We start from the raw sequence: 55,110 nt of genomic DNA, 5'->3' as shown, positions 1-55,110 counted from the left end.
CTTCCACACGCGCTGCGCGGCCTGCACGTACGAACCGCTGCGATGCGAGGCGCGAGGTGCGGCCGGATTACCGATGTCATCGGCGTTGGAGGTGTCCAGGTAGTAGCCGACCTTGTAGGTGCCGCCATAGTCCCCGCCGGACGTGCCGTGGCTGTAGCCCACTTCCACGGGCAGGAACAGACCGGTCTTTCCCCTCGTCGAAACACGGAAGCCACTGTTGGCCTGCTTGCGCGTCGGGTTGACGTCGTAGATGCCGGTCTGTGCGTACCAGCCCGACGGATCGTTCCACTTCACCCGCAGCCCCCACTGGCCCGTCGGGTTGTCCAGCCAGCCGGAGCTGTAGATCGGGCCCAGCGGATGCCCGCATTGACCGTTGTTGTTGAAGTTGCAGGTGTAGGGCAAGCCACCGAAGTCGTTGCCCATCGAGTAGAAGCCCCCTTTCAGGCTCAGCCGCTTGTCCAGCAGCAGCCGCTCGTAGGAGAGCTCGTTGAAGCGCAGGTTCTGGCCCTGACCATAGAAGGCCTGGTTCTGGATATAGGAACCGGTGGACCGCTCGTTGATGGCGTTGCCGAAGCGATCGGAGAACACCACGCGCAGCGTGCCGACGAAGCCGAGTGCTTTGCCGGTATCGATCGTCGCGCCCAGATCGATGTGTTCGGCGGTGGACCAACCACTGCCCTTGTAACCGTCGCTGTTGACGCCGCTGCCGATCACGATGCGTGCGCTGGGAGTTACACCGCGATCCTGCAGCCAGAGGCGCGCGGCCCAATCGGCACTCAGCGGCGTCTGCACGACGCTGTCCACTGGCTTGGGCTTGGCGGTGGCAGTCGCTTCGGCGGCCGACACCGGGCCATTGACCGCGAGCAGGAGCAGCCCGATGCCGTTCAAGGAGAGCAGCTTCATGCCGCGGCCCTCCTGTCCTTGCGCTTCTTCCAGGCGCGCCGCACCAGCAGCAGGACGCCGACCAATGCCAGCACGGCAACGATGAGCATCGGCAGCCACAGCCGTGCGATCTTCGCCAGCAATGGCTTCTCGCCGCCGGCGCGGGTCAGCGCCACCTGGGCCTCGGTGACCTGGTCGCCCGGCCCGAACTGTGTACGCACGTAGGTCGCCACCGCTGCGATATCGGCGTCACTCAGGTCCTGCACGAACGAACCTTTCGAGAAATGCGGCATCAACGCGTGTTCGCCATGCACATCGCGGTCGATGCCGCCGATGATGGTGGCGATGAGGTTCTGCGGGCGGGTCATGCCGACGGTGGTGTTGTGCACCAGGGAGGGGTAGTACCCATCCCTGCTGCCCTCGCCCCGCGATCCATGGCAGCTTGCGCACAGGCCCGAATACAGCACTCCGCCCGAGGCCAATGCGGCACCCGTGCCGCGTACCGGTTGCTCGCCCGGTGTGGCGGCGGCATCGCCCCAGGCAAAGGCGGCCCGCGTGGCGTCAGGATCGGCCACCGCCGGTACTGTGCGCAGGTAGGCAACGATCGCGGCGATGTCCTCGTCCTGCAGCTTGGACAGGCTGTTGCTCACCGCTTCGGCCATGCCGCCACCGGCCTGGGCCTTGCCGGCAACGCGGCCGGTCTTCAGGTACTGCGCCAGCTCGGCATCGCTCCAACCGCCGATACCGCTGATGGGATGGGAGGTGATGTTGGGTGCGTACCAGTCCCCCAGCGATCCGCCAGCGAAGGCCTTGCCGCTCACTTCCTGCATCATCAGCCCACGCGGGCTGTGGCAGCTGGAGCAATGTGCCAGGCCTTCCACCAGATAGGCACCGCGATTCCATTGCGCACTCTTGCCCGCATCGGGCTTGAACGTCTCCTTGTCCAGGAACAGCAGGTTCCACACCGCCATGGACTGGCGGATGCTGAAGGGGAACGGCAGTTCGGTCGCGTGCGCTTCCTCGTCGACCGGCGCCACCTCCGTCATGAAGTAGCTATACAGCGCGTGGATGTCCTCGTCGGTCAGCTTGGCATACGAGGTATAGGGCATCGCCGGATACAGATGGGCGCCATCCTTGCGCACGCCTTCGCGCACTGCTTTGGCGAAGTCATCCTCGCTGTAGAGGCCGATGCCATGGCTTTTGGAGGGGGTGATGTTGCTGGCCCAGATCTCACCCAGCGGGGACGCAATCGCGTAGCCGCCGGCGTAAGGTTTGCCCTGTTTCGGGCTGGTGTGACACGCCACGCAGTCTGCGGCGACCGAGAGGTAGCGCCCACGTTCGGCGACCTCGTCTGCGTGCGCGGATTGGCTGGCTGCGGCCAGCATCAGCGCCATCAGAGCGGAGACGAAGGTCTTCATGCCGCACGCTCGATGGCATCTGCAGCCCGCAATGCCAGTGCAGCCATGGTCAAGGTGCTGTTGACCACGCTGGCCGACACCATCGGGCCACCGCCAGGCAGCCACAGGTTCGGGTGGTCGTGCGCTCGGCAATTGCCATCGACCACCGAATCGCGCGGGTCAGCGCCCATGATGGTCGAGCCCATGATGTGGTTGTTGGCGTTGAGCGCCGTGGTGATGACGAATTCCTCGGCGTTGAACAGCGAGCCGATATGTCGCAGCTGTTTGCAGGACTCGTCATAGCCCTTGCGGGCGTAGTCGCCCAATGAGTAATGGATGTCCGGGCAAGCCAGGCCATGGCCGTCGACCCGTGTCTTCGACAGCGTCAGCCGATTGCTCGGGTCCGGCAAGGGTTCCAGGCTGATCGAAAGATCGACGCCGAAGATCGCGCGGCGACGGATCTCCGCATCCAGCGCGTCGCCCACAAGGCCCTTCTGCAGCGCCTGGTCGGTGGCGATCGCCACGCGGCTGATGTTGTTGAGGATGATCTTGGTGGCCGAGTACTGCGAACGGAAGGCGCCGTCGCGCGGACCGACCATGCAGCTGGACTGCGCCGGTCCGCGGCCCAGCCAGATCGGGCGATCGGCGATGAACGAGCAGTGGAACCCGGAATGGTCGAGCATGTTGCGCCCGACCTGGTCGGAACTGTTGGCGATGCCGTTGGGGTTCTGCTCGTTGGCGGCAAGCAGCAGCAGGCGCGGCGTTTCCAGCGCGTTGCAGGCAATCACGAAGCTGCGCCCGGTGGCCTTGTGGCTGACCTTGTTGTTGTCATACCAGTGGATGGCCGTCACCCGGTTCTGCGCATCCGTGTCGATCCTGTAGGCCACGGCTTCAGCCAATACCTGCGCACCCAGCTTCTCGGCCGCTTCGATGGTATGGATGCCGTTGTACATCGCGCCTATCGGGCAGATCGGCTGGCAGTTGTTGTTGCCGCAGCAGGCGGGCCGATCATTCCAGGGTGTGATCATGCGGCCCTGCGGAATGGGCACCAGGTTGTAGCCGTGCGGATTGACCACCTCGGCGAACACCTTGTCACCGTTGCCCCAGGGAATCATGTCGGCCAGGTACGGCTTGGATCGCTCGGAGGGGCTCTGCTTGCCCGGGTCGTTCGGCCCGGACACACCCATCGCCTCTTCCGCGCGGCAGTAATAAGGCTCGATGTCGTCGTAGCTGATCGGCCAGTCGCGCCCTACCCCATAGGTGGACTGCATCTTGAAATCCACCGGCAGATGGCGCCAGCAGGAGGCGGCCCAGTGCCAGGTGGTGCCACCCACGGCCTTGATGAAGCCCTGGTGGAAGCTGCTGGCATCGGGGCCGGTCAAACCCACGTAGTCGTTGGCCGGGAAATACAGCGGCGCGGTGGCCAGCGGCGACTGCGGATACGGCCCCTGGAAGTCGCTGCCGATGCGTCGCTCGAAGCTGACGTTGCGCCAGTTTTCGACGACGTCGGAGCGATGCAGGCGCGGGCCCGCTTCGAGGACCAGAACCGATTTTCCGGCACGAACCAACTGATGGGCGATCAATGCGCCGACGACGCCTGAGCCGACGATCACAACATCGGCATCGGCGTCGCCATCACGGAAAACCGGAGCTTTCATGAGGGGAATCCAGATCAATTACGGGAAAGAGATGAAAGCGCAGGCTCAGCCGTGCGCACGTACCGCCGCCGGCGGTTCAGCCGTCCACCATGCAGGGCCGCCTTGTGCGTAGGTCGGCGGGAACAGGCCGTCGTCCACGGGCCGCTGCATCAGCGCATCACGATAGGAAACGGTGATGGCCTGCGGGCCCTTGCCGACGCTGCCGGTGTACCAGGCGGTGATGATGGCCAGTGCTGTTGGCCGTGCGTCGCCAGCCGCCGCCAGCAGTGCTTCGGGGCCTTGTGCCTGTTGCGCCTTGGCCGCGAGTGCCGGGAACCGGGCGTGCATCTCGGGATGCAGCTTGGCGAATGCGGCTTCGATGCGGCCGGCGGTCGCCGGATCGAGATCGGTCTTGCCCGTCAGCGCCTGCGACAGCTGCAGAAAGCGCCGGTCTGCCGGCTTTGCAGGGGCGGCACTGGCAACGGGTGCAGGCGCTTTGCCGTTGCAGGCCACCAGCAACGAAATCGAGCTGACGGCCAGCAGGAAGGTTCTGCGCGTCAGGCCTTGCCCACTCCCTTCCAATCCCTCGGGAACACTCATGATGTGGACTCCTGATGCGTCACGTCTTCGGCTGCCCCGGACCGCGACGCGGGGGGGGCACCTACGGGTGAAACTGTAACGCACCTGCTCGTCGTCGCGGGGTGAGTGGAAGCGGCCGCAGAACAGCGAAGTGCCCTGCTTTGCGGCATCAATGCAAGCAGATTGCCGCCGGCAAGCAGGGGCCCCCGTCACGCCCGCACAACGCCGTCAACGCTAGAAACAAGGGGTTTCCTACTCTGGAGAGTGGCCATGCGGGTACTGCTGCTGTGTGCCGTGGCGACGATGTCATTGTCGGCCTGCAACCAACGCGAACCGACCGATAAGGCACAACATGCCGATGCGGTTCGGCAAAACCCGCCAGCGGCCAGCGCGCCGACGCGCAACGTGCCCGGCGGCGGCAGCGGGACCGCAGCCTCCGAAGACCAGTCGTCAGGAACCGGCGCCAGCAGCGGCAAGGAGGCACCGCCGGATTCTCCTGCAAAGCGCTGAATCCAGAAGGGTCGCCGGCTTGGCTCGGACAGGCACGCTGGACGTCCCTGCGGTGGGCCAACGACCCTCTGCCACAACAGTGATTCCGGCGCCTCCGCCGCGACTGACCTGGACAGATTGATGCAGCACGATGTGAAATTGGATCCCGACACGGTTCACGCCAACAACGCCTGTGCGGTGGCATGTTCAAGGTGACCCAAGAGGATTACCACATGCCTGACACCGGACTCTTCTACGTCTTTTCAGTGGATTACGCGGCCGACGCGCGCGGCGGCCTCGACCGGATCACCTCGATCACCTTCCGCTGCAATCAATGCCACCACGTGTCCCGTGCCGACGCTGACCTGAAGCGGGTGGCGGGTGGCACGCTTCTCACCTGTGGGAGATGCGGGACCCACCAGGCGGTCAGCAACGCGCGTTTTGCCGATGGCGCGCATGCCGCAGCGGCCGAGCGGCCCGCCGTCGCCGCAGGTGAGCGCTGATGCAGCGCTGCCCGTGATGGAGCACGGCGATGTGAGCAAGATGCATGCACCACACGCCCGTTGGGCATCTGCCGTTCACTGCATCTACCCCGTATCCCTACGGCCTCACGGCTACGGTGAAGTCTCCCTTCGTTCCGGAGCACACCATGGCCATCAAGACCGCTGAAGATCTGTTCATCCACGAACTTTCCGACATATACAGTGCCGAGAAGCAGCTGACCAAGGCACTGCCCCGCCTGGCGCGCGCCGCTGACAATCCTGACCTCTCCGCTGCGTTCGAGACCCATCTGGAAGAGACCCAGGGGCAGATCGAACGTATCGACCAGGTGGTCGAGCTGTTGGGGATCCGCCTGAAGCGCATCAAGTGTGCGGCAATGGAGGGGCTGGTGGAAGAAGGCAAGGAGGCCATTGACAGCATCGACAAGGGCCCCGTGCGCGATGCGGCGCTGATCGGCGGCGCACAGAAGGTGGAGCACTACGAAATCGCCTCCTACGGCACCATTGCCGCGCTGGCCAGGCAGCTGGGATACAAGGACGCCGTGCCCCTGCTTCTGGAAACCTTGGAGGAAGAGAAGGCCACCGACCAGAAGCTGACCCTGCTGGCCAGTGGCGGCGGCAACGCCAAAACCGCGAAGGCCGGGTAAGCGCATGTGCACTGCACATCCGTCCGGCGCGTCGCTCCCCGGAGGCCGACGCGCTCTTACCGGAAGGTGTTGCATGCACCCTGATATCATGGGCATTCACTGGCAGGCACTGCCGAGGTGCCCAGCAATCGCGCGCTGATCGCCTCATTGCCGGCACCGCGCACAACGAGCAGCAGGACGGCGCGTCCGCCCGACCCTGCGCTCGGCGTTTCAGCGCACGGCCTTGCCGGCACCGCGCTGTGCTGCAGGCCTCGATCGCGTGCGCTTCTTCGCGGCTGGCGGTAGCGGCAGTACTCGATAGTCAGTCTGGCACACCAGGCAGAAGAAGGTGCGCCGATGCGTGGTACCCATATAGACCTTGCTGACCGGACCACCACAACGGGGACATGTCCGCCGGGTGTGCACCTGCCAGTGCTTTTTCAGCTCGAACCCGCGCTTCCATTGCAGGAAGTCGAAACTGTATTCGCGGTCCTGCCTGACCAGTTCGGCAAGCTTGCGCGGCGGAACATCGCCTACATGGTTGGCCGGATGGACCCGGATGCGGAACAGCACCTCGTTCTTGATGATGTTGCCCACGCCGGAGAACAGCGTCTGGTCCAGCAGGGCGTCGCAGACCAGGACATCGGGCATCGACTTCAGGCGACGACGTGCGAGCCTGGGATCCCACAGGTCGCTCATCACGTCGCTGCGCCAGTCGTATACCTCGTCCAGCGGCTGCGCGATCAGTTTTACCGAGCAGGTGTAGAAGTTCAGTTCGCCGTTGTCAAAGCGCAGCGATACCCGCGCTCGGGTCTCCTTGCGCTCGTCGATGCGCCAGCTGCCGAACATCATCAGGTGGATGCGCAGCGTAACGTGGCTGAATTCCAGCAGAAAATGCTTGCCCCAGCTGCGCACGGCCCGCACCCGGCGGCCCTGCAGGCAGGCCAGGTCGAGCGTGCTGTTGCCGCTGACCTCGCGGACCGTCTTCCCTTTGAATTTGGCGGCGGCCTCGCGCAGCAGCACGATGGACGGACCTTCAGGCATTGGCGTGCTCCAGCAGGGCCTGCAGTTGCAGTGCATCGGGAACGGCATGGCCGTGTGCCGTGTTGTCGAGGATGACCCAGGCCCCGCCCGGCCCGGCGGCCTGCGTTGCTGCCCCGGCCAGCCTGCACAGCTCCGGCTGCTGGTACGCGCTGCAGTAGATCCGCGGCTGCCCGTGCCAACGCCAATAGCTCCAGTGCCTGGCTCCGCCCGGCTGGTCAGCCCCTGCAACCCGCGCGGGATCGGCCGCGACCCGTGCAATTTCATGGTCTTCCAGCAGCGCATCGGCCTTTGCGTCGAACCAGCTGGGGTGGCGGGGCTCGCACGCCATGGGCGTCGCGGTACCCCGACGCAAGGCCCGGAAGAACGCCGACGCGGTGCGGCCGTCGTAGCCCAGACTGGGTGGCAGCTGCAGCAACAGCGCGCCCAGCCGATCACCGAGATGCCCCACCGCGTGCAGGAAGGGGTCCAGCAACGGCGCCGCGCCGCGCAAGCGTGCGACGTGGGAGATCGCCTGCGGCATTTTCACCGAGAAGCGGAAATCGTCCGGCACGCTCGCCGCCCAGCGTGCGTAGGTGGCAGGCTGATGTGGACGGTAGAACGACGAGTTGATCTCCACGATCGGAAAGCGCGATGCGTAACGCTGCAGCGCGCTGTCGCCCGTGCCGAACATGTGCGCGACATCGGTGGGCAGCGACCACCCTGCGCAGCCGACGGCGACGCGGTGCGCCGAGTGTGGGTCATGAGATTCAAGTGCCATTGCGCTACGGTGATGGCGGGACCGTAGCAGTGCGGTGAATACGCGTCGGCTGCGGCGTGAAGCACGCCGCCGGGCGTGGCCGGCCTACCGAGGGGGCGCTGCCCGGCATCGACCCTTGCTGCTCAGAGGCTGGCGCTCACCATTCCACCGTTCGGCGGCTGCCGCGCTGGCAGGGAATGTCCATTGCGTGGCGCAACGCGTTCGTGGGTGGCGGCCATCACCTGGTTCACGCGATGAAGTGCGCCGCGACCACCGGGCTCGATGCCGATGATGTAGACGAAGCGACCATCGCAGCGCGACTGCGCCGATTCGAGCCCGTCGGTCTCGGAGAGAACGCGTTTCAGCGCCTTCTCCCACGCTCTGCCCGGAGCCGATGCCAGCTCCACCACCACCGCGGTTTCCCCGCAGTCCAGCGGCATCACCTCCACACGCAGGATGCGCGGTGTCTTGACGGTCTCGGCGCTACCCATTTTCGATCCTCCTCGGCAAACGACGGCGGCAGTATCCACGCCCGGCGCCAAGGCGCCGTCAAGAAGCCATCGATACCGCGTGCAGGTCGGCTGGCAGCGTTGCCCGTGATGCGTCGCGGCAATCCCCGACGGGCACCTGCAACCGCGCATTGCCCCGGTAGCGGCCACGCCATTAGCAGGTCTTCTTTTCATGCATGGGCGCCCTGGTCTGACAGGAGCCCAGTGCTTGCGCGCAGTCACACCTTCGCACTTTGCTCGTTGACCTGCTGGCGTCAACAAAAGACGCTAACGACACCGCAGCACTATTCCTAGCGCCCTTCCGCGGTCGAGATCCCAGGCAGTACCGGCCACGGCCGGGTCGCGTCCCCAACACCTGTCACCGCATCGTCCTTCACACGGAAAGGCCTGGCCTGCCGTGGTGGACGGCTGCGCCTTGCCCATACCCATGGAGATCCGCAATGCGCCTTGCCACGTTCTTCTTTGCCCTTGTTTTCAGCAGCTTTGCCGGTGCCGCACACGCCCAGGTCGTGACCCTCAACAAGGGCGGATTCGTATTGACCTATGACTGCAGCATCCACAGCGCGACCCGATACGAATACACACTGGTGGCTGACACCGGCTCGGCCGCCCGCCCGTCCAGCTTCTACAAGGATCCGGAGCTGCCGGCCGGTTGCCTCGGCCAGACCAGCACGGCCTCCTATGCCAGCGTGCAGTCCGGCTATGACCGCGGCCATCTGGTGACGTCCAATCACATGGACTACGACGCCACTTACATCCGTCGCGCCAACTACATGACCAACATCGTGCCGCAGGTTTCCAGCTTCAACCAGGGCATCTGGGTCAAGGCCGAGAACGTGGCCGAATGCTATCGGGACATCGCCCCGGTCGACGTCTATGGCGGCGTCGTCTATGGCGATGCGTCCAATGACTATTTCCTCTCCAGCCATGGCATTCCGACCCCGGAATTCTTCTGGAAAACCATCATCACCAAGGATCCGAACACCGGCACCGCCAAGGCCATCAGCTGGATCATTCCCAATGAAGCGGCACTGGGCAGCCTGGACAGCTATCTGGTCACCATCGCCGACCTGGAAGAGCTGCTGGGCGCCAGCTACGTGGCGATCAACGCGCCGGCGCCGCTGAAGAACATGCTGCCCAGCGCCAGCTGGCCGCTGCCGAGCGGATGCGATCTGAGTTGAGCCCCGATGGCCCGACAGAGTGCGCTCCGCCGGGTCTATCGCGCCTGGCAGCTCAGCCTGGATGATCTCTGCTGGCCCATCTCAAGGCCCAGCCCCGGCGCGCGCGCCTGGCGCCGCGCGCCGGTAATGCAACGCAAACAGATACAACCCGGTGAACAGCTGCAGGAACAACGGCGGCAGCGGCGAGTACGTGATCCACGCCGGGGGCTCGCCCTGCCCCATCCCGCGCGCCACGAAGTTGGCGATCACCGCCAGGGTGAAGACGATCGAGGTCCAGCGGTGCACCGGACGCGCCCAGCCACCGGCCCTCATTGCGGCGTCTTCTCGGCAGGCTTCACGGGACGCTCGATCATCTTCCAGCCATTGCCGGACGGATCACGGAACCCGGCATCCACCGCACCGTAACGCTCCACCGGCTCCTGGGTGAATTCCACGCCACGGGCCAGCAGTTGTTCGTAGCTGGCGCGGCAATCGTCCACCGCCAGCACCAGCGGCGGCATCGCGCCCTTGGCCACCATCTGCTGCAGGGTCAGCGCGGTGGCTGCGTCATGCACGGGTGGCCCCGGCTTGAACAGCCCGAGCTGGAAGCCACCCTCGTCGCCCGAATGCACCGTCAACCAGCGATAGTCGCCGCTGCCCACGTCGGTGTGCACCTGGAAGCCGAGTTTATTGACGTAGAAATCGAGCGCTGCGTCCTGGTCATGCACATACAGGCCGACCACATTCACCATGCCAGTCATAGGAACCTCCCTCAGGTGGGATCTACGCTAACAAGGCCGCTGCGGCGGCGCTTCTCCAAAACTGCGATCTTCAGGTCCGGACGCTGCGCGGCACGGGCGTGGCACTCGGGTACGGGGCCCTGCGCCGGAGCGCTGGCACGCTGGCGGTCGCGGATGGCGCCGGGGCTGTCGCCGGTGATGTCGCGGAAGATGCGGCCGAAGGTGCCGAGGCTGGTCCAGCCGGTCTGCAACGCGATCTCGGTGATGGGCAGGTCGGTATCGCGCAGCAGAGCGACGGCGCGCTCGATGCGTCGACTGAGCAGATAGCGGTGCGGCGGCACCCCGAAGGCGACCTTGAAGGAACGCGCGAAATGGGCCGCGGAGACCGCACTGACCTGTGCCAGCCGCACCACCGGCCAGTGTTCATGACTGGCACGATCCATGTGGTCCTTGGCGCGCAACAAACGACGCAGCAGTTCCGGGCTCTGGGAGGAGTGGGCAGCCATAGGTGTGGCTTAGCCTGGGCCGTGCCGCCTGCGGGGTCAATCCCCCGGTCGACGTCCATGCAGCGGCGCGTATTCGCAGCAGATTCCGCTGCGGATCTGTTCGCCCTGCGCGTGCCCGCACAGGTCGAATGTGAATGCGTAGCAGCGCTGCGCCGTATCCCCCTGGCCATCGGCGCCGTAGGCGCTGATCCGGGATGCCGGCAGGTTGCCGTTGTACTGCACGCTGCGCAGCTCGGTGCGGCGGCCATCCTCTCGATTGACCTGGACCACTTCAACGCTGCTGCGTGAACCTGCCAGATCCATGCCAAACGTGTCGCCGTAGCCGATCTTCATCAGCGACGTGCCCTGGAACTGCGACGCAAGACTGGACGCTGCGCGCTTCTGCTCGGCGCCCACTTTCAACGCGCTGTTGGCCGAGGTGCAGGTCGGATCGAACGACGCCGTGGCGGCATCGCGCGGCGCATCAGGGGTTGCGCCTTCCTTGCTGGTCTGGGCATTCATACCGTGACCTCCTTGAACACAGACACGCTGATCGTAGGGCGCAGGGTGCGCGGCACGTTCACATCGCGCCACAGCAGCTTCCACGATAGTGATGGCCATCCCACTCCATCCCGAGGGTCCATGCCCCACTCCCTCGCCCGCCCGCAGCGATGGCTCCGCCTCGCCCGTACGCTGCTGCCTTACCTGCTGGGCCTGTATCTGCTGTACCTGCTCGCAGGTAATATTTTTCTCAATACACCACTGTTCGATCAGGTCACCAACCGCAAGCCGCACAAGTTCGTGATGACCACCGGGCCAGCGATCACGCTGCTGCCGGGTCATGTGATCGCCTGGAATGTGCAGATGCGCGGCCACGTCAATCACACGGTGTATGTGCTGCGCGCAGACCGGGCCAGTGCGCGTCTGGCGTTGTTGCCCCTGTTCCAGCGCGAGGTGCGCCTGCCGTCGCTGCACGCGACCGGTGTAGCCGCCGAGATCGCGCGGGTGGATGAGGCGATCCCCTCACCTCCGCGCGGCGATCGCGGCTGGACGTTGCGGTTCGATGCCATCCGCAGCGAGAGCATCCGCAGTGTCCGCGTCGGCAAACTGTTGATCGTCGGCCAAGGCAGCGGCACCGTCGGCTTCGTCAAGCAGCTGCGCGGCGGGCCATCGGAGCTGCTGGACTCGGAGGTGGCTTTTGCTGATGCCGATGTCAGCCTTGACGGCACGCAGCTACTCGGCGACATGCAGCTGAAGACGCAGTTCTCCTATCCACGGCACTACCGCGACCAGGCGCCGGGTCTGGCAAAGCTGGGGCTAAAGCTGGGGCTGTTGCATGCGGCGCTGGAGGTGCAGGCGCGCAGCCAAGGGCTGCGGCTGGATACGGACACGCAACGCCCCTCCGTTGCCAGCGCCCCCGTGCCGGGGCAGCTGCAGGCCTCGATCACCCTGGACCAAGGCGCACTGCAGCCAGGCAGTCATGCGGTCTGGCGGGTCCCATTGCAGATGGGGGCCGGCGCACCGGATCGAGGAACGCTGGCGATACAGCTGGACGCCGCTCGCGATATCCGTCTGCAGGCGCGGTTGCCGCAGCGCGATGGCACCGGCGCTGCACTGGATGCGGATCTGAGCATTGCCGGGCTGCACATTCCATTTGACGATCCCAGCGCGATGCTGGGGCGCACCTCTGGCACGGTCAAGGGCGAATGGACCTTCACCTCGCTCAACTGGATCCCCGCGCTGTTCGTGCAGAAGCCCTGGTTCCAACTGCAGGGCGGTGGCGTGCTGCGCGCGGACCTGCGCCTGCAGAACGGCGAACTGGCCGCCGGCAGCAGCGTCGATATTCCTGCGGCGCGGGCGGTGGCCGAGGTCGCCGGCGTGCACATGCAGGGAACGGCCAGCGCGCATGGGCAACTGCAGGCCGGCACGCCGACGCGCGCCGTGCTGGCGGTGAAACTGCCCACGTTCAAAGCCCATGCGGGCGGCGCCAAAGGCACCACGCTGTTCGATGGGCGCGACCTGGCGCTGACACTGACCGGTGACGGGCGCCTGCGCGAACTGCGCAAGGGAGTGCGCGCGCAGCTGCGCTTCGACGACGCAACCATTCCAGACCTCACCGCCTACAACCGTTACCTGGGCAAGGGCCAGGTGAAGCTGCTGGGCGGTGCCGGCCAGGTCAGCGGCAACGTTGAACTTGATACCCAGGGCCGGGTCGGCAACGGCAGCGTCCGCCTGCGCAGTCAACGCGCACGTCTACAGGTGGCCGGGCTCGACCTGCAGGGCGACGCTCGGGTTGATGGCAGGCTGAAGCGTGGCGATTTCAGCCAGCGCCGGTTCGATCTGGGCGGGAGCGTGATCGAACTGCGCAACGTGCAGGTCGGTGACCAGCAGCGACCACAACCGTGGTGGGGCCGGGTCACCATCGCCCGCGGTGATATCGATGCGCAGTCACCCTTCCAGGTGGACGCGCGTGCGGACCTTGCCATGCGCGACGCCGGCCCGTTGCTGGCGCTGTTCGCCGAGCGCAGCGATTACCCGCGCTGGGCGTTGTCCCTGCTCGATTCCGGCCAGGTGGACGCGCATACCCGACTGCGCTGGCGGGCCGGGCATCTGGTGCTGGACGGGCTGCAAGCGGAAAACGAGCGTCTTTCGCTGCGTGCGCGGCTGGATCTGCTTGACCAGCGCAAGCGCGGCGACCTCTACCTGCGCTGGGGCCTGCTGGGCGCTGGCATCGAACTGGATGGCCAGCGCCGGCAATGGCATCTGGCCGGCGCGCGGGAGTGGTTCGGCGGTCGGCCTGCGTTGTTGCCAACCCCTGCGCAATCCAGCGCCGGTGGCACGGCCGACTGACCGGCCGCCTGCATCCAGTCGCGACGCATCTGCGTACAACGCGCTGTCACAACCGGTGGCAGTGCTGGAGGAGATACACCATGAATGTCCGCAGGCAGGTTGTTGGTTTTCTGGGCTGGGCCGTCGTCACTTTTCTGGCCGCGGCGCTGGGCGCCCGCGCCTCGATCTCGGCAGCGGACTTCTACGCAGGCCTCGCGTTGCCTGCATGGGCGCCGCCTGCCAGCGTGTTCGGCCCGGTGTGGACGGTGCTGTACGCATTGATGGCGCTGGCCGCGTGGCTGGTCTGGCGCCAGGGCGGATGGCGCCAGGCCATGCCTGCACTGGCGCTGTACCTGCTGCAGTTGGCCCTCAATGTGTTGTGGAGCTGGCTGTTCTTCGGCTGGAAGCAGGGGGCGCTGGCGTTTGCAGACATCCTGCTGCTGCTGGTGCTGATCGTGGCCACGGTGGTCGCCTTCCATCGCGTGCGTCCGGCAGCGGCGTGGCTGCTGCTGCCTTACCTGGCATGGGTGGCGTTCGCCAGCGCGCTCAACTTCGCCGTGTGGCAGGCTAATCCGGGCGTGCTTTAGCCGGGCAATGCTTACAAGGCGTGTGGCGCCTGCCGCCACTGGCGCAGCACGCTGCCCCTGAAAGCCTGCTCGCCGCAGCCGGTCGGACAGCGCAGTACGCGTGCGGCAGAGGTGCTGACCAGTCCATCGCCTTCCTGCGCCTTGAACACCAGCTCGCAGGACAGGCAGCGCGCCACCAGCGAATAGAGATGGACGATGCGGCCGCTGCCGGGATCCTGCAGCGCGTTGACATCCAGCAGGTCGAAACGGCCGTTGTCAGGCGCTGGACGCGAGGGGCGAAGCGGAGAGGACGATGGCTGCAGGTTCACGTCGATGCGTCACAGAAGGAGGAGCCTCGACTGTAGTTGCCGCGATGTGCAGCAGATGTGCACCACGGCCCTCAGTCTGCGGAAACAGAACCCAGTCGATTGATCTGCGCGCATTCCAGCACTGCTGGCGGGTCCAGCATCGTCGCCAGCACGATCATCGCGCGGCCGATGGCCTCGTTGCTGGTCACCAGTGAAGGCAGGATGCGACCCGCTGCCGCCATCAAGGGGCCGCCAAGGCGATACAGCGGCTTCAATGCTGCATGGCGGGTGCCGGTGCCAGCGACGGGACGTACCCCGGCAGGGCGCAGCATGACGGTGCGTACAGGGAGTTGCGCCAATGCAGTCTCGGTCTCGCCCTTGATGCGCAGCGGCATGATCCGGCTGTGTGGATTGGCATGAGCACCGGAGACATACAGGAACCGGCCGTCTGGATTCGCCTCGGCCCATGCTGCAGCCACAGCCAGAGTGGCATCGAGCGTGACCTTCCGATACTCATCCTCGGCGGTGCCGACCGGCGGCGCGCCGGCGCAGTAGAAGCAGGCATCGAATCCGGCCAGTTGCGGGCTCACGTTGCGGGCCTGCTGGAAATCCGCGAGCACGATCTGCTCGATTCGAGCGTCGATCCCGGCCTTGCTGCGGACCAGGGCTGCGGTCCGCGCAACCTGCGGCGAAGCGAGGCAGGCACGGGCAACGCCCTGCCCGACCAGTCCGGTCGCACCGGTCAGCAGAATCCGCAGCGGGCGTGTTTCGTGCATGCGTTGACCTTGAAGAAGACTAGAGTTTGACGAAGCGCTGGATTTTGCGGGCCAGCCAACCACTGAACACCAGCGGCGCGTCCAGCGCGGAAACGCAGATACACGGTACACCAGGCGCCGTTACCGGCTGGTGCTCGACGTCCTCGTCCAGGTCTGCAACATCGCCGGGCGCGAACAGCCCCAGCGCATCATTGTAGGAGCCTCGCAGGATCTGGGTCAGTTCGCTGCGGCCGTGGCTGTGCATCGGCAGGCATTTGCCCGGCGCGATCTTCAACATGATCAGCGAAGGCATCTGCTCGGCGCGGATGCAATGCACACCGGGGGCCATCCAGCGCCAGTGCAGCCGACCCAGCGAATCGCCAAAGTAAGGATGCAGCGACTTCGGCAGATGGTCCGGATCGGCCTCCGGCCGTTCCGGCCGCATCGACCGCAGCGGACTCGGCACCGGGCCGGTCTGGACCTCATTGAGCTGCGCAAGCATTGCGTCGCGCAGCCCTGCCCGCCGCGTCTCAACTGCCGACGGCTGGGTCTGCTCCAGCAGCGCGGCACCGATGGCCTCCGCTTCGCGCAGGCGCTGGCGGCAGTGCGGGCACTGTTCCAGATGCGTACCGGCGACGATGCTCAGGGGCGTCGGCAGGGCGCCAGCGGCATAGCTCATCAACGTCGACTCATGCAGATGGTGGTGCGGATTCATGATGCACCCCCGACCTTCGACTGCAACTGCAGGAACGCTCGTCGCAGGTGCGATTTGACCGTACCCAGCGGCATGCCCAGCGCCTGTGCGATCTCGCTGTGGCTCTTGGCCTCGAAGTAGGACATCCGCACCAGGCGCGCCTGTGTGGCCGGCAGCTCGTTGATACGCTGGCGCAGACGGGCATGGTCGGCAAACTGTTCGGCGCTGCTGCGTTCGCTGACATCTCCAGCGGCAGCATCCTCCACCGCCTCCTGTACCTGCATCCAGCTCCGCTCACGGCGCACCCGGTCGATGTGCAGGTTGCGGCCGATGCGATACAGCCAGGTGCTCAGCGCGCCCTGCGCAGGATCGAATTCGGCTGCGCGCAGCCACAGGCGCAGCAGGCATTCCTGGGCCAGTTCTTCGGCCACCGCTGCAGGTGCGCCAAGGCCGCGCAGGTAGATGCACAGGCGCGGCATGAAATGGTCGTAGATGCGCATGAAACAGTCACGGTCGCGCAGCCGGGCGACGCCGTCCATCTCGCCATTCCAGTTCGTCGGCTCGTTGCTGGGCTGCTGTGAACTGGACACGATCCGCGCGGTGTCGAAGGAAAGAGAGGGGCTGGCGGGTGGACGGTACATCGGCGGGGGCAGCCGTTGAGTGAAGAGGAGTCCTTGTCTCTACGCACAGCGGCGCCAGTTGGATGCACCCGGGATGGGCGCCAGCGTGCATCCAGTCGGTGCCGGCGCCCGTACAGGCGGGCAAGTCTCCCATGGATCGCCCCGATGCGTGCTGCCTGGTTGTTGATGGTCGCCCCCTGCGCCGTCGGTGCGGCGCCGCTGTTGCGTTCGGAGGGCGTTGCCACCCTGCCCAACGGAACCACTGCCTACCGCGAAGTGCATTGGCAGCGCGGGACCGGCGATGGCAGCGAGCGCTGGGTGGAGTACCTCTGCCCTGCGGGGCAACCCTTCGCCCGCAAACAGGTGCCCGCCGCCGCGCGGCTGCAGGCGCGGGGCTATGTGCTGCAGGACGCCCGCAGCGGCCAGGCGGCCCGCGTGGTGGTCGGCCGCGACGGGGTCCAGGTCGACTGGAAGGAAGACAGGTCTGCGCCTTCACGAACGAAGCAGCTGCCTCTACCAGCGGACGCCGTGATCGACGTCGGTTTCGATGCCGCCGTGCGGGGCCACTGGCAGACGCTGCTGGATGGAAGGCCGGTCAGCCTGCCTTTCCTGGTGCCCGGCCGGCAGCGCTTCTACCCCGTGCAGGTGCAATACCAGGGCGCCGTGCGCTGGCAGGGGCGTGCCGCCCACGCCGTGGATGTCCGTCTTGACACATGGTTCGGCGCGGTGGCACCGCGTCTGTCGCTGGTCTACGCCGATGCCGATCGCCGTCTGCTGGAGTTCCGCGGCACCAGCAATCTGCGCGATGCGCGCGGCGACTATCCGCAGGTGACCGTCCGCTTTGCCGCCGCCGCCACCGAGCAGCCGGAGCAACGCTGGCGCGATGACCTGCAGCAACCGCTGGTATCGAGCTGCGTTGTTACGGCCAAGTGAAAACGCAGTCGAGTGCAATCGTCTGCATCCAACCGGCACCACAACACGTAGAGGTAGGCAATCGACTTCCTCGGGCTCCCGTCCATGGCATCCGCAGCGCCTCCACTCCGCAGACGTTCGCGCCTGTTGCGCACCTTGAAGCGCTGGTTCGATACCGATGCCGGAAGCGAAGCGGCGGCGGACGGCGGTCAGGGTGACCGCATCGACTGGCTGCGCGCCCTGCCCTTCGCGCTGTTGCACGTGGCCTGCCTCGGGGTGATCTGGGTAGGCGTGTCCTGGACGGCGGTTGCGGTCGCAGTGTTCCTGTACGCGATCAGGATGTTCGCCATCACCGCGTTCTATCACCGTTACTTCTCGCACCGCACCTTCGAGGCATCGCGCACCGTGCAGTTCGTGTTCGCCGTCATCGGTGCCGCCAGCGTGCAGCGTGGCCCGCTCTGGTGGGCAGCACACCACCGCCATCACCACCGCCACGCCGATCAACCGCAGGACCCGCACTCCCCACGCCAGCGCGGATTCTGGCGCAGCCACATGGGATGGTTCCTCACCCGCGGCGCCTTTGCCACCGACCTGCAGCGCATTCCCGATCTGGCCCGATACCCCGAACTGCGCTGGCTGGACCGCTTCGACACTGTGGTTCCGGTGTTGCTGGCCGCTGCGCTGTACGGCCTCGGCGCGGTACTGGAGCGCGTGGCCCCGGCGTTGCATACCTCCGGCCCGCAGCTGCTGGTGTGGGGCTTCTTCATCTCCACCGTCGTGCTGTTCCATGCCACGGTCACCATCAATTCGCTGGCGCACCGCTTCGGCCGGCGCCGCTTCGAGACCCGCGATGACAGCCGCAACAACCTGTGGCTTGCCCTGCTGACCTTCGGCGAGGGCTGGCACAACAACCATCATTTCTTCCCCGGCACCGCGCGCCAGGGCTTCCACTGGTGGGAGATCGACATCAGCTGGTATGGCCTGCGGGTGATGGCTGCGCTGGGCCTGGTGAAGGGGCTCAAGCCGATCCCGGCTTGGGTGCTGGCCAAGGCGAGGCACTGACATGCGCATCGCGATCATCGGCTCCGGCATTGCCGGTCTGGCCAGCGCGTGGTGGCTGGACGGCGAGCATGACGTCACTCTGTTCGAGGCCAACGACTACCTGGGCGGCCACACCCATACCCACGATGTGACGGTGGATGGTCGCAGGATGGCGGTCGATACCGGCTTCATCGTCTTCAATGCCCTGCACTATCCGCTGCTGTCGGCCCTGTTCGATGAACTTGGCGTGGCCTCGCAGCCGACCACGATGAGTTTTTCGATGCACAGCGAGCGCAGCGGCGTGGAGTACAACGCCACATCGCTGGACGGTCTGTTCTGCCAGCGCCGCAACCTGCTCTCGCCGCGCTTCTGGGGGATGCTGGCCGACCTGCGGCGCTTCTATCGTGACGCCCCCCTGCTGCTCGGCGAGGAGAAGGGGCCTACGCTGGGCCAATACCTGCACAGCCAGCGCTATGGCGAGGCGTTCGTGCAGGAGCATCTGCTGCCGATGGCCTCGGCGCTGTGGTCGTCACCGACCGCGCAGGTGCTGGACTTCCCGGCGCGCTACCTGGTGCAGTTCATGGCCAACCACCAGATGCTGCAGATGACCGGACGCGCGCCCTGGCGCGTGGTCAAGGGTGGTTCGGCGCGTTACGTCGACGCGCTGCGTGCGCGCTGGCGTGTGCACGAACGGCTGGAATGCCCCGTGCACGCGGTCGAGCGCATGCCCTGGGGCGCGCGTGTGCACACGGCGAACGGCATTGAAGGCTTCGATGAAGTGATCCTGGCCTGCCACAGCGACCAGGCCCTGGCGCTGCTGGCCGACGCCGATCCGGTTGAGCAGGCGGTGCTCGGTGCGATCCGCTACCAGCCCAATGAGGCGGTGCTGCATACCGATGCCTCGCTGCTGCCCGCCAACCGCAAGGCCTGGGCGGCCTGGAACGCGCATGTGCCGCGCGACCCCGCTGCGCCCTGCACGGTCAGCTACTGCATGAACCTGCTGCAGGGGCTGCCCGGCGACACTCCGTTGGTGGTGACCCTCAACCGCAGCGAGGCCATCGATCCGGCCAAGGTACTGCGCCGCTTGCACTACGCACATCCGGTACATGACCACAGCGCCGTAAGTGCACAGCAGCGTTGGGCCGAGGTGCAGGGACTTCGCCACACATGGTTTGCGGGTGCGTACTGGGGCTGGGGTTTCCACGAGGATGGCATCCGCAGTGCTCGCCGCGTGGTCGACGCACTGCAGGCGCGCTCATCCCGTAGCGACATCGCGCAGCAGATGGAGGTGCCCGCGTGAGCGCCAGCGCCATCTACTTCGGCCACGTCGAGCATCGTCGCTACCACCCGCATGCACACGCGTTCCGCTACCCGATCGCACAGCTGCTGCTGGATCTGGACGAGCTGGACCAGGTATTTGCCGGACGTTGGCTGTGGTCGGTCGGGCGCCGCAACCTGGCAGAGTTCCGCCGCAGCGATTACTTCGGCGATCCAGCGACCTCCCTTGCCGACGCAGTGCGTGGCCATGCAGCGACGGTACTCGGGCGGCGCCCCGATGGTCCGGTACGCCTGCTGACCCACCTGCGGTTCGGCGGCCACGTGTTCAATCCGGTCAGCTTCTACTACTGCTACCACGCAGACGGCGAAACCCTGGACTGCATCGTCGCCGAGATCACCAATACCCCCTGGAAGGAGCGGCACGCCTACGTGCTGCCGGTCGAAACCGCGGTGCGGCAGGGTCGCGCCCTGCGCTGGCAGTTCGACAAGGCCTTCCACGTTTCCCCCTTCATGCCGATGGATTGCGCCTATGACTGGCGCTTTACCGCGCCCGCTGATGACCTGCGCGTGCACATGCAGGTCTGGCGCGACGGCCAACGCCAGTTCGATGCCACCCAGAGCATGCAGCGGCGGCCCATTGATGGCCGCGGACTTGCCCGGGTGCTGGCCGGCTACCCCTTGATGAGCGCACAGGTGGTCGCCGCCATCCATTGGCAGGCACTGCGGCTCTGGCTCAAGCGCAACCCCGTGCACGACCATCCTTCCCTAGCCGAGAAAACGCGATGAACGAAATGACCCCCTCGGCCACCCTACCCCAGCCCGGCACCCTGGACGCGTTCCTGCGCCGGCGCCTGCTGGCCCAGCTCGCGCCGCTGCACGACGGCCGCCTGTGCGTTCGCGATGCGTTTGGCGAGGTGCAGCTGGGCAACGCAGGCAGCGACCTGCAGGTCACCGTGACCATCGACGACCCGGCGTTCTACCGCAAGGTAGCCGCGAACGGCAGCGTTGGCGCCGGCGAGAGCTACATCAACGGTGATTGGCGCTGCGACGACCTGGTGGCGCTGGTGCAGCTGCTGGTACGCAACCGCGACCTGCTGGATGGCATGGAACGCGGGCCGGCGCGCATCGGCGGCTGGCTGCTGCGCGGCTGGAACCGGCTGCGGCGCAACAGCCGCGAAGGCAGCCGTCGCAACATCGCCGCCCATTATGACCTGGGCAACGATTTCTTCGCCCTGTTCCTGTCGCCGGACCTGATGTACTCCTCGGCGGTGTTCACCGATGCCGGTGACTCGCTGGAGCGTGCGTCGCGACGCAAGCTGGACCGCATCTGCCAGCAGCTGCGACTGCAGCCGGGCGATCGCGTGGTCGAGATCGGCACCGGCTGGGGTGGCTTTGCCGTGCATGCCGCGCAGCACTACGGCTGCCATGTCACCACCACCACCATCTCCGCCGAGCAGCACGCATTGGCCGCACAGCGCGTGCGCGAGGCCGGGCTGCAGGATCGCGTGACGTTGCTGATGCAGGACTACCGCGATCTGCAGGGGCAGTTCGACAAACTGGTGTCCATCGAGATGATCGAGGCCATCGGTGCCGAGTATCTGGATACCTACATGGCCACCCTGCAGCGGCTGCTCAAGCCTGATGGGCTGGCCCTGCTGCAGGCCATCACCATCGAGGACCAGCGCTATGAACAGGCGCGGCGCAGCGTGGACTACATCAAGCGCTTCGTGTTTCCGGGCAGCTTCATTCCCTCGATCAACGCCATCCTGACCGCCAAGACCCGGGCCTGCGACCTGCAGTTGATCGCCCAGCAGGACTTCGGCCATTCCTATGCATTGACCCTGCGCGCCTGGCGGCAGCGCTTCCTCGCGCAGTTGCCGGCGGTACACGCGCAGGGCTTCGATGAGCGCTTCTGCAGGCTGTGGGAGTTCTACCTGGCCTACTGCGAAGGTGGCTTCCTGGAGCGCTCCATCGGCGTGTCGCATCTGCTGCTGGCGCGGCCTGGTTACCGCCCGGAAGCGGATACCCATCGCGAACGGACCGGCTGACATGCGCCGCACCTGGGTCAACGTGATCGGCAACCAGATGGTGTGGCTGTGCGCCGTTGCCGGCGCCGGCCGTGGCTGGCAATGGCCGGCCGTGCTGTCAGCCAGCGTGTATGTCGGCAGCCAGCTGCTCACCTCGCCGCAGCCGCGCCTGGATGTTCGCCTGCTGTTGCTCGCGCTCGCCTGCGCCTGGCTGGTGGATGGCAGCGCTGCCGCCAGCGGCAGCGTGCACTACGCCGCTGCGCCGCTGGGATGGGTGCCACCGCCGTGGATCTTCGCGTTGTGGGCTGCCTTTGCGATGACGCTGACCGCATCGATGGCCTTCCTGCAGCGGAACTGGCTGCTGCCGGTGGCCCTCGGCCTGCTGGCGCCGCTGGCGTATCTGTCTGCGGCGCGCGGATTCCAGGCGGTGCACTTCACCGCCCCGGCCTGGCAGGGCGTGGCAACACTGGCACTGGGCTGGTGCATCGCGCTGTCGCTGCTGTGCGCGGTGGCCCGCCGCGGAACGCCCGGCAACCACAACACCCCATTGATTGGAGCAACCTGATGAGCAGCGTGTGGTGGGTACTGCTGTATGCCGTGCTGATCATGGCCTGGGGCTGGGCCTGGCAGCGCAGGCACCGCAACATCGGCATCGTCGATGTTCTCTGGGCAAAGGGTGTGGCGGCAGGCGCGCTGCTGCTTGCATGGCTGAGCGATGGCGCGCTGCAGCCCCGCATCGTGCTGGCGCTGCTGGGTGGCCTGTGGGGAAGCCGGCTTGCCCTGCATCTGTGGCGCCGTGTGCGCAGCGAGGCGGAAGACGGTCGCTACCGCTATCTACGTGAGCACTGGCACGGCCATCAGGGAAAGATCTTCGGCTTCTTCATGGCACAGGCCGCGTTGGTGGTGCTGTTTGCGCTGCCGTTCGTGGCCGTGGCCAGCAACCCACGCAGCGACATGCCTGGCTGGATCGCAGCGGCAGTAGTGGTGTGGCTGCTCAGCGTGGGTGGCGAGGCACTCGCCGACCGCCAGCTGGCCCGCTTCCGTGCCGACCCGGCCAACAAGGGCCGCACCTGCCGCGAAGGGCTGTGGCGGTATACACGCCATCCCAACTACTTCTTCGAGTGGCTGCACTGGTTCACCTATGTGCTGCTGGCAGCAACGTCGCCCCTGTGGTGGCTGGCCTGGTCCGGGCCGGTGCTGATGTATGTATTCCTGCGCTACCTCAGTGGCGTTCCCTTCACCGAGAAACAGGCGCTGCGCAGTCGCGGTGATGACTACCGCGACTACCAGCGCAGCACCTCGATGTTCTTCCCCTGGTTTCCGAGCAGCCCCAAGGAGTGATTCCGATGAACAGCACCCCGTCCCTTGCTCCGGTTGCCGATACCGAGGGCGGACTCACCGGCTGGGCCGAGCGTGGCTGGCTGCCTGATGCAGCCCTGCGCGCGGGCATCCGTCGCCTGTGCGCACAACGCCTGGCCGAAGAGTCGGCCGGCAGCATGGAGGAGCAGTCGCAGCGCTTCAGCCGCCGCATTGCCGAACTGGCCAGCAGCCCGCTGGCCCTGCATGTGGATGCGGCCAACCGCCAGCACTACGAGGTTCCCGCCGCCTTCTTCCAGGGCTGCCTGGGGCATCGCCTGAAGTACAGCAGCTGCTACTACCGTACCGGCAGCGAGACGCTGGACCAGGCCGAGGACGCGATGCTGGAACTGTACGGGCAGCGCGCCGGGCTGGCCGACGGCCAGCACATCCTTGAGCTGGGGTGTGGGTGGGGCTCGCTGACGCTGTGGATGGCCGAGCGCTACCCGAACGCGCGCATCACCGCCGTGTCCAACTCGCACAGCCAGCGCAGCCATATCCTGGCGCAGTGCGAGGCGCGCGGGTTCGGCAACGTCGAGGTGCTGACCCGCGACGTCAACCAGCTGGAGCTGCCTGCAGCGGCATTCGACCGCTGCGTATCGGTGGAGATGTTCGAGCATGTGCGCAATTACGACCGCCTGCTGGGTCGCATCGCCCGCTGGTTGAAGCCGGACGGCGCGCTGTTCGTGCACATCTTCGCCCATCGCACGCTGATGTATCCGTTCGAAACCGAGGGCGACGACAACTGGATGGGCCGGCACTTCTTCACCGGCGGCCTGATGCCGGCCGCGGACACGCTGCTGCACTTCCAGCGCGAGCTGGTGCTGGACCAGCGCTGGCTGCTGGACGGCACCCACTACCAGCGCACCGCCAACCATTGGCTGGCCAACCAGGATGCCGCCCGCGAGCAGCTGCTGCCGATCCTGGCGCAGACCTATGGCGACGAAGCCGCCGCACGCATCTGGTGGCAGCGCTGGCGCATGTTCTGGATGGCCTGCGCCGAGCTGTTCGGCTACGACGACGGCCAGCAATGGCTGGTCGCCCACTACCTGTTCCGTCCTCGCTGAAGGAGACTGCCACCATGCGCATCGCCCCACTGTTCACGCTGCTGGCCGTTGCCCTGTTCGGTGCAGGCTGCAGCAGCCACGACACCCGCCCCATCCCGCTGCCGTCGAAGGTCGACGTACCCCGTTTCATGGGCGACTGGTATGTCATCGCCCATATTCCGTCGCGGCCCGAGCGCGAGGCCTTCGATGCGGTGGAAAGCTATGCGCTGCGGGCCGATGGCCGCATCCAGACCACTTTCACCTACCGCAAGGGCAGCTTCCAGTCACCGCAGAAGTCGATGCACCCGATAGGCCGCGTCGAGAAGCACGACAATGGCGCGGTCTGGGGCATGCAGTTCATCTGGCCCATCCAGGCCGAGTACCTCATTGCCTGGCTGGACGAGGGCTACACGCAGACCATCGTGGCCCGCAGCAAGCGCGACTATGTGTGGTACATGGCGCGTACGCCGCAGGTGAGCGAGGCGGAGTACCAGCAGGCAGTCGCCCGCATCAAGGCGATGGGGTATGACACCGCAAAGCTGCGCCGGGTGCCGCAATCGGTACGGTGAGACGCCTGCAAGTGCTAGGGGTTGCGGCTGGGGCTTCAGGCGCGCCAGGGCCCACGACGAGATGAATGGGGGCTCGGTACGCCGCTAGCCGCGCCTAGCCTGCCTCCTCTATAGTCAGCCGAGCACGACAGGCGTGGTGCCTGTCCGGCAACTACAGGGAGTGGGTCATGGGTCTGGTACAAGCGGTGAAGGGTGCAGTCGGCGGCGTGCTGGCTGACCAATGGAAAGACTTCTACACCGTGCCGACCGGCCTGCCGTCCACGGCAGCCCTGTTCGCAGCGGTGCCGCAGGGCACCAATGCCGGGCGCGGCTCGAACACCAGCGGCTCCTCCAACATCATCAGCAACGGTTCGAAGATCGTCGTGCCGGAAGGCTACGGCCTGCTGCTGTTCCAGGATGGCGCGATCACCGCCTTCGTCGCCGAGCCGGGTGGCTACGAGTGGCGCTCGGATGATCTGAACTCGCAGTCGATCTTTGCCGGCGACGGCCTGGTCAGCACCTTCATCAAGCAGAGCTGGGAGCGCTTCAAGTTCGGCGGCCAGCCGGGCTCGCAGCAGGCCGCCTTCTTCGTTTCGCTGAAGGAACTGCCGGACAACCGTTTCGGCACCCAGTCGGAAATCTACTGGGACGACGGCTTCCTCAACACCCAGGTCGGCGCGGTCACCCGTGGCTCGTACACGCTGAAGATCGTCGACCCGATCCTGTTCGTGAAGAACTTTGTACCGGCCAGCTACCTGCAGCCGGGCCAGGTGTTCGACTTCACCGACCTGGACAACGCCGCTGCCAGCCAGCTGTTCAATGAAGTGGTAGGTTCGCTGGCGCCGGCATTCAGCCTGTACACCAACGATCCAAGCAAGGGCAACCGCATCACCAAGCTGCAGCAGGACTCGCTGGGCTTTGCGCAGAGCCTGTCGGCCGCCGTCGAACAGGGTTATCAGTGGAAATCCGATCGCGGCCTGGCCATCGTCAAGACTGCCATCGTCTCGATCGAGTACGACGCCAACACCCGTGAACTGCTGAAGACCGTGCAGCGCGCCGATGCCTTGTCCGGCTCGCGCGGCAATTCCAACCTGCAGGCCAGCGTTGCCCAAGGCATCCAGTCCGCGGGTGAGAACGGCGGTGCCGCCGGCCTTGTCGGCGTGGGCATGGCGTCGGGCATGTTCGGCGCGGGTAACCTGCAGCAGCCAGCGACCCCGGCCGCTCCGGCTGCCGACGACCCGGTGGCCAAGCTGAAGAAGGCCAAGGAAATGCTGGATCTGGGCCTGATCACCCAGACCGACTACGACGCGCTGAAGGCCAAGGCGCTGGGACTGTAAGCAGACGCAGGACGCGCAACCACCATGTCCGATCCCAGAGACACGCCTCCGCCGCTGCCCCGATCCGCTTCAGCACCGCCGCCCCTGCCGGCGGCGGTGCTGGACGGGCCGGGTTCGCCGCAGGACGTCCCTCCCCTGCCCGGCAGCTTCCCGCTCGATACCTCGAAGCTGCCTGAGGCCATACGCAATGAGATCGAGGCGCCCGACCCGGTCGCCATCGATACCTCTGCGGCCGAACTGAAAGACGGCCTCAACCGCTGCCCGAAGTGCGGCGCTACCGACATCCGGCCCAAGCTGGGCACCGATATCCTGGTCTGCCTGTACTGCCGTCACGAATGGCATGGCGCACGGGTGGAGGAGGAGTTCGGGCTGGGTGAGGCCATCGACCAGCTGCGTGGCACCGTCATCGCATCGGGCGCACGCGATATCGATGCCGACACCTCGGCACTGATGACCTTCAAGTGCACCGGCTGCGGCGCCGAAGTCACGGTCAACACCGAAAGCACGATGACAGCGCGCTGCCACTGGTGCCGGCACGTGTTCGGCGTGAACGAACAGATCGCCAACGGCGCCGTGCCTGACGCCGTGCTGCCGTTCCACATCAAGAAGGAGGATGCGGTCGCGCGCATCCGCCAGTTCGTCGACAAGCGCCGGATGTTCGCGCTCAAGGCGTTCAAGGAGCAGTTCACCCCGGAAAACGTGGTGGGTGTGTACCTGCCCTACATGATCGTCGACGGCAATGTCAGTGCGGCCGTGGCCGGCAAGGGCGAGATCAAGACGCGCGAGTACACCCGCGGCAGCGAAAAGAACAAGCAGACCTACTACGACGCGGACATCTACCAGGTGGAACGCCAGGTCGACTTCACCGTGGACGACCTGCCACTGGAATCGTCGGCCGAGCGCGGCAATCTCGACACGCGCGCCAACACCAACAACATCATCAACACGATTCTGCCGTTCGACACCAAGAACGCGGTGAAGTGGAACGCCTCCTACCTGGCGGGCTTCACTTCGGAAAAGCGCAATCTCGACGTCGAAAAGCTGCGGCCGCGGTTGGAAGACCAGCTGCTGTCGATCGCCCGCGCGCAGGTGGAAGGCACGGTGCGCCGTTATGACCGTGGCGTGCGCTGGGAGCAGGAGCAGCTGGAGGTGCACGGCACCCGCTGGGTGGCCATGTATCTGCCGGTATGGCTGTATTCGTACCACCAGCCCGGCAAGAACGGCGGCATGCTGCACTACATCGCGGTGAACGGCCGGACCGGTGAAACCATGGGCAGCGTGCCCGTGCAGCAATGGAAGATGCTGCTGGCGGCGCTGACCGCCGGCACGATCATCGAAGCCCTCGCAATTGCCTTCCTGGTGGCCAGCACATGAGTGATGACAGTGGTCTTTGGTTGTTGGCTGCAGGCCCGGCCGGCGCGACCGCGCTGTACTGGGCGCTGTACCGGTTCTACCGGAACACCGACAAATCGCATTCGTTCGAACACGAAACCGAGATCGATGCCAAGCCGGTGACCGGCTCGGATCGTCGCGTGGACAGCATCAGCGGAACGCAGGAAAAGCGGATCCGCGGTGACAACGTGTATGAGTACCGAAAGCGGGTGGCGCGGGTGAAGACCGGCCCGGAATAGTCGACCCGGCCGGCCAAGGCCGGCCATGACTGTGGCGTACTGCCCAGATCCGGGCGCAATGCCGTGCCTATACTGCTGCCGCCCTGGTCCGGCGGCGCCTTCGCGCCCGTCGATCCGGGCGGCGGGGCTGGATGTCCCCGTCCGGCCCATGGCAGCAGTCACGGGCCCTTGCAGTGATTCGTAACCCGACGCGGTTGAACCAATCACCAGGGAGGACGCTATGCGTTACACACGCCGTGATTTCCTAGCAACCACTGCCACCGCCTCATTGGCATCGCTGTTCGCGCCCAGTGCCTTGGCCAGTGGCCAGAGCGCGACCGGCGCTACCGCAGTGGCGCGCTTCCACCGCTACAACGTCACCAGCCCGGAGGGCCAGCGCATGCTGGCCAGTTATGCGCGCGGCATCCAGGCAATGCTGGCGCTGCCGGCTGACGACCCGCGCAACTGGTTCCGCAATGCGTTCGTGCATCTGATGGATTGCCCGCACGGCAACTGGTGGTTCTATGTCTGGCACCGCGGCTACGTAGGCTACTTCGAACAGACCATCCGCGAGCTCAGCGGCGATCGCCAGTTCGCCATGCCGTACTGGGACTGGACTGAACTTCCGCAGATTCCGGTTGCGATGTTCGACGGTCTGCTGACCCCGACCGACAAGGCCTATACGCCCTACACCCGCAACCTGGCGGTGTTCACCCAGTTCATGAAGCCTGCGTTGCAGCGCCACTGGAATACCCTGGACAGTGGGCAGCGGCAGCAGCTTTCGCTACGTGGTTACAACAGCGCCGAAGACGTCTGGAACGACGTCACCGGCTACAACGCCAAGGAACAGACCGGCATTTCCGGCAATGCGGCGTACGCGGTTACCTGTGGCGCCCGTTATCTCTGGCGCGAGCATCCGGGCTTCGACCCGAAGACGGCCTCCGCCGTGTCCGCCGACACCATCCGTGCCGGCCTGTCACCGGTGGAGTTCAACAACCCTGACATCAGCCGCAGCTTCACCAGCTCGCGCACCACCTCGCACGTGCTGCAGCCCGATGGGGCCACCAAGTTCTCGGTGCTGGAAGGCTTCCCGCACAACAAGGTGCACAACTGCATTGGCGGTGTCGGCGCCATCGATCCCGGCCCCTACGGCAACATGACCAACTTCCTGTCGCCGCTGGATCCGATCTTCTACCTGCACCACGCCAACATGGACCGCCTGTGGGATGTGTGGACCCGCAGGCAGCAGGCCTTCGGCCGCCCGATCATGCCGACCGACGCTGCCGAACGCCGGCAGTTCATGGACGAACCATTCCGCTTCTTCGTCAATGGCCAGGGCCGCTACGTCGGCACTCGCCCCGCCGCGGAGTTCTTCTCGACCACCGCGTTCGACTATGACTACGTCTATGGCCGCGGTGTCCGTGCCGCAGAGCAGGCCGCAACGGCTCCGAACGCCGCGAAGGCCGCGCGGCTGGTACGCGGCAAGCGGACCGACGGCGCCGTGCGTGTAGCGGTGCCCAACGAAACGGTTCGTGCGCATCTGGCGGCCACCGGCCCGCGCATGCTGATTGCGGAGGTGACCCTCGAGCGCCCCCATGGACTGCACAACACGCGCGAGTTCGACGTGCTGATCAATGCACCGGCAGATGTCACCTCGGTGAGCGCGGACAGTCCGTACTACGCTGGCACGGTCTCGTTCTTCGGGCCGAGCATGGCAGCCATGGGTCACGATCATCCAACGACATTCGCCGTGCCATTGCCGCAGACGCTGGGGGCGCTGCGTGCGGATGCTGCAGGCGGCGGTTCGACCACCCTGGAGATCCGCCTGGTCGCCTCCTCGGGCCAGGCACCGCAATCGTTCCCGGTGCTCGACGCTGCGATCCTGGTGTCCCCGAACTAGCGGGTACCCTCGCCGGGTGGCGCCGCCACGGGGCGGCGCTGCCCGCGCCCGCACCTGCAATCGACGCAGCGAACCTACCCCGCTTCCTGGCCCCGGCACATCGCCAACGCGCCACGTATCAACGCCCGCATGCCACGATCAAACTCGGCCTCGGCCTTTTCCGGGTCATAAGCGCGGCGTGAGGTGTCCACCGTCTCGTGTCGTGCATACACCGTGTCGGCCAACGCCACGCAGTGGTAGGCCACGGTGGACAGCAGCCACGCGGCCTGTTCCAGCGGCAGGTCGTGGGCACGCGCGAATGCCGCATGGTGCTGGCGGATGCGCTCGACCATCTCCGATGTCTTTGCACCATGGCTGACCAGGAACGGTGCCAGGCCCGGGTTCTGCTCGACCAGCGTGCGCAGCGACCGATGGAAGGTGAACAGGTCGCCCTCGATCGTCGCACTCTTGCCCCTGGCCAACGGCGGCGCGTGCCAGCGCTCGAAAATCGCCTCGGCCACCTGCTCGCGCAGTGCCGCAAGATTGGCCACGTGCTTGTACAGCGCGATATGGCTGACGCCCAGCAACGCGGCCACGCCGACGAAGCTGAGCTTCGGCAGTGTCATCTCGATGCCGGCGTCGGCAATCCGCTCACGGGTGATGCTGGGCGGTCGTCCGCGCGTCGAGCTTTTCTTCGGTGCAGCCATGGCACTCCGGTGCGCGCATCTGGATGGATTACACGCCATGGTGGTCAGCGCCGGCGGATTGGTCAATGCGCCGGCAACCGCATTGTTGCGGCTACGTGAAATTAGTTTACTATGATGTAACTAATTCGCATTCGCGCAGTTGCAGGCCATATCCGATGTCCGACACCTCCATTGCCGAAGATCCGCGAGACCCTCTCCGCGGAGCGGACCACGATCGCGGCCTGCAGTCGTTGCGGGTCGGCGTCGTCGATGTAGCGCGACCGGCCGGCAGTCTGCTGCGGGTGACCGCGCAGCTGCCTGCGCAGGCCGATCTGGCACCCTGGCTTCGCGCGAACACGGCGGTGAGGATCGCGCTGGGTGCCACGTTCGGCGATGTCTCGCGCATCTATACCGTGCGCAGCGTCGACCCTGCCGCAGGTCGCTTCGTGTTCGATGTGGTGCTGCACGTATCTCCGGGGCCGATGCTTGCCTGGGTCGCTGCGTTGCAGCCAGGCGATACATTCACCCTGACCGGCCCGCGCCCGCATCTGCAGGTGCCACACAGACAGGGCGCCAGTGCGCTGTTGTTCGCCGACCAGAGCGCCATTCCCGCGCTGTACGCGCTGCTGCAGCAATGGCCTGAAGGCCTGCGCGCCGAGGCCTGGATTGCATCGGATGACCCGCTGCCGGTGGCCGAACTGCCTACGGTTGCCGGAGTGGTCCTGCACCGTATCGAGGCATCCTCCACAGCTGCACCGACGCCGCTGCTGCGCACCGCGCGCGCCCGCAGCACCAGCGCGGCAAGCGTGGTGCGGGCGGCCGGTGAACGCGAAGAAATGCGTGGGCTGCGCCGCCATTTCCTGCATGACATCGGCCTGGATCGAGCGGATGTCGCAGTCGCCGGCTACTGGAAACGCGGCGAGACCACCAGCGAGACCGACCAGCGTCGCCGCCGCAACTACGAGCGCGTACTCGCGCGTGGCGGTGGCCTGCAGGATGTCGACGACCTCGCCGACGACATCTGATCCGCCCCTCATCCACCCGCTCCATCCTCCGCGCCCCGAAGCACGGAGATCGTTCCACCGAGCCACAGATCGCCGATGTCCCCTGCCCGTCGCAGGGTGTTGCGTGCCCTCTGCCAGCCATCCCTGCAGCCCGCGTCGTCCTGCCCCCAGGTCATCGACGGCGCCGCGCTGGCCGAACGCACCGCTTCCCACGACGAGTACCCCCATGATCTGCCTGACATCCATCCCCACCCTTCCTCGCCTGCGCTTGCTGGCTGGCACCGCACGGCTGGCACTGCTGCCATCGCTGCTGGCAGCATCGCTGGTACACGCGGCCGAGCCCGATCAGGGCGCCACGCAGTTGCCGTCGGTGAACGTCCGTGCCGACAAGCTCGCGCCGACATCACCGTATGCCGGGGGCCAGCTCGCACGCGGCAGCCGCGTCGGCCTGCTCGGCGACCTGGACTTCATGGATACGCCGTTCAACACCACCAGCTACACGGCCGAGTTCATCGACAACATCCAGGCACCGGACCTGGTGCGGGTGATCGCGCTGACCGACCCCAGTGTCTACAGCAGCGGGTCGAGCGGCGGTATCACCGACTACTTCAACATCCGCGGCTTCGGCGTGGCCTCGTCGGACATCGGACTTGGCGGCCTGTACGGCCTGATTCCCTACTATCGGGTAACACCGGAGCTGGCCGAGCGCGTCGAAGTGCTGAAAGGACCGTCGGCGCTGCTCAACGGCATGCCGCCCGGCGGCTCGGTGGGCGGCGCGGTGAACCTGGTGCCCAAACGGGCCGACGACACGCCCTTGACCCGCTTCACCGCCAGCTACGGCAGCGATGCCCAGTTCGGCGGTCATCTTGATATCGGCCGCCGCTTCGGTGCCGGCAAGCAGTTCGGCGTGCGCCTCAATGCGGTGCACCGCGATGGCGATACCGCGACGCGCAACCAGCAGCACAGATCGCAGCTGGCATCGCTGGGGCTGGACTGGCGTGGCGAGCGCTCGCGGGTTTCGATGGATCTGTTTGCCAGCCGTGACCATGTTGATGGCCTGAATCGTGGCGTATCGCTGGCGGCCGGGCTGGCAGTGCCGCGCCCGCCGAAGGCAGACACCCTGTTCGCGCCCGACTGGACCTTCAGCAACGTCAAGGACCAGGCAGCGGCGCTGCGCTGGGAGTTCGACATCAACGAGCAGCTGTCCGCCCACGCGGCCTACGGCCATGGCCACACCGACTTCGATTCCATCGCCAGTGGCACCACGCTGATCGTCAACAGCGCGGGCGACTTCCGCAACAACTTTGCCCATCAGCGCTTCATCTACAACAAGGACACGGCCGAGGCCGGCCTGTCCGCACGCTTCCGCACCGGTCCGGTCGACCACGCGCTGGCGCTCAGCGCCGCGTGGTATCACCACGACTACAAGTTCGGTTTCCAGCGCAACCTGCTGCCGCGGGACTGGCTGACCAACATCCACGACCCGCAGTGGGGCCCTGCGGTGGATCGCAGCTTCAGCGACGCCTCGCTGCCGAAAACCGGCGAAGTGCGCACCACCAGCGTCGGCATCGCCGACACGCTGTCTTTCGCCGGCGACCGGCTGCAGCTGACCGTGGGCATCCGCCGCCAGACCGTGCTGAGCGACACCCTGGATGGCGCGACCGGCAAGCGCACCGCGCGTTACGATGCCAGCGCCAACACGCCCGCAGGCGCGCTGCTGTTCAAGGCCAGCGAACGCCTGTCGCTGTATGCGAATTACATCGAAGGCCTGAGCCAGGGCACCACGGCACCGGTCACCGCCGCCAATGCCGGCGAAGTGTTCCCACCCTACAAGACGCGGCAGCGCGAGATCGGTGCGAAGATGGATTTCGGCCAGTTGGCCAGCGCTTTCAGCGTGTATGAGATCGAGAAGCCCGGCTCCTACACCGACCCGGCCAGCAATGTGTTCTCGTTCGGCGGCCAGCAGCGCAACCGCGGCGTGGAATGGACCGTGTTCGGGCAGGTCAGCGATCAGCTGCGTCTGCTCGGCGGCATCGGCTGGCTGCAGCCGAAGCTGACCCGCACCCAGGGCGGCGTCAACGAGGGGCGACTGGCCACCGCCACGCCGCAATGGCAGGGCAAGCTCGGCGCGGAATGGGACGTCCCCGCCCTGCCTGGCCTCACCCTCACCGGCAACGCCATCAGCATGTCCAAGGGCTACATCAACGCCGATAACAGCCAGTGGGTGCCAGACCGCACGGTGTTCGACCTGGGCGCGCGCTACGCCACGCAGGCCGCGGGCCATCCGCTGGTGCTGCGGGCGAGCGTGCAGAACCTGACCAACAAGGCGTACTGGGCCGGCAGCCTCGGTTCTGGACTGGGCTCGCCGCGCACTGCGCTGCTGTCGGCCACCGTTGATTTCTGATTGCCTGCCAACCCGCGCCAGGTCCTCGCGCCTGGCGCGCTGGAGTTCGTTTCCATGAATGCTCGTTGGATTGCCCCGGTAGCCGCATGGCTGCCGCTGATGTCACGTATCGCCGCTGCACTGTTCGGCGGCTACGCCCTGGCCGCGCTGTGCAGCATCGCGGCCCTCGCATTGCCGATTGATCCGCGACAGGCCGTGTTTACCGGCATGCTGGCCAGCTTCCTACTGTATGCCGGCGCAGTGATCTGGGTATTCGCGGTGCGTTCGGCGGCACGGGCCTGGCTGGGGTTGGGGATCGCCGCCATGCTGTTGCTGCCGGCGGTCTACCGGGTCTCTGCCGGAGCAGCCTCATGAGCACATCGGCCGCCCGTGCGGCGATGCCGCGCGGCATCCGCCAGACCATGTCCGACCTGCACATCTGGGTGGGCCTGCTGGCAGGCTGGATTCTGTACGCGATGTTCCTCACCGGTACCGCCAGCTACTTCCGTGATGAGATCTCCCGCTACACGCGTCCGGAAATCAGTACGCCGCAGGCCCTGCCCGCTGCGGCAGACACTGCCACGCGGCTGACAACGCACGTGCTGGCCAACGCACCTGCAGTCACCCAGATCAACATCACCCTGCCCAGCGAACGTACGCCGTGGGCATCGGCGATGTGGGCCAGCCCGGGTGGACGCGGTCGCCACGGATTCGATTCGGGTCTGTTCGACGCCGTCACCGGCACGCCGCTGCAGTCGCGCGATACCAGCGGCGGTGACTTCTTCTACGCCTTCCATTTCAACCTGCACTACATGCCAGCGATGTGGGGGCGCTGGATCGTCGGCGTGTGCGCGATGTTCATGCTGGTGGCCATCGTCAGTGGTGTCATCACCCACAAGAAGATCTTCGCCGACTTCTTCACCTTCCGCTGGGGCAAGGGCCAGCGCTCGTGGCTGGACGGCCATGCGGCCGCTTCGGTGCTGGGCCTGCCGTTCCACTTCATGATCACCTGGAGCGGGCTGGTGATGCTGGCGGTGCTGTACATGCCATGGGGACTGTCGACACTGGACGACAAACGGCAGCAGGCCGAAGTGGTCAGCGAAATGCGGCTGTTCCTGCCACCACGTCCCGCCACCGGAAGCGCTGCGCCATTGGCGGAAATCGGCGCGATGGTGCGCCAGGCAGAGCATCGCTGGGGCAGCGGCAGCGCAGGCGGCATACAGATCCAGAACCCCGGGGATGCACAGGCTCGGGTGGCGGTGGTGCGCGCACAGTCCACCCGCGTATCCACCACCCCGAACTACCTGCTGTTCGATGGCACCGGTGGTGAGCTGCTTCTGGCAAAGGAGTCCTCGGGCGCCGCTGCACAGACCCAGGGCGTCCTGTACGGCCTGCATCTGGGGCGGTTTGCCGATGCGGCTACCCGTTGGCTGTACTTCCTGGTCAGCCTTGCCGGCACGGCGATGGTCGGTAGCGGTCTGGTGCTGTGGACGGTCAAGCGACGCAGCCAGCTGCCCGATCCGCAGCGCCCCTACTTCGGCTTCAGGCTGGTCGAATGCCTGAACATCGGCACGGTGGCCGGGCTGTCAGTGGCGATGGCGGCGTTCTTCTGGGCCAACCGCCTGCTGTCGGTCACGGTGGCCGGTCGCTCGGCGTGGGAAGTCCATGTGTTCTTCCTGGCGTGGGCGGCGATGTTCGTCCATGCCTTCCTGCGCCCATCCAAACGTGCGTGGGTCGAGCAGTTCGCGCTGGCGGCCATCCTGCTTGCATTGCTTCCCGCACTGACCGCGTTCACCACCCCGCATCCGCTATGGCGGACCCTGGGCGCTGGTGACTGGGCGTGGGCCGGTGCGGACCTGACCCTGCTGGCGTTGGCGATGCTGCATGCCTACATCGGATGGCGCACCTGGCGATTCACACCCAAGGCCCGACGGCCGCGCGCATCGGCCGCCCCGCAAGGCACATCCGTGCGTTCGGCAGCAGAGGTCGGGTGATGGTGCACGCACTGTTGTTCATGCTGTCGCTGGCAGGGTTCATCTGCCTGGCCCTGGCGATGGAGCGCCACCAGCGCGATCTGTGTGGCCATGCGTTCTCGCGCCATCGAAGCCGTCACTGGCGCATTGCCGGCTGGGCATTGCTGCTGCTGGCACTGGCTGCGGCAATCTTCGCGCAGGGCGTTGGCTTCGGCCTGGCCAGCCTGTCCGGGCATACCAGCGTCGCTGCGGCTGTCGTGGTACTCGCGCTGATGCTGCGTGCGCGACAGCGCCCCTGACCTGCAGCGGCGGCCCTGCACACCACCGGGACAGCGGCAGCGCGATCATCGGCCATCGATTCCACCGCCGCGCTGCCATGTCCCGTCCTACCGGCTCCCGCCTCGTCATCTACGCTGCACTGGCAGGCAACCTCGCCATCGCCATTGCCAAGTTCATCGCCGCCGGCCTGTCCGGCAGCTCAGCCATGCTCAGCGAGGGCGTGCATTCGCTGGTCGACACCCTCAACGAAGTGCTGCTGCTGTACGGCCTGCGCCGTGCCGAGAAGGCCCCCGACACCCTGCACCCGTTCGGCTACGGCCGCGAGCTGTACTTCTGGAGCTTCATCGTGGCCCTGCTGGTATTCGCCGCCGGCGCCGGCGTCTCGGCCTACGAAGGCATCCAGCACATCCGCCAGCCGGAGCCGGCCAGCAATCACGCCATCAGCTACAGCGTGCTGGGCATCTCCATCCTGTTCGAAGGTGCTTCATGGTGGGTGGCGCTGCGCGAATTCCGCCGCAGCAAGGGCTCGCTGGGATACTTCGAGGCGTTCCGCCGCAGCAAGGATCCGTCCACCTTCACCGTGCTGCTGGAAGACAGTGCCGCCCTGCTCGGCCTCGGCTTCGCCCTGGTCGGATTGCTGGCCGCGCAGCTGCTGGAGATGCCGGTGCTGGATGGGGTCGCCTCGCTGTGCATTGCCGGTGTGCTGGCGCTGACGGCGTTCCTGCTCGCGCGCGAGACCAAGGGCCTGCTGATCGGTGAGCCGGCCCACCCGGCGGTGGCGCAACGGATCATGGCCGTGGCCGTGACCGACCCGGATCTGCGCCGCGCCAACGGTGTGACCACCCTGCAGATGGGCCCGGAACAGGTGGTGGCGATGCTCAGTGCGGAATTCGAGGACGACCGCACCACGCCGCAGATCGAGGCCTGCATCACCCGGATCGAGTCTGCGGTGAAACAGGAGTTCCCGGAACTGGTGGCATTGTTCATCAAACCGCAGACACCGGAGGTGTTTGCCGCGCGCCGGGCCGCGCTTGATCGTCCGGCCACGGCGGAGTGACGCCGCGCTGGCGACAGCTTCACCGCGGACAGGCGATGATTCCAGCATGCCGAAGCAGACCGATCCAGATGCCACGTTCGCCGCGCTGCCCGTTGACGGTGCCCGGCTCCCGCGTGCCTTCTATCAGCGACCTTCAACGGTGGTCGCCCCCGAGCTGCTGAACAAACTGCTGGTGCGCAACGATGGCCGCGTGGCGCGCATTGTCGAGGTCGAGGCGTATGCCGGCAGCGAAGATCCGGCGGCACACTCCTGGCGTGGCATGACCGCGCGCAACGCCAGCATGTTCGGCGAAGCGGGCCATCTCTATGTCTACTTCACCTATGGCATGCACTGGGGCAGCAATGTCGTCTGCGGTGACGTCGGTGAGGGTGTTGCGGTACTGCTGCGTGCCGCCGCGCCGGTTGCCGGGCAGGACCTGATGTACCCGCTGCGCCCTGCCGCCCGTCGCGACCATGACCTGGCCAGTGGCCCCGGCAAGCTGTCGCAGGCGTTTGGCCTGGACCGGCGCTTCGACGGCGCTGACCTGGTGACTGCCAGCCACGGCATCACGATACTGGACGACGGCATGCCGCCGCCGGACGACCCTGTGGTGGGGCCGCGCATCGGCATCACCCGTGCCGTGGATTTCCCCGGGCGCTGGCACGTGCGCGATCACCGTCACGTTTCGGTACGCACGCCCCGCGCGGCAACGCGAAAGAGACCTGCATGAAACCCATCACTGAAGGATCATTGACACCAGCCTCACTGTTTCGCGCAACGGCATAACGTGCCGCGCCCTAGCGTGACCGCTGTGACCTGCCCTTCCCTGCCGGAGACGCAGTGCCTGCCATGGATGAAGCTTCCAGACTCCTCGAGATCGACCGCCTGGGGGTTCTCGATACGCCGCCAGAGCCCGTGTTCGATGCCATCGTTGCCGCCGCCCTCGCTGCCACGGGCATGCCGATCGGGCTGATTTCCATCGTTGCCGCGCAACGGCAATGGTTCAAGTCCAGCATCGGGCTGGGAGACGTTACCGAAACGCCCCGCTCGATTTCGTTCTGTTCGCATGCCATCGAGCAGGACGAGCTGCTGGAGATTCCAGACGCGAGGCAGGACCCACGGTTCGCCAACAGTCCGCTGGTCACAACAGGTCACCGGGTACGCCACTACGCCGGAATAGCACTGACCACCGCCCATGGGGCGCGCATCGGCACACTGTGCCTGCTCGACACGCTGCCCGGTGTGCTGTCCCCGTCGCAACGGGAATTGCTGGTCCATCTTGGCCGGGCCACCACGCAGGTGCTTGAACAGCGCAGCGCACTACTGCAACAGATCGACCAGGCGCAGGCACTGCATCGCGATCTGAAGCGCAGCGAGGACTTCCTGCAGCGGACCAACACCGCGGCCAAGGTTGGCGGCTGGGAGCTGGACCTGGACACCCGCGAGGTGCGCTGGACGCGCGAGACCAAGCAGATCCACGGCGTGCGCTCCAGCTACCAGCCCACACTCGAATCAGCCTTGTCGTTCTACCGCCAGGACAGCCGCAGCATCATCCAGACTGCCGTGCAGCGCTGCATCGACGATGGCACGCCCTGGGAGGTGCAGCTGCCGATGAGCACAGCCGATGGACGCAGCATCTGGACGCGGGTGGTGGGCAACCGGCAGCAGGTGGAGGGCCATCCGCGGCTGGTGGGCGCGATCCAGGACGTCACCGAAGAACGCGCGGCGCTGGACGCCCTGGAAACGAGTGAGGTGCGCTATCGGCGTCTGTTCCACTACAGCCTGGGGCTGATCTGCACGCACACACTGGACGGCTCGCTGACCTCGGTGAACCCGGCGGCGTTGCAGTCGCTGGGCTACGAGGAACGCCAGATCATCGGCCGCAACCTGTGCGACTACATGCCGCCCGAGCGCCGCGCGGTATTCAATGCCTACCTCAAGCGCATCGAAGCCAACCACACCGATACCGGCGTCATCGAGCTCATTGCCGCCGATGGAACGCTGCGCTACTGGGCCTACAACAACGTGCTCGACAGCGAAGGACAGCCGCCCTTCGTGCTCGGCGACGCCCAGGATGTCACCGCGCTGCGCCTGCAGGAGCAGCGCCTGCGCGAACTATCGCTGAAGGATCCACTTACCCAGTGCCACAACCGCCGCTACCTGCACCGGCTCGACGAGATGACCGCCGGAACGTGGGCGTGCCTGGTATTTGACCTGGACGATTTCAAACGGATCAATGATGCGCAGGGCCACCGCCGCGGCGACGCGATCCTGGTCGAGTTTGCCGCCTTCCTCAAGGCGCCGCTGGGCGCGGGAGAGACCGTGGTCCGTCTGGGCGGAGACGAGTTCCTGGTGGTGTTGACCGCATCGGCGTCCGAACGCCTTGCCCTGCTGGAGACCTGGTACGCCACCAACGCAGCGCAGTCGCCGACGGCGTTCTCGACGGGCGCGGCGGTCAGCGCGCCGGGTGAGTCCGTGGCTGACACCATCCATCATGCGGACAGCCAGCTTTATGACGCGCGCGCACGGGTGCGCAGGCAGCGGCGCGACGAATAGCAACAGCGTCTGCTGTCAGCTCAAGGCAAGACTTCATCCGGTGAGGAATCGCGTCATCCGTTCCAGTTCGTCATCCAGCGCATTGCGGAACAGAACGTCCTTCATGGGCGAGGCGCTGGCGAAACCAATATCCGGCTGCAGAGCGCCATCCTTGGCGGTGACATTGGCCCAGCCGACCACCTGGTCGCGCCACAACAGCGGCAGCGCGTAGTAGCCGAAGCGACGCTTGGGCGCCGGGGTGTAGGCCTCGAACCTGTAGACCCAGCCCCAGAGCAGTTCGAACCGTCGCCGGTCCCAGGCCACCGGATCGAACGGTGCCAGCAACCGCACCTGCTCATCGGCCTGGTAGCGCCGCGAGCGGGGGTTCTCCTCTGCCGGCCAGTACCAGGTGGTTCCGTCGATGTTGCCGCCGGCCAGTCGCGCGCGCGCCAACCGCAGTGCCTGCTGGATCTCGACTGCGAGATGCGGTGCACCATAGCCCAGCAGCCGCGCCAGATAGGTGAGGCTGGCCGAAGGCAACGGCGCGTACTTGCGCACCACCAGATCGAGCAGCGCTGTGGCGCGCTGCAGGCGCGCGGCCTTGCCGCCATCGGCGAGTGCATGTGCCGCAACGGCGTAGATGCGGGTACCACTGTCACGACGGGCGATGCGCAGCATGCCGCGGTAGTGCATGCCATCCAACAGGTGGGTGCTGGCATTGCTGGTGCCGCCCCAGTAGTTGGTTACCCGGCCATGCGCGAACGCCTGGTCGACCTCGCGTGGATGCACCGCACCCCGCTCCCGCACGAACGCCAGCACCTCGGCCGCCTTGCGCCGCGTGCTGGCGTCCCACGGCCTGCGGGACACCCGCGGATGCATCAACGACAGGTGTTCGCGCGGCAGGAAGCCGTAGTTGACCAGGAAGTCTTCCTCGATCGGCAGCCGGCTGTAGCGGCGCTCCAGATCCCCGGCCTGATAGCCCTTCACGCGGTGCCGCAGGGTCAGGTCCTGGGCACGCGCGGGCGCACGGATGGGATCGGCCTGCACGAAGCCCAAGCGACGGATCGCTGTCAGCAGCGTAGTAGGCGTGAACAGCGTGCGGGCTACGGCGTAGCGACGCAGATCGTCGAGAGTGGGCGTGGCAGGCATTGGCCGATTGTAGAGGCGAGCGTGCCCGCTGTGCGTTGCGGGCTGGAAAGACATCAGCGAGGTGACCGGGGCAGCTCACCACCGCGATGAATGGTGGTACTCAGTGCAGCACTGCGCATAGGCCACCAGCACCGCCATGTGCCTCACGTAGTGCACGTACAACGCCCGCCGCGAGCGTTGCACGTCCCACGGCACCCCGGTCAATGCCAGTACCAGCCGCGACCTGGCCCCATGCGGACAGGCACCGTATCGACTTGCCCAGATCGGCGCCAGGTTGCGTGAGGTTGCAGGCCATCACCAGAGCGAACAACGGGAAGGTGATGCGCCCCAGTTCGCTGACCACCGGCCATGGACACCGAAAACCACTTTGGCGACGTGGTCACCGGTCATCGACAGCAGCGCGATCCACTTCATCGACTCACGGGCGCCGCTGCTGAGGCTGCCGCGCGCCGGAGGCGGGTTGTGCGCTGACGTCCTGCGCGCCCAAGTCATTCGTCCCTTTCCTTCTACAGGGTCTCTATCGCCAGAAATCGACGGCATTGCCCCTTGAACGCAAAAAATACTTGAACCTGACGCGGATGACGCTGACCGCTGCACCCCGCTATCCTTGCAGTCCCCGCTTGTGAGGCACCACCATGCGCACGCTGTACCCGCCGATCACTCCGTACCGCGAACACACGCTGTCCGTCGACGCGCTGCACACCCTGCACATCGAGGAGTGCGGCACACCTGAAGGCATTCCTGTGGTGTACCTGCATGGTGGCCCGGGCGCTGGCATCTCGCCCACCCATCGCCGCTTCTTTGACCCGGCGCGCTACCGCATCGTGCTGATCGATCAGCGCGGCAGCGGCCGCTCCACGCCGTTCGGCGAGCTGCGTGGCAACACCACGCAGGATCTGGTGGCCGACATCGAGAAAGTGCGCGAACTCCTGGGCATCGAGCGCTGGCTGGTCTACGGCGGTTCCTGGGGTTCAACCCTGTCGCTGGCCTACGCACAGGCCCATCCCGACCGTGCCACCGGGCTGATCGTGCGCGGCGTTTTCCTCGGTCGCGAGGAAGAGAACCGCTGGTTCGCCGAGCTCAACGGCGGTGCCCGCTGGATCTTCCCGGAGCGTTGGGATCGCTACGAGGCGCACATCCCGGAGGACGAGCGCGGCAACATGCTCGAAGCCTACTGGAAGCGCCTGGATCATGCCGACGAAGCCGTCCGCATCGCAGCGGCACAGGCTTGGCTGGGCTGGGAAGACAACGCCGCCACGCTGGTGCATGACGTCGACGCGGCCTCCGCTACCGATCCGCTTGATACCCTGGCCAAAGCGCGCATCGAGGCGCATTACTTCCGCCACAACACCTTCCTGGAACACGGCCAACTGCTGCGCGATATCGATCGCATCCGCCACCTGCCCGGCGTCATCGTGCAGGGGCGCTACGACATCATCTGCCCACCACGCAGTGCCTGGGACCTGGCCAAAGCCTGGCCGGAAGCCACCCTGGAGATGGTCATCGCCGGCCACAGCGCCAACGAAGCCGCCACTACCGATGCTTTGGTGCGGGCCACCGACGCTTTTGCCGACCGCAGCTGAACAAAAGGGGCCAACGGCCCCTTTTTCTATACCAAGGTATAGCCGGGCTAACCCACGGGCCTCTAGGCCTGCTGAATACGAGCGCGGACAATAGCGCCACTGGCCAGCGACTGGCCGCCCCACGCGGAGACGCAGATGGATCCCGACCCTGCCGGGCGCGACGCGCGCCCCTGCCTGCCTACTTGTTCACTGCTGGCGACTGACGGCCGGTTCCTGTCCGTGTAAACGATGGGAGCCCCGGGCAGCGCCTGCCCGGAGGAATCCCATGTCCTACAAGATTCTCTACATCACTGTCCGCCGCCTGATCGGTGAGCGCGATGTTTCCGCCCTGCGCAGCCTGCTGCTGCAGCACGGCCCTGTCCTGTTCGCCCGTTCGCTGGCCCTCGGCTCGCCCCGGGTGGTGGCCGACGCCCTGTCGCTGCTGCCGATCAGCGAGCGCATCAATGTGCTGCGCCACCTGCCCTACCCGCTGCGCGATGCGATGAAGCCGCTGTGCATCGGCGGCAGCCAACGACTGCGCATGCAACCCTGGTCACCATCGGTGCTGGCCATGCGCCACGCCTGACTACCCGCCCCTTCCGCTCCACGTGCCGGCTCCGCCCGGCGCCGCTCCAAGAGGACCTTCCCATGAGCCTGCTCAACGCCTGGTTCAACGCCTTCCTGCGCAGCCGCCGCGCGGGCAACCTGTTCGGTCGTCGTGCGATGCCCGAAGCCGGTTACGGCCGTGGCAGCACGCAGGCCGCGCCGGCCACACTCACTGCCGGGCTGCTCGCGCTGGCACAGGGCAGCGAAGCCGATGCGCTGGCTACCCTGCAATCGCACGTCGACGGTCTCAGCCCGCACGAAGCCGAAGAGCGCCTGCTGCGCTTCGGCCCGAACGAGGTCGACCACGAGAAGCCGCTGCCGTGGTGGCGCCATCTGTGGCAGTGCTATCGCAACCCGTTCAACCTGCTGTTGACGGTGCTGGCGGCCGTGTCCTGGCTGACCGAGGATGCCAAAGCGACCGTGGTGATCGGTGCTATGGTGGTGCTGTCCACCTTGATCCGCTTCGTGCAGGAGGGACGCTCCAACCGCGCTGCCGAACGGCTGAAGGCCCTGGTGGGCAATACCGCACGCGTGCTGCGCCGCGCTGCAGGTACCGAAGCGGCAGAAGTGGCCGACCAGTACTTCGGCGCACAACTGCACAGCCGGCGACCGGCACGGCTGCTGGATCTGCCGATCCGCGACCTGGTACCGGGTGACCATATCGTGCTGTCGGCCGGCGACATGATCCCGGCCGATTGCCGCGTGCTTGCGGCCAAGGATCTGTTTGTCGCGCAGGCCGCGATGACCGGCGAATCGTTGCCGGTGGAGAAGTTCGTGCAGGCGGGCAACGCCGAGGCTGGCCTGATGGAACAGGCCAACCTGTTGTTCATGGGCACCAATGTGGTTTCCGGCACGGCAACGGCGTTGGTGCTGGCGACCGGCAACACCAGCTACTTCGGCACCCTCGCCCAGCGCAGCAGTGCCAGCGATCGGGCGCCGACAGCGTTCCAGGCGGGCGTCAACAGTGTCAGCTGGCTGCTGATCCGCTTTGCCCTGGTGATGGTGCCGTTCGTTCTGCTGGTCAATGGCTGGACCAAGGGCGACTGGACCGAAGCGTTCCTGTTCGCGCTGTCGGTGGCGGTCGGCCTGACCCCGGAAATGCTGCCGATGATCGTCACCTCCACCCTGGCCAAGGGCGCGGTGCTGCTGTCGCGGCGCAAGGTGATCGTCAAGCGCCTGGACGCGATCCAGAACTTCGGTGCGATGGAAGTGCTGTGCACCGACAAGACCGGCACGCTCACCCAGGACAAGATCGCGCTGGAGCGGCACACCGATGTGTTCGGGCAGGATTCGGAGGATGTGCTGACCTTCGCCTACCTCAACAGCCACTTCCAGACCGGCCTGATCAACCTGCTAGATCGTGCGGTGCTGGAGCATGTGGAGCTGCAGAGCTCGCTGCGCCTGTCACAGGACTACCGCAAGGTCGATGAGATCCCGTTCGACTTCGAGCGCCGCCGCATGTCGGTGGTGGTATCCGAGCGGGAGGACCATCACGAACTGATCTGCAAGGGCGCGGTGGAGGAAATGCTGACGGTGTGCAGCACCGTGCGCGAGAACGGCCAGGACATGCCGCTGGATGAGCAGCGCCTGGCGCGCGTGCGGCAGACCACCGAGGAACTGAACGAACAGGGCCTGCGTGTGGTGGCCGTGGCGATGAAGGAAACCGCGGCCAGCCAGAGTGTGTATTCGCAGGCCGACGAGCGCGATCTGACCCTGGTGGGCTATGTGGCCTTCCTCGATCCGCCGAAGGAGTCGGCCGCGCAGGCGCTGCAGGCGCTGGCCGCGCACGGCGTGGAAGTAAAGGTATTCACCGGCGACAACGAACTGGTCACCGCCCGGGTCTGTGCCCAGGTCGGCCTGGATGCCGATACGATCGTGACCGGCCCACAGATCGAGCGCATGGACGATGCGGCCGTGGCACGTGCACTGCAGGAACACCGCGTGTTCGCCCGCCTCACGCCGCTGCACAAGGAACGACTGGTGCGCGAGCTGCGTGCACAGGGCAAGGTGGTCGGCTTCCTCGGTGATGGCATCAACGATGCTCCGGCACTGCGCGCCGCCGATATCGGCATCAGCGTGGACAGCGCGGTGGACATCGCCAAGGAGGCCGCCGACATCATCCTGCTGGAAAAGAACCTGATGGTGCTGGAGGAAGGCGTCATCCAGGGGCGGCGCACCTTCAGCAACATGCTGAAGTACATCCGCATGACCGCCAGCTCCAATTTCGGCAACGTGTTCTCGGTGCTGGTGGCCTCGGCGTTCCTGCCGTTCCTGCCGATGCTGCCGTTGCAGCTGCTGGTGCAGAACCTGCTGTATGACATCTCGCAGATCGCCATTCCCTTCGACAACGTGGATGAGGAGCTGGTGCGCAAGCCGCTGAAGTGGAACCCGGCGGACATCGGCCGCTTCATGGTGTTCTTCGGGCCGATCAGCTCGATCTTCGACCTCAGCTGCTTCGCCTTGATGTGGTACGTGTTCGATGCACGCACGCCGGCTGACCAGGGCCTGTTCCAGTCGGGCTGGTTCGTGGTCGGCCTGCTGACCCAGACCCTGATCGTGCACATGATCCGCACGCCCAAGGTGCCGTTCCTGCAGAGTATCGCCGCGCCGCCGCTGCTGCTGATGACCGGGGCGATCATGGCGATCGGCGTGATCCTGCCGATGAGCCCGCTGGCAGGCTACTTCAAACTGCAGGCACTGCCGGCCGGCTACTGGCCGTTCCTGGTGGCGATCCTGTTCGGCTATGCGGTGCTGACCACCGCGCTGAAGAAGCTCTACATCCGCCGTTACGGCTGGCAGTAAGCGCATCGGCGCAGGGAGAACCCTCATGGACTTCAACCCCCACCTGCCCGCGTTCAACGCGGGCGCCACCCTCAGCTCGCTGATCAGCCTGTCCGTCGCCTTCGTGCTGGGCGCGCTGATCGGCCTGGAGCGGCAGTTCCGCCAGCGCACCGCCGGCCTGCGCACCAACACGCTGGTGGCAGTGGGTGCCGCGGTGTTCGTCGACCTGGCCGTGCGCTTCCACGACATGTACGGCGGGCCGCCGTCACCGCTGCACGTGGTGGCCTATGTGATCTCCGGTGTCGGCTTCCTCGGTGCCGGCGCGATCATGAAGGATGGCGCACAGGTATCGGGCCTGAACACCGCCGCCACCTTGTGGGGCTCGGCGGCGGTCGGCGCCTGTGCCGGCATCAAGCTGCTGCCCGAAGCGGTGCTGGCTGCGCTGTTCGTGCTGGCCGCCAACACCCTGCTGCGGCCGGTGGTGAACCGCATCCAGCGGCAACCGCTGCCGGAAGCGTTCAGCGAGGCAACCTACGCGATCAACGTGGTCTGCCAGCGTGAGCAGCAGGCCGAGGTGCTCGACCGGCTTCTACTGTTGCTGGAACAGGCGCAGTACCCGGTGCGCGCGGTCGACCAGCGCCCGTTCGGTGAGCGCGATGTCGAGATCGAAGCGGTGCTGTACGCCACCACGGTCGATGGCGGTGAACTGGATGCCGTGCTGGCGACGCTTGCGGCCACGCCGGGTGTGCTGCAGGGGTTCTGGAACGCCAGCCTGGAGGAGTAGTGCCGGCCGCTGATGTACGCATTTCGCCGGGCATGGCCCGGCGCTACCGTGCACCGCCTTGGTAGGTGCCGACCTTGGTCGGCACAATCCGTGAGCCGCCTTGACCGCGGACAACGCACGCCGACCAAGGTCGGCATCTACCGGACAGCGCTTTGCTATCCTTCCCACCCACGCCAGGGAGCCATCCCGATGCCATCGCTGTCGCCCCGCCGCCCCCTGGTCGTGCTGGCCCTGATCATCGTGATGGCGGCCATCTTCCTGGTCGATACGGTTACCGACTACGCCGTTGCCGCCGCCTGCTTCTACGCTGCAGTGATCCTGGCGGCGTCACGGCGGCTGCCCGCACGCGGCCTCATCGCGCTTGCGGCGGTCTGCATCGCGTTGACCGGCCTCAGCTTCTTCCTGACCCGCTTCGGCACCTACCGCATCGGCCTGGTCAATTCAGCGATCGGCATGCTGGTGATCGGCATCACCACGTATCTGGCATTGAAGATGGAAGCCGCCAAGGCCGCGGTGCAGGATGCACAGGCACGCCTGCTGCGGGTTGCCCGCGCCTCCACCGTCGGCGAGCTGACCACTTCCATCGCGCATGAAGTGAACCAGCCGTTGGCCGCCATCGCCAGCAGTGCCGAGGCCAGCCAGCGCTGGTTGGCCCAGGAGCCGCCGAACCTGGACAAGGCGCGGCAGACCATCGCCCGCATTGTCGCCGACGCCCATCGCGCCAGTGACGTGATCGCCCGCATCCGCGGCCTGACCCAGGGCGCCGCGCCAGAGCGCCAAGCCTTCGACCTCAATCAGGCCGTGGAGGAAATGCTGGCGCTGTCGCACAGCGAACTGGAGCAGCATGGTGTGACGGTCGCGCTGGTGCTGGGCAGTGACCTGCCCCATGCGCATGCCGATCGCGTGCAGGTGCAGCAGGTGATCGGCAACCTCATCCTCAACGCCGTCGACGCGATGGCCGGTACGCCCACGGGCGAGCGCAGGCTGTCGCTGCTGACCGCGCATGATGGGCACGGCCACGTCAGCCTGAGCGTGCGCGACCGCGGTATCGGCCTGCCCGTGGAGCAGCCTGACCGCGTGTTCGATGCATTCTGGACCACCAAGGCGAACGGCCTCGGCCTGGGCCTCAGCCTGAGCCGCTCGATGATCGAAGCCAACGGCGGCCATATCCGCGCCGAGCGACCCGCTGGCGGCGGCGCCTGTTTCATCTTCGAGCTGCCCACGCACAGGGAGGGCCAGCATGCGTAAACCCACGACAACCCCTGTGGAACCGTCACCGATCGTCTACGTGATCGACGACGATGCCTCGGTGCGTGCCGCGCTGGAAGACCTGCTGGCCTCGATGGGCCTGCAGGTACGGGCCTTCGCCTCGACCGGCGAATTCCTTGCCCATGCGCTGGAGGACGCCCCGGCCTGCCTGGTGCTGGACGTGCGCATGCCTGGCCAGAGCGGACTGGACTTCCATCGCACCATGGCCAGCCACGGCCTGCACCTGCCGGTGGTGTTCATCACCGGGCACGGCGACATCGCCATGGGCGTAAATGCGATCAAGGAAGGCGCCATCGAATTCCTGACCAAGCCCTTCCGTGACCAGGAACTGCTGGACGCCATCCACAAAGGCATCGAGATCGATCGCCAGCGACGCCGCGAGGGCGACCTGCTGGGCGCATTGCAGCAGCGCTGGGATACCTTGAACACCGGCGAGCGCGAGGTGGTTGCCGGCGTGGTACGGGGCCGGCTCAACAAGCAGATCGCCGCTGATCTTGGCGTCAGCGAAATCACGGTGAAGGTGCGTCGCGCGCAGTTGATGCGCAAGATGGGCGCGCGCACCCTGGTGGATCTGGTGCGCATGTATGACCGGCTGCAGGGCAGCACGCCATGACCGTATGTAGCCTGCTGCGCGCAGTGAATGGGTGTGGTACCGGCAAGCTGCCGATGGCCAACTGTTCATCCACTACGGCGATGGCATGGCCGGTTCGCGCCTGCGCGCCCCCTTCACCGCAAACGGAACCGGCCGCAACATCAACACCGTAAGCCGACTGGCGGCGATGGCTGCGGAGCTGCGCTGAGCTCAGGCCTGCCGGGCAGCCCCCTAACTGCGCGTCGCTGCAATGCTTCGCTTCAACCGTGTATCGGCCAGCCCCACCGCCAGCAGCACGATGCTGGTCAGCCACCCTGCGGCCAGCAGGTGCATCCATGGCAGAACGAAACCGAGCACGACCAGCGCCGCCGCCCCCGCCAGGTGCGAGCGCGGCACGCGGCCGTAGACCCCCCGCTTGTACAGTGCGCTGCCGAGCAGGTAGATCAACGGCCCCGCCGCCAGCATCGCGGCATACGGCAGTGTCACTGCCGCCTCCGGTTCGTCCATCACCAGATCATTGCCGACGGCGGTGGCGATGATGCCGGCGATCAGCAGCGCATGCACGTAGTGGAAATAGGCGCCGATGCGACCCGGGTCGTCGGAACGGGTGATGGTGTCGGTGGCGTCCCGGCTGGAGATGCCGAAGTACAGCCACCACATCGCGATCGTACCGGCGAAGGTCGCCAGCACCGCCGAAACCACCTCTCCACTCCAGTGCTCCACCTCGCTCAGCACGCCGCCGGTTGCCAGCAGCGTCTCACCCAGTGCGACGATCACGAACAGCTGGCAGCGTTCGGCCAGATGCCCGCCTTCGATGGTCCACTCGCGGGTGCGCGAACGGCCGAGGCCTGGAAACGCGAAGCCGAACATCGGCGAGATGTACTCGCAGGCCACGGCAATCGCCCACAGCGCCAGCCGCGCATTGCCCTCGACCGCTGCACCGGCCAGCCAGAAACAGGCCGAAAGGCTGACCCAGGCCAGCATGCGCCTGAAGTTGGCGGCCAGCGGATGCGCGCGCCCTACTTCCAGCAGGACGAACAGCGTCCGGCCCACCTGCATCGTGGCGTAGGCGCCGGCGAAGATCCATGCGCGTCCGGCAAAGGCTTCGGGGATGGACGAAGACATCAGCAACGCCAGCAGCATCGTGACGAACAGCAGGCCGCGGATGCGCGGCGCCTCCGGGTCAAACCAGTTGCTGACCCAGCACGCGTACTGCCAGCCAAGCCAGACCGCAAACCACAGCACCAGCGTCTGCAGCACGCCCAGCAGGCCCAGGTGGTGCAGCAGGTGGTGGCTGAGCTGGGTGACGGCGAACACGTAGACCAGATCGAAGAACAGTTCTTCGTAGGTCACCCGCGCATGATGGCCGTCGCGACGACGCAGGGCAGGAAGACGGGGTGTTGCCGGCATCGCGGATCCTCGCTTCAGCGGCCCAGCCGCCAGAAAATGACGCCGGCTACCAGCGCCGGAACGGCAAACACCAGCAGCAGGATCGGCAGCTCCTCGCGCACCGTATAGCCCGCCCGGCTGACTCCCACCCACAGATTGGCCACCGACACCAGCAGCCAGGTGCCGATGAAGACCAACAGCGCCGTTGGCAGCTGTGAGCTGCCTGTGCTCCAGAGCCTGCCGAACAGGACGAAGACGCCCAGCAACAGGAACCCGCCGACGATCACCAGAAGCACGTGCATGGTCACTCTCCCCGATGGCTGCCCTGCAGCCTATCTGCGGCCAAGTGTGCGCTGCAGAGGGTGATCGTGGATTCACTTTCCGGCGGCCACGAACAATCCCCCGTGGCACACCCGATAGCAAATGCGAACAGTTCCCATTACTATCGTGGCAGCGCGCAGGGCTGGCCCTGCGTGGCCCCACCCCTTCCCGCCTGCGCCGCTTTCCCGGATGTCCCCGCCACCGCACTCGCCACCCCCTGCGCTGCCGCTGGTGTACTCGCTGGTGCGCCACTACGAGGATCTGGTGGATTACCTGCGCCGTCGCTTCGCCTCACCCGGGCTGGCCCGCGAGGTGGTGCACGACGTCTGCGTACGCCTGCTGGAGCGCCCCACCCCGGCAGATGTGCGGCAGCCGATGGCGCTGCTGCGGCGGATGGCGCATGACGCCGCGGTTGATCGTTGCCGTGCCGAAGACCTGCGCCGCCAGTGGGTGGAACCCCGTGCCGAACTGCCAGATGCCGCCTGTGAAGGCGCCGGCCCGGTCAGGCAGGCCGCCGCCGCGCAGGAACTGGAACGGCTGGTCGAGGTCATCCGTGCGATGCCCTGTCGCCGCCGCCAGGTGTTCATCCTGCACAAGATCCATGAGGTGCCTCAGGCGGCGGTTGCGCGGCGCATGGGCATCGGCCTGAAGGCCGTCGAGCGGCATCTGCGGTTGGCGATGCTCGATTGCCGGCATTCGCTGGATGTGCGGGCGCTGACGTGACAGCACCACGCCGCCCGCGCACGCCACGCCCGGACAAGACCGGCGCGCCTTCGCCTGATCGTGTGCTGGAACAAAATCGGGACACCCTCAAGGCATTGTTTCCGGTGCCCGGTCCGGCACAGCTGTACCGGCCTCATCGCAGCCGGCGGATCGGCGGCGCCGTGCTCGGCCTGCTGTTGGCAGCCGGACTGGGCGGGCTTTACGCTTTCGATCCCGGCTGGCAACAGCATGATTACCAGACAGCCATCGGCGAGCGTCGCAGCGTGCTGCTGGCCGATGGCAGCCGCATCGAACTGGATGCAGACAGCCATCTGCAGGTACGCAGCCATCTGCGCTCGCGCCGCACGGTGCTGGTCTCCGGACGCGCCCGCTTCGAGGTGGCGCCGTCGCGCTGGCGTCGGTTCCAGGTCGATGCCGGACCGGTGCAGGTGCGCAACTACGGCACCGTGTTCGATGTGGATCGACGCGGTGACCGCAGTGAAGTCCGCCTGTGGCGTGGCAGGGTCGGCGTGCGCGTGGCTGGCCGCGATGGCGAGCAGCGCCTGCACCCTGGCCAGCAACTGCTGGCAGGGACAGGCCCGGTCCAGCAACCGCAGCCGATCGCAGCCGGCAGCAGAGAATGGACCGAGGGCCGGCTGCAGTTCGCGCAGACCCCGCTGGGCGAAGTGGTACGCAGCCTGCAGCGCTATCACCGCGGCGCGATCGTACTGGACGAACCCGGTCTGGCCACGCTGCAGGTTTCGGGCGTGTTTGATGGCGACCATGCCGCCACCGCGCTGGCGCTGCTGCCGGAGATCCTGCCGGTCGCCGTCCACCCCCGCGACGATGGCAGCGTGCACATCTCCGCGCACCACTGAATTTCGCATCGAGGGTGGGTTGTGGCCCGGCTCATCCGGCTGCTGCTTGAACCCCTCTGAAGGACCCCGCATGACCCGCATTGCCCTGCCCACCGCCCTGCGCCGCCTGACGCCTGCCCTGCTGGCCGTCAGCCTGTGCGCCGCCCTTCCGGTGGCGGCGCAGTCCACCCCCACGACGGTGGACGTCCATCTTCCGGTGGCCCCGCTGCAGCAGTCACTCAATGCGATGGCCAGGCAGAGCGGTGTCCAGCTGCTGCTCGCTGCGGACAGCGTTGCCGGCCGCCAGGCGCCAGCGCTGGACGGCCGCTATGCCCCGCGCGAGGCACTACAAAGGCTGATTGCCGGCCAAGGCCTGGACGTCGAAGAACGCTCGCCAGGCGTGTTCGTGATCCGCAGTGTGGTCGCAGCCGCGACGCCGGCGGCGAAAGCAGACAGCCCGCGTACGGCAGCAACGCCGGCAGCCGCGACCTCGCTCGGCAGAGTGACCGTGTCGGCGTCCACCGCGCGCATGCCGCAGGGCGAGACCGCCATGCCCAACACCATCACCGTGCTTACCCTCGAGGACATCCAGCAACAGCTGGCACTGGGCTCGGATGTGTCGCGCGTACTGTCCTCGCAGATCCCGGCCTTCGCCCCGGCGCGCGAGAAGATGTCCAACTATGGCGAAAGCATGCGCGGACGCGGCATCCTGTACATGGTCGACGGCGTGCCGCAGTCCACGCCGCTGCGCGATGGCTCGCGTGATTCGCACACCATCGATCCGGCGATGATCGAACGCATCGAAGTGATCCACGGCGCCAACGCGCTGCAGGGTATCGGCGGCACCGGCGGCATCGTCAATATCATCACCCGCAGTGCGCCGAGCGAACCGGGCGCTTTCCTGCTGGACAGCAACCTCTCGCTCACCGCCGCCTCGCCGGGCCGCCGCGACGATGATGGCCAGCGTGCTTCGGCACTGGTGGGTATCCGCGGCGAACAGTTCGACCTCGTTGCCGGCCTGGCCCATGAGCGGCAGGGCCTGTACTACGACGGCGACGGCCGTGCGATCGGCACCAATGCGCAGGGCGAACTGATGGATTCGACCTCGACCAACATCTTCGCCAAGCTTGGCTGGAACATCGCCGAAGGCCAGCGCCTGCAGCTGATGGCCAACCGCTACGAACTGCGCGGCCTGGACAATTACCTGCCGGTGGATGGCAACTTCCGCAGCGGTCGCCCGGCCACGTCGGTGCCCGGCGATACGCCGCTCGATCCGCCGATGAACCGCTCGCGCTCGCTGACCCTGGACTACAGCAATGCCGATCTGTTCGGTGGCCAGTTCCTGGCGCAGGCCTTCGCGGTCGATTTTGAAGGGCGTTACGGTGCCAGCCAGTGGGACCCGTGGGGCAACACGGGTGCCAACGCCGCCTGGGACCAGACCCAGAATGAATCGGACAAGCGCGGCTTCAAGCTGACCCAGAGCTGGCGCCGCATCGGCGACACGTCGCTGGACGTGACCCTGGGCCTGGATGGCCTGCGTGACCGCACCCACCAGGTATTGCTGGCCAGCGGCCTGAACTGGGTGCCGCTGACCACCTACCAGAGCCTGTCGCCGCTGTTGCAGCTGCAGTGGTGGCCCACCGACCACGTCATGCTGTCCGCTGGCCTGCGTTACGAAAAGGGCGAACTGGAAGTAGGCGACTACACCACCCTGCCCCGCTACGGCGCACGCAAGGTGGCCGGTGGCAAACCGACGATGAGCGAGACGCTGCCCAATTTCGGCGCGGCCTGGTACATCAACGATCGCCTCAACGCCTACGCGTCGTATTCGGAAGGCTACACCGTGGCCGACGTCGGCCGCGTCCTGCGCGCGATCAACCGCGATGGCCAGCGCGTGGACAACCTGGTGGACCTGTCACCGGTGGTGTCGGACAACCGCGAGATCGGGCTGGAGTATGACGATGGTCGCTTCAGCGGCGATATCGCGTACTACACCTCCGAATCCAAGCTGGGTTCGGTACTGGTCTATGACGCCGGCATCGATGCCTACAACGTGCAGCGCCAGGCTACGCGGGTGGAAGGCTTCGAGACCAACCTGCGCCTGCGCCTGGGCGACAGCCGCCTCGGCCTGGGCTATGCCCGCGCCAATGGCCGCTATGACGCCAATCTGGATGGCCAACTGGAAAGCGACCTGGCGGGCGTCAACATCGCCCCGAACCGGCTGACAGCGTTCTGGGAACAGAGCTGGACCTCGCAGCTCAGCACCCGCCTGCAGGCCAGCCATGCCTTCGATCGCGACTTCGACCTGCGCGGCGTGCCGGTGGCCAGCTTCAAGGGCTACACCACGTTCGACCTGGTCGCCCGCTATGCGCTGGACAAGAGCAGTTTCACCCTGGGCGTGCAGAACCTCACCAACAAGCAGTACATCACCTACTACTCGCAGACCACGCCATCCAATCCCAGCTATTTTGCCGGGCGCGGGCGTGTACTGACGCTGGGATGGCAGTACCGCTACTGAGAGATGGCGCCCTTATGGGTGCCATGAAATCTATGCGTGACGCGACGAAGGAGGCCCATGCTAGTTTCTGGGCCTCCTTCATCGGTGTCCTCCCATGCGCCTGCAGACCCTCGCCATCACGCTCGCTGCCCTGCTTCCCGCTGCGGCTTCTGCCGCCGAACCGACGCTGCCGCAGCTGCGTGCCTACACCGTGGATGCGTCCTGGCTGCAGCCGATGGCGCCGCTGCAGATTGCCGACCACACCTGGCAGATCGGCACCGAAGACCTGACCGCGCTGCTGGTGCAGACGCCGCAGGGCGCGGTGCTGCTCGATGGCGGCATGCCGCAGATGGCCGACCACCTGCTGCGCAACATGAAAGCGCGCGGTGTTGCGCCGCATGATCTGCGCCTGATGCTGCTCAGCCATGCCCACGCCGACCACGCCGGCCCGGTTGCAGCGCTCAAGCGCGGTACCGGTGCGCAGATCGTGGCCAATGCCGAATCGGCGGTACTGCTGGCACGCGGCGGCAGCAACGACCTGCACTTCGGCGACGGCATCACCTATCCGCCGGCAACTGCGGACAGGATCATCATGGACGGCGAGGTGGTCTCGCTCGGTGGCATCGACTTCACCGCGCACTTCGTGCCCGGCCACACCCCGGGCAGCACCGCCTGGACCTGGACGGACACCCGTGAAGGAAAACCCGTTCGCATCGTCTACGCCGACAGCCTGAGCGCGCCGGGCTATCAACTGCAGGACAACCCGCGCTACCCGCACCTGATCGACGACTACCGTCGCAGCTTTGCCACGGTGCGCGCTCTGCCCTGCGACATCCTGCTGACCCCACATCCCGGTGCCAGCGGCTGGAACTACAGCGCTGGTGCCAAGGCCGGTGCCAAGGCCCTGACCTGCAAGACCTATGCGGATGAGGCCGAGAAGAAGTTCGACGCGCAGCTGGCCAAGGAAGCGGCCGGGGCCCGCTGATTCTGTAGAGCCGAGCCGATGCTCGGCTTGCCGGCCGAAAGCAGCCGAGCGTGGGCTCGGCTCTACACGCGGCGCGCCGAAGAATGACTACGTGGATGCAGCCGAATGGTCGCTCGACACGCAGCTGGCC

At 66.4% G+C, this 55,110-nt stretch carries 57 protein-coding genes and 1 pseudogene (1 of these 58 only partly in view); 38 read left to right on the top strand and 20 right to left on the bottom strand.

What is annotated here, in order from left to right; translation table 11 throughout:
* The 4 genes in view from GIW57_RS11560 to GIW57_RS11545 are tightly spaced (at most 45 nt apart) and all read right to left on the bottom strand, a layout consistent with a single transcriptional unit that may run on beyond the window.
* Positions 1-903: the 5' portion of a carbohydrate porin gene (locus tag GIW57_RS11560; RefSeq protein ID WP_236510892.1), read on the bottom strand. It extends 369 nt beyond the left edge of the window; only the first 903 of its 1,272 coding nucleotides appear in the window; the start codon lies at positions 901-903; the stop codon falls past the left edge of the window.
* Positions 900-2,300 (bottom strand): cytochrome c, encoded by a 1,401-nt coding sequence (locus GIW57_RS11555; RefSeq protein ID WP_236510889.1) that lies wholly within the window; start codon positions 2,298-2,300, stop codon positions 900-902. Before GIW57_RS11555 ends, GIW57_RS11560 begins: the two co-directional genes overlap by 4 nt.
* Positions 2,297-3,937: a GMC family oxidoreductase gene (locus GIW57_RS11550; RefSeq protein WP_236510887.1), complete on the bottom strand. Its 1,641-nt coding sequence runs from the start codon at positions 3,935-3,937 to the stop codon at positions 2,297-2,299. Before GIW57_RS11550 ends, GIW57_RS11555 begins: the two co-directional genes overlap by 4 nt.
* A 45-nt stretch (positions 3,938-3,982) precedes the next feature.
* Positions 3,983-4,516, bottom strand: coding sequence for a sorbitol dehydrogenase family protein (locus GIW57_RS11545; RefSeq protein WP_236510884.1), 534 nt, complete (start codon positions 4,514-4,516; stop codon positions 3,983-3,985).
* 249 nt (positions 4,517-4,765) lie between these two features.
* Here GIW57_RS11545 and GIW57_RS11540 point away from each other — a divergent pair, with 249 nt between their 5' ends.
* The 3 genes from GIW57_RS11540 (at position 4,766) to GIW57_RS11530 (ending at position 6,131) form a co-directional block, all read left to right on the top strand.
* Positions 4,766-5,005, top strand: coding sequence for a hypothetical protein (locus GIW57_RS11540; RefSeq protein WP_236510882.1), 240 nt, complete (start codon positions 4,766-4,768; stop codon positions 5,003-5,005).
* A 182-nt stretch (positions 5,006-5,187) separates the two neighbouring features.
* Entirely contained in the window at positions 5,188-5,487 is a 300-nt protein-coding gene (locus GIW57_RS11535) for a hypothetical protein (RefSeq protein ID WP_205404204.1), read from the top strand.
* 146 nt (positions 5,488-5,633) lie between these two features.
* Positions 5,634-6,131, top strand: a complete 498-nt coding sequence (locus GIW57_RS11530; protein WP_236510880.1) for a ferritin-like domain-containing protein — start codon at positions 5,634-5,636, stop codon at positions 6,129-6,131.
* A gap of 210 nt (positions 6,132-6,341) precedes the next feature.
* Here GIW57_RS11530 and GIW57_RS11525 read toward each other — a convergent pair whose 3' ends face one another.
* The 3 genes from GIW57_RS11525 to GIW57_RS11515 form a co-directional block, all read right to left on the bottom strand.
* Positions 6,342-7,154 (bottom strand): DNA-formamidopyrimidine glycosylase family protein, encoded by an 813-nt coding sequence (locus tag GIW57_RS11525; RefSeq protein WP_236510877.1) that lies wholly within the window; start codon positions 7,152-7,154, stop codon positions 6,342-6,344.
* Complete coding sequence (locus tag GIW57_RS11520) at positions 7,147-7,911, bottom strand: DUF72 domain-containing protein (RefSeq protein ID WP_236510874.1); 765 nt, start codon at positions 7,909-7,911, stop codon at positions 7,147-7,149. Before GIW57_RS11520 ends, GIW57_RS11525 begins: the two co-directional genes overlap by 8 nt.
* A 122-nt stretch (positions 7,912-8,033) precedes the next feature.
* The gene (locus GIW57_RS11515) at positions 8,034-8,381 is read right to left on the bottom strand and encodes a hypothetical protein (protein WP_236510871.1); all 348 of its coding nucleotides are present in this window, start codon (positions 8,379-8,381) and stop codon (positions 8,034-8,036) included.
* A 458-nt stretch (positions 8,382-8,839) separates the two neighbouring features.
* On the opposite strand from GIW57_RS11515, the gene GIW57_RS11510 reads away from it, so the two are divergent.
* Positions 8,840-9,580: a DNA/RNA non-specific endonuclease gene (locus GIW57_RS11510; RefSeq protein WP_236510868.1), complete on the top strand. Its 741-nt coding sequence runs from the start codon at positions 8,840-8,842 to the stop codon at positions 9,578-9,580.
* Positions 9,581-9,661: 81 nt separating this feature from the next.
* On the opposite strand, the gene GIW57_RS11505 is transcribed toward GIW57_RS11510, so the two are convergent.
* The 4 genes from GIW57_RS11505 to GIW57_RS11490 are packed head-to-tail and all read right to left on the bottom strand — an operon-like array spanning position 9,662 to position 11,306.
* A complete protein-coding gene (locus tag GIW57_RS11505) occupies positions 9,662-9,892 on the bottom strand; it encodes a hypothetical protein (RefSeq protein ID WP_205404210.1) in 231 nt (76 codons plus the stop codon).
* Entirely contained in the window at positions 9,889-10,320 is a 432-nt protein-coding gene (locus tag GIW57_RS11500; RefSeq protein WP_236510865.1) for a VOC family protein, read from the bottom strand. The genes GIW57_RS11505 and GIW57_RS11500 overlap by 4 nt, the downstream gene beginning before the upstream one ends.
* An 11-nt stretch (positions 10,321-10,331) precedes the next feature.
* Positions 10,332-10,805 (bottom strand): AraC family transcriptional regulator, encoded by a 474-nt coding sequence (locus GIW57_RS11495; protein ID WP_236510864.1) that lies wholly within the window; start codon positions 10,803-10,805, stop codon positions 10,332-10,334.
* A gap of 36 nt (positions 10,806-10,841) precedes the next feature.
* Complete coding sequence (locus GIW57_RS11490) at positions 10,842-11,306, bottom strand: hypothetical protein (protein WP_236510861.1); 465 nt, start codon at positions 11,304-11,306, stop codon at positions 10,842-10,844.
* Between the two features lie 120 nt (positions 11,307-11,426).
* On the opposite strand from GIW57_RS11490, the gene GIW57_RS11485 reads away from it, so the two are divergent.
* Positions 11,427-13,634, top strand: coding sequence for a hypothetical protein (locus GIW57_RS11485; RefSeq protein WP_236510858.1), 2,208 nt, complete (start codon positions 11,427-11,429; stop codon positions 13,632-13,634).
* Positions 13,635-13,714: 80 nt separating this feature from the next.
* Positions 13,715-14,200 carry a TspO/MBR family protein gene (locus GIW57_RS11480; protein ID WP_236510855.1) on the top strand — a complete coding sequence of 162 codons (486 nt, stop codon included), beginning with the start codon at positions 13,715-13,717 and terminating at the stop codon, positions 14,198-14,200.
* Positions 14,201-14,211: 11 nt separating this feature from the next.
* On the opposite strand, the gene GIW57_RS11475 is transcribed toward GIW57_RS11480, so the two are convergent.
* The 4 genes from GIW57_RS11475 to GIW57_RS11460 all read right to left on the bottom strand — a co-directional run bounded on the left by GIW57_RS11475 (position 14,212) and on the right by GIW57_RS11460 (position 16,577).
* A complete protein-coding gene (locus tag GIW57_RS11475) occupies positions 14,212-14,508 on the bottom strand; it encodes a hypothetical protein (RefSeq protein ID WP_100465494.1) in 297 nt (98 codons plus the stop codon).
* Positions 14,509-14,579: 71 nt separating this feature from the next.
* On the bottom strand, positions 14,580-15,263 hold the full coding sequence (locus tag GIW57_RS11470) for an NAD(P)H-binding protein (protein WP_236510918.1): 684 nt from the start codon (positions 15,261-15,263) through the stop codon (positions 14,580-14,582).
* Between the two features lie 19 nt (positions 15,264-15,282).
* Positions 15,283-15,957, bottom strand: a complete 675-nt coding sequence (locus tag GIW57_RS11465) for a ChrR family anti-sigma-E factor (RefSeq protein WP_236510851.1) — start codon at positions 15,955-15,957, stop codon at positions 15,283-15,285.
* The gene (locus GIW57_RS11460) at positions 15,954-16,577 is read right to left on the bottom strand and encodes a sigma-70 family RNA polymerase sigma factor (protein WP_089235738.1); all 624 of its coding nucleotides are present in this window, start codon (positions 16,575-16,577) and stop codon (positions 15,954-15,956) included. The genes GIW57_RS11465 and GIW57_RS11460 overlap by 4 nt, the downstream gene beginning before the upstream one ends.
* A 144-nt stretch (positions 16,578-16,721) precedes the next feature.
* Between GIW57_RS11460 and GIW57_RS11455 the strand changes: the two genes are divergently transcribed.
* The 13 genes from GIW57_RS11455 (at position 16,722) to GIW57_RS11395 (ending at position 29,611) form a co-directional block, all read left to right on the top strand.
* On the top strand, positions 16,722-17,489 hold the full coding sequence (locus tag GIW57_RS11455) for a hypothetical protein (RefSeq protein ID WP_236510848.1): 768 nt from the start codon (positions 16,722-16,724) through the stop codon (positions 17,487-17,489).
* 84 nt (positions 17,490-17,573) lie between these two features.
* Positions 17,574-18,530: an acyl-CoA desaturase gene (locus GIW57_RS11450; protein WP_236510846.1), complete on the top strand. Its 957-nt coding sequence runs from the start codon at positions 17,574-17,576 to the stop codon at positions 18,528-18,530.
* Between the two features lies 1 nt (position 18,531).
* Complete coding sequence (locus GIW57_RS11445; RefSeq protein WP_236510844.1) at positions 18,532-19,809, top strand: FAD-dependent oxidoreductase; 1,278 nt, start codon at positions 18,532-18,534, stop codon at positions 19,807-19,809.
* On the top strand, positions 19,806-20,573 hold the full coding sequence (locus GIW57_RS11440) for a DUF1365 domain-containing protein (RefSeq protein WP_236510841.1): 768 nt from the start codon (positions 19,806-19,808) through the stop codon (positions 20,571-20,573). The genes GIW57_RS11445 and GIW57_RS11440 overlap by 4 nt, the downstream gene beginning before the upstream one ends.
* Positions 20,570-21,835 carry a cyclopropane-fatty-acyl-phospholipid synthase family protein gene (locus GIW57_RS11435; RefSeq protein ID WP_236510838.1) on the top strand — a complete coding sequence of 422 codons (1,266 nt, stop codon included), beginning with the start codon at positions 20,570-20,572 and terminating at the stop codon, positions 21,833-21,835. Before GIW57_RS11440 ends, GIW57_RS11435 begins: the two co-directional genes overlap by 4 nt.
* 1 nt (position 21,836) lies before the next feature.
* Positions 21,837-22,379, top strand: a complete 543-nt coding sequence (locus GIW57_RS11430; protein ID WP_100465502.1) for a DUF2878 domain-containing protein — start codon at positions 21,837-21,839, stop codon at positions 22,377-22,379.
* Positions 22,379-23,155 (top strand): DUF1295 domain-containing protein, encoded by a 777-nt coding sequence (locus GIW57_RS11425; protein ID WP_236510835.1) that lies wholly within the window; start codon positions 22,379-22,381, stop codon positions 23,153-23,155. The genes GIW57_RS11430 and GIW57_RS11425 overlap by 1 nt, the downstream gene beginning before the upstream one ends.
* A 5-nt stretch (positions 23,156-23,160) precedes the next feature.
* A complete protein-coding gene (locus GIW57_RS11420; protein WP_236510832.1) occupies positions 23,161-24,237 on the top strand; it encodes a class I SAM-dependent methyltransferase in 1,077 nt (358 codons plus the stop codon).
* Between the two features lie 14 nt (positions 24,238-24,251).
* Positions 24,252-24,785 (top strand): lipocalin family protein, encoded by a 534-nt coding sequence (locus GIW57_RS11415; protein ID WP_236510831.1) that lies wholly within the window; start codon positions 24,252-24,254, stop codon positions 24,783-24,785.
* 167 nt (positions 24,786-24,952) lie between these two features.
* Positions 24,953-26,101: an SPFH domain-containing protein gene (locus GIW57_RS11410; RefSeq protein ID WP_089235748.1), complete on the top strand. Its 1,149-nt coding sequence runs from the start codon at positions 24,953-24,955 to the stop codon at positions 26,099-26,101.
* Between the two features lie 24 nt (positions 26,102-26,125).
* Complete coding sequence (locus GIW57_RS11405; protein ID WP_100465506.1) at positions 26,126-27,475, top strand: hypothetical protein; 1,350 nt, start codon at positions 26,126-26,128, stop codon at positions 27,473-27,475.
* Entirely contained in the window at positions 27,472-27,732 is a 261-nt protein-coding gene (locus GIW57_RS11400) for a hypothetical protein (protein ID WP_099818559.1), read from the top strand. Before GIW57_RS11405 ends, GIW57_RS11400 begins: the two co-directional genes overlap by 4 nt.
* A gap of 220 nt (positions 27,733-27,952) precedes the next feature.
* Positions 27,953-29,611 carry a tyrosinase family protein gene (locus GIW57_RS11395; protein ID WP_236510828.1) on the top strand — a complete coding sequence of 553 codons (1,659 nt, stop codon included), beginning with the start codon at positions 27,953-27,955 and terminating at the stop codon, positions 29,609-29,611.
* 74 nt (positions 29,612-29,685) lie between these two features.
* Here GIW57_RS11395 and GIW57_RS11390 read toward each other — a convergent pair whose 3' ends face one another.
* On the bottom strand, positions 29,686-30,297 hold the full coding sequence (locus tag GIW57_RS11390; protein WP_236510824.1) for a TetR/AcrR family transcriptional regulator: 612 nt from the start codon (positions 30,295-30,297) through the stop codon (positions 29,686-29,688).
* A gap of 155 nt (positions 30,298-30,452) precedes the next feature.
* Here GIW57_RS11390 and GIW57_RS11385 point away from each other — a divergent pair, with 155 nt between their 5' ends.
* The 8 genes from GIW57_RS11385 to GIW57_RS11350 all read left to right on the top strand — a co-directional run bounded on the left by GIW57_RS11385 (position 30,453) and on the right by GIW57_RS11350 (position 39,507).
* Positions 30,453-31,301 carry a siderophore-interacting protein gene (locus GIW57_RS11385; protein ID WP_236510821.1) on the top strand — a complete coding sequence of 283 codons (849 nt, stop codon included), beginning with the start codon at positions 30,453-30,455 and terminating at the stop codon, positions 31,299-31,301.
* A gap of 205 nt (positions 31,302-31,506) precedes the next feature.
* Complete coding sequence (locus GIW57_RS11380; RefSeq protein WP_236510818.1) at positions 31,507-33,684, top strand: TonB-dependent siderophore receptor; 2,178 nt, start codon at positions 31,507-31,509, stop codon at positions 33,682-33,684.
* Positions 33,685-33,738: 54 nt separating this feature from the next.
* Positions 33,739-34,038: a DUF3649 domain-containing protein gene (locus tag GIW57_RS11375; protein WP_236510815.1), complete on the top strand. Its 300-nt coding sequence runs from the start codon at positions 33,739-33,741 to the stop codon at positions 34,036-34,038.
* Positions 34,035-35,657 (top strand): PepSY-associated TM helix domain-containing protein, encoded by a 1,623-nt coding sequence (locus GIW57_RS11370; protein WP_236510812.1) that lies wholly within the window; start codon positions 34,035-34,037, stop codon positions 35,655-35,657. The genes GIW57_RS11375 and GIW57_RS11370 overlap by 4 nt, the downstream gene beginning before the upstream one ends.
* Complete coding sequence (locus GIW57_RS11365) at positions 35,657-35,935, top strand: DUF3325 domain-containing protein (protein ID WP_100465512.1); 279 nt, start codon at positions 35,657-35,659, stop codon at positions 35,933-35,935. Before GIW57_RS11370 ends, GIW57_RS11365 begins: the two co-directional genes overlap by 1 nt.
* Positions 35,936-36,012: 77 nt before the next feature.
* A complete protein-coding gene (locus GIW57_RS11360; protein WP_236510809.1) occupies positions 36,013-36,972 on the top strand; it encodes a cation diffusion facilitator family transporter in 960 nt (319 codons plus the stop codon).
* Positions 36,973-37,018: 46 nt separating this feature from the next.
* Positions 37,019-37,681, top strand: coding sequence for a DNA-3-methyladenine glycosylase (locus GIW57_RS11355; RefSeq protein WP_236510807.1), 663 nt, complete (start codon positions 37,019-37,021; stop codon positions 37,679-37,681).
* Positions 37,682-37,800: 119 nt separating this feature from the next.
* A complete protein-coding gene (locus GIW57_RS11350) occupies positions 37,801-39,507 on the top strand; it encodes a PAS domain S-box protein (protein WP_236510804.1) in 1,707 nt (568 codons plus the stop codon).
* Positions 39,508-39,540: 33 nt separating this feature from the next.
* Here GIW57_RS11350 and GIW57_RS11345 read toward each other — a convergent pair whose 3' ends face one another.
* Together GIW57_RS11345 and GIW57_RS11340 are read right to left on the bottom strand one after the other, a co-directional pair.
* Positions 39,541-40,635: a crosslink repair DNA glycosylase YcaQ family protein gene (locus GIW57_RS11345; RefSeq protein ID WP_236510801.1), complete on the bottom strand. Its 1,095-nt coding sequence runs from the start codon at positions 40,633-40,635 to the stop codon at positions 39,541-39,543.
* 217 nt (positions 40,636-40,852) lie between these two features.
* Positions 40,853-41,127 (bottom strand): annotated as a pseudogene (locus tag GIW57_RS11340) (TraX family protein); the annotation flags it as partial.
* 143 nt (positions 41,128-41,270) lie between these two features.
* Between GIW57_RS11340 and pip the strand changes: the two are divergent.
* The 7 genes from pip (at position 41,271) to GIW57_RS11305 (ending at position 48,437) form a co-directional block, all read left to right on the top strand.
* The gene (pip, locus tag GIW57_RS11335; protein ID WP_236510798.1) at positions 41,271-42,218 is read left to right on the top strand and encodes a prolyl aminopeptidase; all 948 of its coding nucleotides are present in this window, start codon (positions 41,271-41,273) and stop codon (positions 42,216-42,218) included.
* 265 nt (positions 42,219-42,483) lie between these two features.
* Positions 42,484-42,783, top strand: coding sequence for a hypothetical protein (locus tag GIW57_RS11330; RefSeq protein ID WP_025874438.1), 300 nt, complete (start codon positions 42,484-42,486; stop codon positions 42,781-42,783).
* A 62-nt stretch (positions 42,784-42,845) separates the two neighbouring features.
* A complete protein-coding gene (gene mgtA, locus GIW57_RS11325) occupies positions 42,846-45,605 on the top strand; it encodes a magnesium-translocating P-type ATPase (protein WP_236510796.1) in 2,760 nt (919 codons plus the stop codon).
* Between the two features lie 25 nt (positions 45,606-45,630).
* Complete coding sequence (locus GIW57_RS11320) at positions 45,631-46,368, top strand: MgtC/SapB family protein (protein ID WP_100465519.1); 738 nt, start codon at positions 45,631-45,633, stop codon at positions 46,366-46,368.
* Positions 46,369-46,557: 189 nt separating this feature from the next.
* Positions 46,558-47,616, top strand: a complete 1,059-nt coding sequence (locus tag GIW57_RS11315; RefSeq protein ID WP_236510793.1) for an ATP-binding protein — start codon at positions 46,558-46,560, stop codon at positions 47,614-47,616.
* Positions 47,609-48,250 (top strand): response regulator transcription factor, encoded by a 642-nt coding sequence (locus GIW57_RS11310; RefSeq protein ID WP_100465521.1) that lies wholly within the window; start codon positions 47,609-47,611, stop codon positions 48,248-48,250. The genes GIW57_RS11315 and GIW57_RS11310 overlap by 8 nt, the downstream gene beginning before the upstream one ends.
* A gap of 31 nt (positions 48,251-48,281) precedes the next feature.
* Complete coding sequence (locus GIW57_RS11305) at positions 48,282-48,437, top strand: hypothetical protein (RefSeq protein WP_236510791.1); 156 nt, start codon at positions 48,282-48,284, stop codon at positions 48,435-48,437.
* A gap of 23 nt (positions 48,438-48,460) precedes the next feature.
* Here the strand turns inward: GIW57_RS11305 and GIW57_RS11300 are convergent, their stop codons facing one another.
* Both GIW57_RS11300 and GIW57_RS11295 read right to left on the bottom strand, forming a co-directional pair.
* Positions 48,461-49,639 carry a low temperature requirement protein A gene (locus tag GIW57_RS11300; RefSeq protein WP_236510788.1) on the bottom strand — a complete coding sequence of 393 codons (1,179 nt, stop codon included), beginning with the start codon at positions 49,637-49,639 and terminating at the stop codon, positions 48,461-48,463.
* 14 nt (positions 49,640-49,653) lie between these two features.
* The gene (locus GIW57_RS11295) at positions 49,654-49,920 is read right to left on the bottom strand and encodes a hypothetical protein (protein WP_236510785.1); all 267 of its coding nucleotides are present in this window, start codon (positions 49,918-49,920) and stop codon (positions 49,654-49,656) included.
* 208 nt (positions 49,921-50,128) lie between these two features.
* Between GIW57_RS11295 and GIW57_RS11290 the strand changes: the two genes are divergently transcribed.
* From GIW57_RS11290 to blaL1, 4 genes are all read left to right on the top strand, one after another.
* The gene (locus tag GIW57_RS11290; protein ID WP_236510783.1) at positions 50,129-50,662 is read left to right on the top strand and encodes an RNA polymerase sigma factor; all 534 of its coding nucleotides are present in this window, start codon (positions 50,129-50,131) and stop codon (positions 50,660-50,662) included.
* On the top strand, positions 50,659-51,519 hold the full coding sequence (locus GIW57_RS11285) for a FecR domain-containing protein (RefSeq protein WP_236510781.1): 861 nt from the start codon (positions 50,659-50,661) through the stop codon (positions 51,517-51,519). The genes GIW57_RS11290 and GIW57_RS11285 overlap by 4 nt, the downstream gene beginning before the upstream one ends.
* A 70-nt stretch (positions 51,520-51,589) precedes the next feature.
* Entirely contained in the window at positions 51,590-54,016 is a 2,427-nt protein-coding gene (locus GIW57_RS11280; protein WP_236510779.1) for a TonB-dependent receptor, read from the top strand.
* 94 nt (positions 54,017-54,110) lie between these two features.
* Positions 54,111-54,980: a L1 family subclass B3 metallo-beta-lactamase gene (gene blaL1 / locus GIW57_RS11275; RefSeq protein WP_236510777.1), complete on the top strand. Its 870-nt coding sequence runs from the start codon at positions 54,111-54,113 to the stop codon at positions 54,978-54,980.
* Positions 54,981-55,110 lie beyond the last annotated feature (130 nt).

The sequence above is a fragment of the Stenotrophomonas sp. PA-6-5C genome (genome assembly GCF_021605635.1).
GTDB lineage: Bacteria > Pseudomonadota > Gammaproteobacteria > Xanthomonadales > Xanthomonadaceae > Stenotrophomonas > Stenotrophomonas lactitubi.
This window is presented reverse-complemented; position numbering and strand designations above follow the sequence as displayed.

Excerpts from the sequence above, each read along its gene's own strand:
- GIW57_RS11555 (WP_236510889.1), bottom strand. The coding sequence starts at position 2,300 with ATGAAGACCTTCGTCTCCGCTCTGATGGCGCTGATGCTGGCCGCAGCC.
- GIW57_RS11550 (WP_236510887.1), bottom strand. The coding sequence starts at position 3,937 with ATGAAAGCTCCGGTTTTCCGTGATGGCGACGCCGATGCCGATGTTGTG.
- GIW57_RS11545 (WP_236510884.1), bottom strand. The coding sequence starts at position 4,516 with ATGAGTGTTCCCGAGGGATTGGAAGGGAGTGGGCAAGGCCTGACGCGC.
- GIW57_RS11540 (WP_236510882.1), top strand. The coding sequence starts at position 4,766 with ATGCGGGTACTGCTGCTGTGTGCCGTGGCGACGATGTCATTGTCGGCC.
- GIW57_RS11535 (WP_205404204.1), top strand. The coding sequence starts at position 5,188 with ATGTTCAAGGTGACCCAAGAGGATTACCACATGCCTGACACCGGACTC.
- GIW57_RS11530 (WP_236510880.1), top strand. The coding sequence starts at position 5,634 with ATGGCCATCAAGACCGCTGAAGATCTGTTCATCCACGAACTTTCCGAC.
- GIW57_RS11525 (WP_236510877.1), bottom strand. The coding sequence starts at position 7,154 with ATGCCTGAAGGTCCGTCCATCGTGCTGCTGCGCGAGGCCGCCGCCAAA.
- GIW57_RS11520 (WP_236510874.1), bottom strand. The coding sequence starts at position 7,911 with ATGGCACTTGAATCTCATGACCCACACTCGGCGCACCGCGTCGCCGTC.
- GIW57_RS11515 (WP_236510871.1), bottom strand. The coding sequence starts at position 8,381 with ATGGGTAGCGCCGAGACCGTCAAGACACCGCGCATCCTGCGTGTGGAG.
- GIW57_RS11510 (WP_236510868.1), top strand. The coding sequence starts at position 8,840 with ATGCGCCTTGCCACGTTCTTCTTTGCCCTTGTTTTCAGCAGCTTTGCC.
- GIW57_RS11505 (WP_205404210.1), bottom strand. The coding sequence starts at position 9,892 with ATGAGGGCCGGTGGCTGGGCGCGTCCGGTGCACCGCTGGACCTCGATC.
- GIW57_RS11500 (WP_236510865.1), bottom strand. The coding sequence starts at position 10,320 with ATGACTGGCATGGTGAATGTGGTCGGCCTGTATGTGCATGACCAGGAC.
- GIW57_RS11495 (WP_236510864.1), bottom strand. The coding sequence starts at position 10,805 with ATGGCTGCCCACTCCTCCCAGAGCCCGGAACTGCTGCGTCGTTTGTTG.
- GIW57_RS11490 (WP_236510861.1), bottom strand. The coding sequence starts at position 11,306 with ATGAATGCCCAGACCAGCAAGGAAGGCGCAACCCCTGATGCGCCGCGC.
- GIW57_RS11485 (WP_236510858.1), top strand. The coding sequence starts at position 11,427 with ATGCCCCACTCCCTCGCCCGCCCGCAGCGATGGCTCCGCCTCGCCCGT.
- GIW57_RS11480 (WP_236510855.1), top strand. The coding sequence starts at position 13,715 with ATGAATGTCCGCAGGCAGGTTGTTGGTTTTCTGGGCTGGGCCGTCGTC.
- GIW57_RS11470 (WP_236510918.1), bottom strand. The coding sequence starts at position 15,263 with ATGCACGAAACACGCCCGCTGCGGATTCTGCTGACCGGTGCGACCGGA.
- GIW57_RS11465 (WP_236510851.1), bottom strand. The coding sequence starts at position 15,957 with ATGAATCCGCACCACCATCTGCATGAGTCGACGTTGATGAGCTATGCC.
- GIW57_RS11460 (WP_089235738.1), bottom strand. The coding sequence starts at position 16,577 with ATGTACCGTCCACCCGCCAGCCCCTCTCTTTCCTTCGACACCGCGCGG.
- GIW57_RS11455 (WP_236510848.1), top strand. The coding sequence starts at position 16,722 with ATGCGTGCTGCCTGGTTGTTGATGGTCGCCCCCTGCGCCGTCGGTGCG.
- GIW57_RS11450 (WP_236510846.1), top strand. The coding sequence starts at position 17,574 with ATGGCATCCGCAGCGCCTCCACTCCGCAGACGTTCGCGCCTGTTGCGC.
- GIW57_RS11445 (WP_236510844.1), top strand. The coding sequence starts at position 18,532 with ATGCGCATCGCGATCATCGGCTCCGGCATTGCCGGTCTGGCCAGCGCG.
- GIW57_RS11435 (WP_236510838.1), top strand. The coding sequence starts at position 20,570 with ATGAACGAAATGACCCCCTCGGCCACCCTACCCCAGCCCGGCACCCTG.
- GIW57_RS11430 (WP_100465502.1), top strand. The coding sequence starts at position 21,837 with ATGCGCCGCACCTGGGTCAACGTGATCGGCAACCAGATGGTGTGGCTG.
- GIW57_RS11425 (WP_236510835.1), top strand. The coding sequence starts at position 22,379 with ATGAGCAGCGTGTGGTGGGTACTGCTGTATGCCGTGCTGATCATGGCC.
- GIW57_RS11420 (WP_236510832.1), top strand. The coding sequence starts at position 23,161 with ATGAACAGCACCCCGTCCCTTGCTCCGGTTGCCGATACCGAGGGCGGA.
- GIW57_RS11415 (WP_236510831.1), top strand. The coding sequence starts at position 24,252 with ATGCGCATCGCCCCACTGTTCACGCTGCTGGCCGTTGCCCTGTTCGGT.
- GIW57_RS11410 (WP_089235748.1), top strand. The coding sequence starts at position 24,953 with ATGGGTCTGGTACAAGCGGTGAAGGGTGCAGTCGGCGGCGTGCTGGCT.
- GIW57_RS11405 (WP_100465506.1), top strand. The coding sequence starts at position 26,126 with ATGTCCGATCCCAGAGACACGCCTCCGCCGCTGCCCCGATCCGCTTCA.
- GIW57_RS11400 (WP_099818559.1), top strand. The coding sequence starts at position 27,472 with ATGAGTGATGACAGTGGTCTTTGGTTGTTGGCTGCAGGCCCGGCCGGC.
- GIW57_RS11395 (WP_236510828.1), top strand. The coding sequence starts at position 27,953 with ATGCGTTACACACGCCGTGATTTCCTAGCAACCACTGCCACCGCCTCA.
- GIW57_RS11390 (WP_236510824.1), bottom strand. The coding sequence starts at position 30,297 with ATGGCTGCACCGAAGAAAAGCTCGACGCGCGGACGACCGCCCAGCATC.
- GIW57_RS11385 (WP_236510821.1), top strand. The coding sequence starts at position 30,453 with ATGTCCGACACCTCCATTGCCGAAGATCCGCGAGACCCTCTCCGCGGA.
- GIW57_RS11380 (WP_236510818.1), top strand. The coding sequence starts at position 31,507 with ATGATCTGCCTGACATCCATCCCCACCCTTCCTCGCCTGCGCTTGCTG.
- GIW57_RS11375 (WP_236510815.1), top strand. The coding sequence starts at position 33,739 with ATGAATGCTCGTTGGATTGCCCCGGTAGCCGCATGGCTGCCGCTGATG.
- GIW57_RS11370 (WP_236510812.1), top strand. The coding sequence starts at position 34,035 with ATGAGCACATCGGCCGCCCGTGCGGCGATGCCGCGCGGCATCCGCCAG.
- GIW57_RS11365 (WP_100465512.1), top strand. The coding sequence starts at position 35,657 with ATGGTGCACGCACTGTTGTTCATGCTGTCGCTGGCAGGGTTCATCTGC.
- GIW57_RS11360 (WP_236510809.1), top strand. The coding sequence starts at position 36,013 with ATGTCCCGTCCTACCGGCTCCCGCCTCGTCATCTACGCTGCACTGGCA.
- GIW57_RS11355 (WP_236510807.1), top strand. The coding sequence starts at position 37,019 with ATGCCGAAGCAGACCGATCCAGATGCCACGTTCGCCGCGCTGCCCGTT.
- GIW57_RS11350 (WP_236510804.1), top strand. The coding sequence starts at position 37,801 with ATGGATGAAGCTTCCAGACTCCTCGAGATCGACCGCCTGGGGGTTCTC.
- GIW57_RS11345 (WP_236510801.1), bottom strand. The coding sequence starts at position 40,635 with ATGCCTGCCACGCCCACTCTCGACGATCTGCGTCGCTACGCCGTAGCC.
- pip (WP_236510798.1), top strand. The coding sequence starts at position 41,271 with ATGCGCACGCTGTACCCGCCGATCACTCCGTACCGCGAACACACGCTG.
- GIW57_RS11330 (WP_025874438.1), top strand. The coding sequence starts at position 42,484 with ATGTCCTACAAGATTCTCTACATCACTGTCCGCCGCCTGATCGGTGAG.
- mgtA (WP_236510796.1), top strand. The coding sequence starts at position 42,846 with ATGAGCCTGCTCAACGCCTGGTTCAACGCCTTCCTGCGCAGCCGCCGC.
- GIW57_RS11320 (WP_100465519.1), top strand. The coding sequence starts at position 45,631 with ATGGACTTCAACCCCCACCTGCCCGCGTTCAACGCGGGCGCCACCCTC.
- GIW57_RS11315 (WP_236510793.1), top strand. The coding sequence starts at position 46,558 with ATGCCATCGCTGTCGCCCCGCCGCCCCCTGGTCGTGCTGGCCCTGATC.
- GIW57_RS11310 (WP_100465521.1), top strand. The coding sequence starts at position 47,609 with ATGCGTAAACCCACGACAACCCCTGTGGAACCGTCACCGATCGTCTAC.
- GIW57_RS11300 (WP_236510788.1), bottom strand. The coding sequence starts at position 49,639 with ATGCCGGCAACACCCCGTCTTCCTGCCCTGCGTCGTCGCGACGGCCAT.
- GIW57_RS11295 (WP_236510785.1), bottom strand. The coding sequence starts at position 49,920 with ATGCACGTGCTTCTGGTGATCGTCGGCGGGTTCCTGTTGCTGGGCGTC.
- GIW57_RS11290 (WP_236510783.1), top strand. The coding sequence starts at position 50,129 with ATGTCCCCGCCACCGCACTCGCCACCCCCTGCGCTGCCGCTGGTGTAC.
- GIW57_RS11280 (WP_236510779.1), top strand. The coding sequence starts at position 51,590 with ATGACCCGCATTGCCCTGCCCACCGCCCTGCGCCGCCTGACGCCTGCC.
- blaL1 (WP_236510777.1), top strand. The coding sequence starts at position 54,111 with ATGCGCCTGCAGACCCTCGCCATCACGCTCGCTGCCCTGCTTCCCGCT.